Source organism: Bacillus cereus group sp. BfR-BA-01311, assembly GCF_022664295.1.
Taxonomy (GTDB): Bacteria; Bacillota; Bacilli; order Bacillales; family Bacillaceae_G; genus Bacillus_A; species Bacillus_A cereus.
Genome location: NZ_JAKUHC010000012.1, coordinates 57,672 through 114,856, shown reverse-complemented (window position 1 = coordinate 114,856; position 57,185 = coordinate 57,672). Strand labels below are relative to the sequence as shown.

The following is a 57,185-nucleotide window of genomic DNA, read 5'->3' as shown; positions in this document are numbered from 1 at the left end:
CCACACTTGGGCCATTTGCAACACCATTGTATATCTCGTTATAATTAATACCTTTTTGCTGTGGAACAATAGCTATATCTTTAGAACCAATTGACTTATACATGTTGTCTATAAACTCTTGTAATTTTGCTATTTGTTCCTCAGTTTTAGCACCAATCATATCCATATCAACTGTTCCGCGAACTTGATTTTTACGTTTTTGAGAGTTTAATATTCTGCCGAACAAATCCCCATAATCTGCAAATAATCCATCAATAAGTGGGGTTAATTTATCATTCCGATACTTCAAATGAATAACTTCGCTTTGTTTAAAACTTCTCTTAAACGTATAATCTTTTACCCTTACATCCGTAAAAGTATCTTCAAACACAGCGTACTCATTATGTTGAAATCCATCTGCAATAAGTAAATCACCATCATCTGCTTGTATAACTAAACACTCATTATCATAAATAAGTTTTCGAACAAACCGCTCCCAAAAGGTACTTGCGGTCATATTCTTGTTTGGTCTTACGTTTAATCGATAATAAAGCTCATCCTTCTTAAATTCTTTACCATTTCTTATTCTAAATTCAGATTGACTAATCGTCCTTCCTAAAAATGAAACGCATGTATCAATTGCCAATCGTTTCATATGAAGCCTGTTTGCTGTATCAGTTAATATGTCCAGATCCAACATGAATTCTAGTTCTTTATTTCTTTTAAATACTGAACCTAACCATCCAATGGTTATCACCCCCTTTATTAGAATTTAATATTGCCTATAACAAAATCAGTAGCTTCTTGTATCTCATCCGCCCGATAAAGAGCATGCACAAAACACTGAAAACCATCTGTTTTTCTGCGAACAGGCTCTTTCTTTTCGTATATTTTATTTCCATCACTTTTGATAACAACCAACACATTTTGCGTATACCAACGCATTAACGGATTATCCTCAAAAACAATTTGTTTATTTGCAAATGCCATTTCAATACGTGGAGCTAATAAACTATGAATTGCTTTCGGGTTTCGTATAACTTCTATTTCAAACCCTTCTGCTACTAATAATGGCCTTATTGCTTCCATTCTGAAGTTATCAGCTATAATCTTTTTAATTCCATATTGTTCTCGCATTTCTACAAACCAATCAACAATGTGTTGAGGATTAATAGTTGGTTCATCTACAACTGTTAGTAGACCTTGCTCTTCCCAATCTTTTATAGGAGCAAATTTTTGTTTTTTATACTCGCCAGCTTTTTTAGAATAACCATAATAAATATCAACAAATTCTTTACGCACAAAGGAATGAGTTTTAAAAATGTACTCACCATTTTGTCTAAATAAAAGACCACATGCTGCGAAATCTCGAATACTCGCAAAGTCTAACGCTCCTATGCATTCTTGAGCATGTAAATCAGGGAATGGACGGTTTGTAGCAAGAATCTCTGACCATTTTGCAACAGATCGTTCTAGATTTGTAACTGGTAAGTTCATACGCTTTGTCATAAATTCTTCTCGGTTACTTGGATCATCCTCTAAATCTTCATATTCTTCCTTTATCGTTTCAAGTAATCCCTCAGCATACTCGCTTAGTGGCTGCGATAACATAGGATTAGCTAATTCCCAATTATCAATATCATCAACTTCCTTTTCATCATTAAGCTTACAGATAAAAGGAAATACGGCATTAGGACGAGCTTCACCATTTAAAACCTTCATAGCTTTTTCTTTTTGTTTATCTAAAAAGCCATCTCGTACATAACCATCTGTACCAATATAAAATTCACGAGGGTTTTTCTTTTTACCTAAGCCGCTGATATGGACGCGAACGTCTTTATTACTTTCATATTGATGTATTTCATCAAATACAACTGCACCATCACGCAAACCGTCTTTTGTATCCCCGTTGGAAGTTCTAAACTTTAGTATACTTTCAGTAGCCTTTGAAACAGTTTGAGTTAATGTGGTTTTAAACGCTCTCTGTAAAACCTCATTTTTCTTTACGCATTTATGCACTTCGTCAGGACTTGTTTTCGCTTGTTCCTCACTATTCGCAACAACAGAGATGTTATACTCTGGAATACCGTGCAATTCACTAATTAAAAAGTGAATAATTACAGATATCAGACCATTTTTACCGCCACCACGTCCTAACATCCATAGGAATTTCCGATAAAATACGCGTCCATTTTTCTTATAAAACAAAAAAACGAATGCCATTAAGAATTTTTGAAATGGCTGCAATGAAAAGTACCACTTCTCACCGAAGTTGATACAATCCTGAATCATTTCATCATCAAAATACAAATCGTCTCTGTTTAAAACGTGTTTTTCTAGATAATTAATTAACAGTTCTCTCTCTTTGTTGAACTTTATTTTTCCACTTCGATAAAGTCCAATGTATTCTTCTACATACTTTTGCCTAATCATGTTAAATCACTTTTATTATAACCAGCCTTAGGGATATTTGGTTTACAAACAAACTTTATATCTCTTCCTAAAGCAATTAAAGAACTGTTAATTTTATTTCTCTCACTTATAAGAGGATGGGCCTTAACAAAAACTTGAGATCCGTTTTTGACTGTAACAGACTCACCTTCTTTATTGATAGTCCTGTTTATTTTTCTAAATGCTTTAACTAGATCAATGTATCGTTCTACTTTTTCAACCTCGACTAAATCTTCAACATCAATACTGTTCATTAGCTGTTCCTTTAACTTTGTAATACTGACAGCCATCTACCCACCCCCCTTACGTGCGTAATTTCGAAAAAAACCTGACAGTTAACCCCCTCCTCCGGTGCCCCTTAGAGCAATTTTTATTGAAATTATTTAAGGGGGGGTATTATTTTTAATTTCTCAGCAATCATTTTAGTTGTTTCATATAAACCATCCGTTTTATTACCCATCATCATCCAAGAAGCATATAACTCATTCGAATACTTTGACCAAATATCTTCAGCCTGTTCATTTGTAATGACATAACCTTCAAGTCTATAAGCTTTAACTAATAGAGCTACATCTTGTTCATAAGTATCCAACGTTACCACCTCTCATCGTCTTGCCATTTGTTTACCTTCTTAATGAACACTCTTCCGTGTTCTTTATTATGGCAATCCACACAGACTGTTTCTAAGTTATCTATTTCTAATGCAAGTTCTGGATGATGTTCTAGTTCTTTTATATGATGGACAACGAGCTGAATCTTCTTACGCTTTGCACTCTCACTGTATTCATTGGTGTCGACACGAACACTACCATTGCGCTTACACTCTTGGCATTCATAATTGTCTCGCTTCTTTACTTGCTCACGTATACTCTTCCACTCACCACTGTCATAGAACTTACGCTTCTGTTGTTTGGTTTTATATTCTTTCATCTGTCTTTACCCAATGCATTTGATTCCCTCTATCTCTTTCTAATAAATCTTTTATCGGTGTTTGCATGAGATATTCCACAGAGTAAAGCATGTGCTTCTCTCCATACAATTTGTAATACTTAAATCGATTAACATCAATCCCAGCCTTCTTGTATACTTTCTCATATGGCTTAAGGTATTTGATATATGCTTTCTTATCTATAGGCATAAGACCAAGTGCAGCAATCTTACCGTTTAAAACGCTATCCAATTATCCTCACCTCTTTTAAAAGAATACTCCAATTATATATTTACCAAATAAATACAAGTTGTTATAATAAAGTTAACATTGCCATCAGGAAAAGTGATTCGCACCCCAAAGCGAGTTGCTTTTCCTTTTTTTATGTCTATGGCTATTGCTTTAAGAATTCATCTATCGCTTTATCCAGTACGCTAATAAGTGATTCTCTTGTTTGTTTTGGTGTCATATCATCATTGATCTCATTATGTAAAGCTACAGCCTTTTCTAACTTCTGTGGATCAATATGTTGCTTCACTAATTCCAATCCAATAACATTATTGATTAAATGACCAACAACCACTGTTTGTTCTGGTTTATTTAGTTTCATTTGTTATCACCTCATCCTTTAATTTTAGTAATCTCACCAACTTTTTGAGCTATCGTTTTACCGTTTAAAACAACTGGTACTTCTATAAGCAAAGAATTCGTTTTATTTGTAAACCTACCCATAACCCTTTCTAACTTCTCAAATGTAGCCACGCATTCATTAGCAGCTTCCGTTACTTCCTTCATTTGTTTTAATGCTTCTGTTGTATCAGCATCAATATTAATCTTTAATTTGTTATTAGCCATCTTGTGAATCCTCCTCCAAAATAAAAAGCACCCGAATGGATGCTTTTTTATAGATTATTAATTTGTACTTTAATTCCGGTACGTGAAGTTTTATCCTTATTCCAATCACCTAATGATGAACCGCTGATATGCATCAACAATATTAAGTAACTGGAAGAAGAGCAAAAGCTCTCCCTAATAACGGTACCATTCAATCATTACCATCTGCTGGTTTCGGATTTTATGTGCCATCATTACGAAATCGTTTAGACAACATATAGATTATAAAGGAACATTATGAGTTGTGTTTTCCGCCACTTCTCACAATACAAATATATCACGTTGATTCCAAAACAATCGGCACATTTCCTGCCAAAAAGCGGTCAAGACTCTGCCACGTTTTTAGTTAATCGTTGCTTTAATTCTGTTTAATAATTTTTTATATAATTCGTCTTCTGTTGACCACTTAATATGACTAATTTGTCTAGTATCAAAATGAATTTTGTCAAAATCTTCGTCTTTACATGTCCATATAACCGTTTTTCCTAGTCCTACTGCATAACCAGCTTCGAAATAGACTCCACCTCTATGTTCAGTAAAGTCTGAAATAACAAATTTACTTTGTCTTATTTTGACTATAATTTCGTCAGTTATACTATTATTATGTTCCACTTCATCAATTCGGATAGGCTGGTACCCAGCCTCTTTTACAGCTTTTGCAATTGCATTTTGATACGGACTACTCATTTTTGGACTAAACGACATTGCAACAAATACCTGCTTAGTATCCACTTCTCCTTTTTCTAATTCCGCTATACGATTCCATCCTTTCACCGTAACTGAAATATATACAGGGAACTCTGCTCCTGATGAATTAGATAATTCAATCAATCCGTCTTGAAATAGTTGGTTTGCCATATATTTCATTTCTAACAAATGAGCACTCTGTACAAAAAATAGAGATTTATCTGATTCTTGAACAAATACTGGGTCACCTGGGAATTTTGATAATTTAGCTAAGTTTTTTAATGATTCATCCAATCTATCAGAAATATTATCTGGATATTCTCCTAATAGATCGTCTAAAAGACAAATAGGATACGGGAATTCTGAAAGATTTTTATCTGGCTGATTAAGAAAAATCATTATTTTTCCCATCCCTCTGATAGCTCTCTTTCTTAATATTGCAGAAAGTTTTCTCATCTTCTCTACATTTAATGTAATTCTCGCTTCGTCAGTCATGGAATATATACCGCAATTCTGACATTTATATTGCTCGGCACATCCCCCTCCTATCCCAACTAATTTAGATTCTTCAATAGAACTTTGACAAACCGGACATCTTTCACGCATCTTTATCACTACTTTCTAGTTTTATAACATAATATTACCATATAAATAATCGACTTACCCATATCTTATATTGTGTGTAACTGCCTCCTTCGCTGAATCCCTTGGTATCATTGATTTCATTTAACTTTCTCTTTTGAGTTACACAGTACGAAAATTATGAGTAACTGTATAGGGATACCACCAGCATTTTTCAAAATAATCTACGCTATGCGAAAAAAAATAAGCTGCCCATGTGGACAGCTTATTCACATAATTATCGTTCTCGGAAGTAAATATCTACGTCCTCATAAGTCATCCCAATTTTCTTCATTACTTGTGCTGATGCCTGATTTTTACCCTTTTTGCTAATTCTGTCGCATAACCTTTCTCCGAATAGTTCTTACCTAACCAATAGGCAAGTTCCTCTTTGTTATACTGTTTATCAATACGCAGTTTGTATTTAAAATACTACCTCATAATTTTTTGTCTAACTTTTTCCTCAGTATTTCAACGATGATGAAGGGAATTCGGTGCTTTTTAGAAATATCGATACTTGTTGCTTGTGGATTTTTCTCCAATTCTTTTTGAATTAAAGTGATAATGTCATCTTTTTTCAATGAGATACACCTTCCTTGATTGATCTTTATTTTCGACATAAACTCTATTTAAATCGTAATCGGCGTAATTGCGATCCCTCTAGGGACATTCCCAACAGAAATTGGTAAACCGATGACCGTGTTGGTAGCCGTATCTATCACGGAGACCGTATCATCACCTAAATTTGTGACATAAGCACGCGTACCATCGGGTGTAATTGCGATTCCTTCAGGGCTATCCCCAACAGAAATTGGTAAACCGATGACCGTGTTGGTAGCTGTATTTATCACGAAGACCGTATTACCACTGTTCTTTGTGACATAAGCACGCATACCATCGGGTGTAATTGCGATCCCTTGAGGGTCACTCCCAACAGGAATTGGTAAACCGATGACCGTGTTGGTAGCCGTATCTATCACGGAGACCGTACCATCAGTGAAATTTGTGACATAAGCACGCATACCATCGGGTGTAATTGCGATTTCTTGAGGGGCACTCCCAACAGAAATTGGTAAACCGATGACCGTGTTGGTAGCCGTATCTATCACGGAGACCGTACCATCACCTAAATTTGTGACATAAGCACGCACACCATCGGGTGTAATCGCGATATCGCTAGGGAAATCCCCAACAGAAATTGGTAAACCAATGACCGTGTTGGTAACCGTATTTATCACGGAGACTGTATCATCAAAGACATTTGTGACATAAGTACGCGTACCATCGGGTGTAATTGCGATTTCGGCAGGGCCATTCCCAACAGAAATTGGTAAACCGATGACCGTGTTGGTAGCCGTATCTATCGCGGAGACCGTATTATCACCGCTATTTGCGACATAAGCACGCGTACCATCGGGTGTAATCGCGATCCCTACAGGGCCATTCCCAACAGAAATTAAACTGATGACCGTGTTGGTGGCTGTATTTATCAAGGAGACCGTATTATCACTGAAATTTGTTACATATGCAAAAGGACCAAAATCGATGGAACTGATCGTACAAATTGGAATGATGCGCGTTCCTAATACACCAGTGAGAATCAGTTTTCCTTCATCAACTCGGAAAATACGACCTTGAAGACTATCACAACATCCTGAGAGCGTAACTGAAATAAACTCGCCTTCTAACTGCTGCAGTGTCGTTCTCAGATCTTGAAAACAAGTATTATCGGGACTTGGTCCTGTGGGGCCCGTTATTCCAACTCCCGTTGCCCCTGTCAGTCCAATCGGACCAGTTGGTCCTTGTGGTCCAGTTGGTCCCTGAGGTCCAGTTGGTCCCTGAGGTCCAGTTGGTCCCTGAGGTCCAGTTGGTCCCTGAGGTCCAGTTGGTCCCTGAGGTCCAGTTGGTCCCTGAGGTCCAGTTGGTCCTTGTGGTCCAGTTGGTCCTTGTGGTCCAGTTGGAAAAGTAAAAGGTGGAATTGGTGATAGTGTTGGCCCTATAAGGTTAGGATCTAATGCACAAGCAAATAAAAATTCTTCTATACTTAAGCCCTTTGAATGATTTTCGTTTGACATATATATTCATCTCCAAAAAATTTTTATCATAATTAATAAATACGTAATATAAATAAAATAATATCAATAATGGAAAAAACTTCATTCCAATTGTGAACAATCCGATTCTCAAGGATTGGATTTATCTTGATATAATTAAAAAAGAATAGATATTGTAGCAAATTTAAGTGGTTATAATATCTATTTTTTTTATAAAGGAACGATGTATATTGTATACATATGAAGTTAACATAACGCATCATTATCGGTATTAAAAAAGGTTCTTTCAATTGAAGATTCTCCTCTAATTCCTTTTGGATAGAAACAAGGATGTCTTTTATTTTTATATTCATTTCTTCTTAGATGAGACAAAAAAATTAGGATACATCCAATAATTTAGACACAGTTCGGCGTGATGGCAATTCCTGCTGGACTGGTTCCAACAGAGAACCGCGGGAGGATTTCGGTGTCGGTAGCGGTGTTAATCACCGAGATATTATCATCAAAAGTATTGCAGACATAAACCCTTGAACCATCAGGAGTGATTGCGATTCCGAAGTTATTTAAAAGGCCTCCGACGGGGATTCTTGGAAGAAGTTCAGTGTTGGTGGCTGTGTTAATGACCGAGACAGTACTATCTAATGAATTGATAACATAAGCCTTCGAACCATTTGGCATAATCGCAATTCCTGTTGGTTGGTCTCCAATAGGAATCCTCGGAAGAATTTCAGTGTTGGTAGCGATGTTAATAATCGAGATACTATCATCACTAAAATTGACGACATAAGCCCTCGTTCCATCCGGCATAATCGCGATCCCTCTTGGTCCGTTTCCAACGGGGATTCGCGGGAGAATTTCGGTGTTAGTGGCGGTGTTGATTACTGAGACATTATCACTAAATGAATTCGTAATATAAGCCCTTGTTCCATCCGGCGTTATCGCAATCTCTTGGGGGACGGATCCAACAGGGATTCGAGGGAGGATTTCGGTGTTGGTGGTAGTGTTAATAACCGAGACTGTACTATCATTCGAATTACTGATATAAGCCCTCGTTCCATCGGGCGTTATCGCAATCCATTCGGGAGCATTTCCAACAGGGATTCGAGGGGCAATTTCAGTGTTGGTGGCTGTACTGATCACCGAAACATTACCATCAAAACGATTGACGACATAAGCTCTTGTTCCATCCGGTGTTATCGCAATTTGGAGGGGATTTATTCCCACAGGGATTTTCGCTGCTATTTCCGTGTTTGTCACTGTACTGAACACAGATATTTCCTCAGGATTAGTAACATAGGCAATAAAAACAGGAGAAAAGAAGGTCACATCACATATGGAAAAAACACGGGTACTGTCTAAGATGAGCACCGCATCCTCTACTTCGGTTAAACGCCCTTGGAGAGGATCGCAACATCCCTTAATAGTTAACGAAATCAACTGACCTGTACAGTTCAGCAGTTTACTACGAAGGTTTTGGAGACAAGCGTTGTCGGCACTTGGCCCTGTATTCCCTTGAGGTCCTTGTGGCCCTGTATTTCCTTGAGGTCCTTGCGGTCCTGTATTCCCTTGAGGTCCTTGTGGCCCTGTATTTCCTTGAGGTCCTTGCGGTCCTGTATTTCCTTGAGGTCCTTGCGGTCCTATATTTCCTTGAGGTCCTTGCGGTCCTGTATTTCCTTGAGGTCCTTGCGGTCCTGTATTTCCTTGAGGTCCTTGCGGTCCTGTATTTCCTTGAGGTCCTTGAGGTCCTTGCGGTCCTTGCGGTCCTTGCGGTCCTTGCGGTCCTGTATTTCCTTGAGGTCCTTGCGGTCCTGTTACTCCTGGTGGCAAAGTAAATGATGGAATAGGCGATAATGTAGGACCAACCAAACTTGGATTTAATGCAGAAGCACTCAAATTTTCATCTAATATGAAACCCTTTGAGAATTTTTCATTTAACATAATTAACCTCCAAAAAAACTTTTATCATAACTAATAAATGCACCCCAAAAACAAAATGACATCAAAAAAATGTGAAATCACTTTTTATGAAAAATGAGTTTTCGGCTTGATATGCTTTTTTTGCCAAGCTGACAGAAAAAACTCATATTTCAGGTCAAAAGACAAGGACAAAGCTATACAAAAGAAAAAACCTCTATGAATAGTTATTCATAGAGGTTTAAAATAACGTCCTATTATCGGTAGCAAGGAAAAGGAAAGCAACTGTACTCTCACCAAGGCACCTTCTTTTTGTTCTATGGATCTATGCGTTTTTATACATTCCTATCCTAGCGCGGTTTTAGGGTTCTTGTTTGTTACTGGAACTGTATAAAATCTTGCATACTCTTAGCGGAATTTTTTCCAAAATACTGCAATGCCCCTAGACTAAAAAAGAAATAAGCAATGATTAGATTTTAAACCTAGTCATTGCTTTATCCATTGCATCTTGGTTTACACCTATATAACGTAATGTGACCTTCTCTGACGAGTGATTGAATATCTCCATAAGTAATGCTATGTTTTTTGTTTGCATGTACATATGATATCCGTACGTCTTTCTCAACGTATGTGTTCCTATTTCATCTAATCCGAACTCTGCCGCTGCTCCACTTAATATCTTATATGCCATGCTACGACCGATTGGACGATTTCTACCTTGTCTACTTTTCAATAGGTACTCATTATCTTCTCTTTCTTCAATAAACCATTTGAGCTCTCTTTTCAATGCTGCAGTAATTTGTATTCGTTTCTGTTTCCCTGTCTTCTTTTCTCTCATAGATATATGACTACCTTTGACATCTCCTACCTTCAATTTCAAAATGTCCGAGATTCTTAAGCCTGTATTGATTCCCATAATGAAGAGAATGTAATTACGTAAGCTCTTCTCCTTAAAATAATCTTTTAGCTGCTGTATTTGCTCTGGATCACGTATTGGCTGAACAAAATTCATTATTCATTACCTCCAGTTTCTTCAGTCTCATAAACTTCTAATCTAAGAGCAAAAGCAAGTTTATAAAATACCCTAGCCTTAACACGTCGATAAGTACGCTCACTCATGCCAATTTCGTTGTATACCATATAATCACATACATCTTCATCTTCTAAATAACGCTTAATGATGATGTTTCTTTGATCCTTTCCTGCACGTCCATTACCCAAACGACTAAGAAACTGGTCAATACGAAATGATGTTTGCTTAATCCACTCTTCTCGTTTACTTTGTTGGATGTTAGCCATCGCTACATCTTCTAATGGCTTTCCTACATCATTTGTAGGTCCATGATATCTAATTTCATAAGAAGGAGTGACTTTCATTTCTTCACGCATCATTCCAAACTGTCTATATAAACGTACACTTTCGAGAACACCTTCTAATTTTTTCTGCGTTGCTACTCTATCGATTTTTGGTAAGAAAGATAATTGTTTAGTCATGTAAGACCACTCCTTATTATTTATAAATTACTTTTGTCTTAATGCTCCACGTCTACGTTCATAACGTGGTCCGTGAATCCCCATTAAACCTTCAATGTCACGAGTGCTTAACTTCTCCTTTCTTTTTTTCTTATTTTTCTTCTTTGCTTGTTTCGATTGTTTTTCCCACTCTCGTAACTGATCTCTTAGCACCTTCATTTCCCCATCTCCCTTTTCAAAATAAAAAGGACACCGATTCCTAAAACAGCTGTAATTGCTGCTTTAATGAATTGGTGTCCTCTAGTTTTCTAGCCGGACTATATTTATTTGTTTTTAGCCTTCTTGCTTCCCTTATAAAATCCATATTTATGATCTACTTCTGAAATCAAAATTACAAGTGCCATAATGATTCCAGCTTGTAAAAAACTTTTTACATTACTGAAAGTCACAAACATGATGATTAAGTAAAGAGCCAAATACATTCCAAAGAACTGTTTACCATTCATTTTTATTCCTCCAGTATTGTTATTTTATAATTCCAGCCCTTACAAAAATGTTTCTCCAAGCGTTAGCGACTTGATGTTTCTCTACTGCTTTTGTGTGGCGAGCAAGACGTTTCTTTAATTTCTTTCTCTTATGATTAGTTGTCATAACCATTTCCCCTTTATCACAAAATGAAATTTTTATTAAGCTTTCCCCGCATAACATTTTCAATTTTGTTTATACTATAACTGTAACTTTTAAGTTACAAAGCATTGTGGTGATGCTCTTGTTGGACAACAAAGCAGTTAGCTTTTGCTAGCTGCTCTTTATTTGTAAAAAGGCACACAATTAACTGAATTCACATATAATATTCTGAGTTCCTTTCTTTATAAAATAGTCATTATAAAACCGGTCTCGTCACGAGGGCACTTTACTAAGTGCCCTTTTATATTCCAACTTAATACAAAATGAAGTTTTTATTTGGTTTTCTTTCCTGCATAACATTTTTAAATCTGTTTATACTATAATTGTAATTTATGGTTACAATTATAGTATTCATGTGGAATAGTATTTACAGCAGGCAGTTAGCTACTTCAGCTAGCTGCTTTGTTGTGCAAAATAGCGTTTTTATAAAAAACTTTGCACCCTTAAATCAGACAAGCATATATTATTGTATGGGGCACTCCAGTCCATACGTTCAAACCTTTTAGTCTAGGAGCACACTTATATGTGTGCTCTTTTTTTATTTACTTTCAAATAAAGATTTCATTCAGAATTTGCACATACGCTAAAAATATTCATATGATATATTGTGGCTACATTTTCACCTCTCAATTTGATATGAGTCTTGGTTAAAGAGCGCTTTCTCGGGTGCTCTTTTTCCGCTTAAATAAGAATTTTGTTTTTAAATTTGCACCTACCTGAATAGCACGCATACAATATCATGCGTATTCATATTCAAGATCACTTTTGGTCAAGAGCTCTTTAAAAAGAGCTCTCTATTTTTTTAATTAGGATTTTGTTCTATTTTTTTATTTAATACATATCAATTAAAATGGTGGTAAGTATTTATCTTGATCATCGCATATCTAATTCCGGCACCTATACAAGGTGCTATTTTTTTGATTAATACAAAATAACTATTTTGTTAGCATTTTTCTTAGGCTTGTGCATATACTGTGATACACGATGTGCGATAGCACTTAGAGCCCCTTTAGGGCTCATTTTTTATTGTTATTCAATGCAAAATAACGCTTTTTATTTAGTTTTACTCTTCAAAACTTCATCATATAAACTCATAAAAGTAGTTTATTTATTGCTTGTCTGCAACTTAATATCTGGAATTATTTCTTCCGGTCTAAACAGTACTTTGTAATGGTATGCATCTTCATACTTAGCATCTGTTTGTTCTATGAAGTAACTCACATTATCACTTAATCCAAGGTAATGTTTCTTATATTTACCATCACCAGCGTCTAAAGCGCATAATCCCTCAATACTTAAAAGGTATTTATCAGTTATACCATTGAAGAACACTACTCTTCGTTGAACCTCAAATGAATCAGCTCATTTAGATAAATTTTGTGAAACTGTATCTGCTTCTGTACTACAACCTGCTAAACCCGTTATTGCTATAATAGACATTAAACCTGCAATTATTTTCTTTTTCATTTCCGCTCCCCGTTTCTTAATAAAATTCAAATTTGGTCTGACTTTAATAAATCTGAACCTACATTTTTTCTTTGTGCTGATTTAAGATAGTCTCTAATGCAATTGCTGTTCCCTCATTCGCAATCCATTGACCACGATAGTAACCTGATAAACCTAAATCTCCAGCATTATACGCTTTGTCAGATTCCTTTCTGTTTTCTAGCGCTGATTGTTGCAATTTATTTATATATTCCTTGATTACTTCCTTCATTATCTCCAGCTCCTTTTTTAATTCCTTCAGTTTCTCACAATCGATTTCTCGAATCGTACTGAGGCATTTTCCCCAGTTCTATCTCTCTCCTAATCAAGCGCCAAAAATTCTGCCCTAGTACGATCTGAAAAAGTTATCCTAATCTTCTGAATTCCATTGCCATGCTCTTCTATCGCAGCATTCCAAGCTTCAACTTCCGTTTTAGCATCAAAACAATCCATTTTTTGTCGTTCCTCTTTATCGTAAAAATGTACTTCAAAGCTTGGATTCAAAAACTTCTCACTGGTGCTTATAGCGTTGTAGCAGAAACTTCCCATTAAATCATCAATCGTTAATTGCTTCATAATCGCATCCCCAGTTATTTAATTTTTTCCGTATACGTAGTTGATACCCGATCAACCTTCCCACTTTGCCACGTAATGATTTGTTCCCCAAACCCTGTTGCTGGAGGATTCAGCGGAGTAACTTCACCATTTTTGACCACATAAATTTTATTATCTGTAACATCAATTTCAACTTTCGTAGGCTTCATACGACTGAAATCCCCCTTTTTCTTGTTAACTTACTTTTTGTTGTTGATTCCGCTGCAACTCTTGTTTCATTGATTCAAATTTGATTAACCATGCTTGCCAACGCTTATCGTTTTCTTCTTGTTGCTGGATCGCTACTTCACAATTACAGCCTTCCGTTAGAGCTACACCTGGATAAGTTTCTTTACGAATAATTCCTGTATCATGACATAATACACACATGCTTATTCCTCCTTATTAAAATCTTTTCCCAATCAAACCTACTATTTTGGTATAATCTCCCTTGAAGGGAGGGAAATTTAATGAAAGATATTGTATTTACTTTAGAATTTGATGATGATTCCGCTAACTCACGTGCCAACGATTATTTAGCAAAAGGTTGGACTTTATTACATGTTGGCACGAAAGTAATTGATCTCTACAATGAGCAAACATACTACAACACCGCCTATGTTGTAGGTGCTAATCAAGACCAATATGATGCGTATAAAAAAGAGTTAGCAGAAGATCAATTCGAATTATTTTAAGACTTTTTGAACGTATTATGAATTACGCTTTTGTAAAGCTCTTCATCAGCTAGATGAAGGGCCTTATTTACCTCCACATAACTTAATTCACTTTTTAAGCATTCTTCTTTAATTTTCACCAATAAATTCTCCGTATCTTTTTTAAGGTCTTCTCTTCTAGCACTTGTCGACATTCCATCCGTTAATTGAATTTTTTTCATTTTTTATTCCTCCTTATTAGAAACCTAAATTTGCAAGCCTTTGATCAGCTGTCGCAAATTTCAATACCTTTGAATCACCTAATAAACGACTAACGGTCTTAGCATCGTATTTATTAAAAAGTTGTTTTCCAGTAAAGTTTGTTGTGGTAAATGTACTCATTCCCTGTCTAGCATTTGATACCGCATATAACAGGCGTTGTATGAAATCAGATGCTTGTCTATTTGAATCTGTTGAACCACTTTCTGCCCCAAGATCATCTAATACCACAAAATCAGCTTGTTCAATTAATTGGACGAAATATTGAAGTGTATATTTACTGCTCTTATCATCAAAAGAATCCATAATCATTCTTGTTATTGCTTCTAATTCAACGTACAAGCAACTTTTCATAAGATTATAATTTTCTTCTTTTTGACTGATATCCCAAAAATATTGATTTAATTCATGAAGCATACTGTATGCTAGGAAACTTTTTGCCGTCCCTTGATTTCCTGTAAATACAACTTTTCTAATTTCTCCGTTCTTTAAATTCTCCAAGGTTTCTTCTACAGCTTTCTTGTGACTAATCGTTTCATCACACCCAGTTCTGTAATCAGATAATCTTGAAAGAGGAATTTTCTTGTTTGTAATAACACTAGCCTTTTCCAGCATGTTGAATTTCTGCAAACGGCTAATTTTCTTATAATGAGCGTTAGCTTGTTCTTCCAAAACCTTATCGTTTTGCTCAACTACACATCTTGGGCAAACAGGTTTTCCTTGATAAATAATCATTTGAATTGGCTTAATGATTGTTTGTCCACCTATTACATAGGAGTGATTCATACATTGATCAGAATGGTAATTCACCTTCGATTCCAGGGATTCCGCCAGTTTTTTCATTGGTGTTGCCATTTCTATTCGCTCCTTTTTCACCTTTGTTCTTAAACTCTATTTCTGCTGCATTAACATCAGCTAAAGTACGAATGTTTTTATTAACCCACTGTTTTAAAATCCCCTCAGCATAATTCCATTTCTTCTGCTGTTTCAAAGCACGCTCCATAGCTGCTTGTACAAGTTTTTCGCTTGTATCGTTTACCCATTGTGAAATACTTTCGGCTATGAATGAATTTAAAATACCGAAATTATTTTCGTAGAAAGAGAAGATGCTACTACTACTTTGTATATTAGTATTTTGTTTATTAGTACTTAGTTCTTTAGTATTTAGTAGCTTGGGATTTTCCATAAATGGAACTTCCATTTGTGATTTTTCCACTTGTGGATTTTCCATATCTGGATTCTCCACTTGTGGAACTTCATAAATAATTGTCTCCCAGTTAGTAATCTTTCCCTTTTCGTTTTTTACAGGAAACCTTCTAACATAACCGAATTTTTTTAGTTCTTTCATTCCTACTCTTAAACTATCAATTCCATCTTTCGCATGAGTAGATATTTCCTCCATGTAAAACACCCAATCATCTGGTAACGATAAAATGTAAGCCAATATTCCTTTTGCTTTCCAACTTAAACGTTCATCTCGAAGACCTGTATTATTAATGGTTGTGTAATTTTTACTTTTACTAACTCGAAATGTTGCCATTTATTTACCTCCTTGTACAAACCGCCACATATACTTGTCCACTTTTGATAATTCGTTGAATTTCATAATGCGGATAACCAGCCTTGAAATACTGTTCAATCATTTGCTTTAATTCATCCCTGCTCTTTGCTAAGTTGCAAAACTTATTAGGTAATAGCACTTGATATTCAGTTAGACGCATCTACTATTTCCCTACTTTTCGTGATATACTTATAACAACTGTTTTTTCTTAAAGGACCCACTGCCATGGGTCTTTTTATTTTGTTTTACGTCACTCCAAGCCCACTGTTTTATTGGTTCATAAGTAATGTAAAGTAACAATGCGCTGCACGCGATAAACATTGCGAATATAACTAACGATGTTGTATCTTCCACTAAATCACCTCCTTTTGTGTTTCAAGCCAAGCTTCTAAATCCTTTTGTAGGAAAAGTAATTTGCGCCCTTCCCTAATCACTGGAAACTGTGGATGACTTGCTAATTCATACATTCTACAAACAGCGATATTGAGATATTCTGCTGCTTCTTTCACCCTCATTACTTTGTTTGGTTGTGATTGTTGTTGGAACTGCGCTAAAGCAGCTTGTATCTCCTCTCGAACAACTTCGCGGATTGATTCTTTAATGATTTGATCTAATCCCATTTCTTTTTTCTCCTTCCAAAATTATATTAACGATGGATAATCATACTAACCTTGGCCGTCATGCTTTTATGTATGATATCTCTTCATTGAAATCTTTCTGTAAAATGTTGCAATAACTGTTTACTGCAAACGCTGATTTTACGTCTCTCCAAGTTGCTGCGAAAAGTTTCTTTCCACCATCATGAACAACTTAATTCCCTTCCATAAAAACAAACTCATTTACTGGATGTTGCAAAACTTGTAATTGGCTCATTTTTTTCACCTCCTTTAGTTTCACCCAATGAAACTTCATATTCAAAATTTTTTTCCTGTTCATTAAATAGAATGTCGGTTTCTTTACCTAAAACATTTGATATTTTTACAGCTACATCATAATAAACTCTTAGATTATAATTTATAATTTTATAGCAGTAAGACTTTGATATACCAACCATATTAGCTAATTCATGATATTTAAGACCAGAATCTTCAAAAGCTTTTTGAAGTGCCGTTAGTTGTTTTTGATTTTGCATCTGATCACTCCCTTCTGATGCTTACAAACTCATTATAAGTTTCATAACGTGAAACTTCAAGTGTTTTTAACAAAAAAATTTCAGAGAAGGAAACTTTTTTACTCTTTACGTTTCTTGCTAGGAAACTTTATAATGTAATTAACGTAATTTACGATATATCGTAAAAAGGGGAGTATTTAAATATGGAAATGAAGGATAGAATTAAACAAATTCGAATAGATAACAAAATGAATCAAGAACAATTCGGAAAAGAAGTGGATTTAACTAAAGGGACTGTTTCAAAGTTTGAAAATGGAAAAGCATTCCCAAGTCGTGAAACCATAGAAAAGATAGCGAAGAAATTTAATGTACCTGTAAATTATTTGTACGGAGAAAATAAAGATGACGACTCTAGTGATGATAAATATAAAAAATTCAAAGAAATCATGGAATGGCTAGAACCGCTGCCAAAGGATAAAGAAGATATGGCGTTAGAACAAATGTTAGCTATCGCTCAAGCTCTTAGCAAACACCATAATAAAACAGAAAAATAGCCCCTTAATTAGGAATGGCTATTTTTTTAATTTCTGCTATATATTCTTCTAATTGATCTGGTGCATATTCTTTCACAGTATCTAAAAATAGGATTACAATTTCCTCTTTCGTCATCCTTAATTCTCCCCTTACATCCTGTTTTATATATTAACCGTCTTAAAGTGGAAAGTTTTTGTCGTTTCAGTCAAAATGTTTCCATTCCCTATAAAGTAGAAATGACACTACCAATTTGATAGTGTCATTTCTAATATTATATTAATTACCCGCCTCCTGGGCCTGGATCAATCATATATAAAGTTGTTTTTTGTTCTTTAGCACTTTGCACCTTATCTTTTTCTGTCACCTGAAAAGCTGTGATAGAAAGACAAGCTACAGTAGCAATAGTGAAAACTATTTTCAAAAGCTTATTTTTCAAGCGTTTCACCACCCTTTTTGTATAATTCAATTATAACATTTCAATGCTGTCTTTGGTAGGAATATATAGAAATAATCACCTGATTTAGAAAAACTTTCTATAGACATTTCTAGGTATTTCTTCCCTTCTTCTCCTCCGACCGCAAGCCCCATATAGTACAATTGAAAACTACTAAGATATCCATTTGTATTTTGTAAAGCTTGTAAAATTTTAATCGCTTTTTGATTTTCACCTAGCTTTACATATAAGAATGCTTTTTCAGCATCATCTAGATTTTCTGGGTTAATGGTATGTAAATCTTTTTCATGATATATTCTTAAAAATAATAGTGTATTAAGTACTTTTTCTCTTCTTACTTCTAATTTTTTATTCACTGGAACACCAATTATATTTAATGATTTCTCCATGTACTCTTTAGCATTTTGATAATCAGAGAAAACATAACTTTCTCCAATTTTGCAATATGCTACTGCCTTTGTGCTGACATAGCAATTACTTTGATCATTTATTATTTCAAAACATAATTCACGTGATTCGTCTAAATTATTTTCATGAAGTGCAACGAAAACTTCCATTTCTTTTATTCTTAATAAAAGAGAATCTCTTAATGTATGACATTTAATTCCCAAGATGTCCGGTAATAATTGCTGAATATGTTCATTGACCATCTTATAATTACCTAAATCAAAAAAAGAGTAAATTGTATTTAAAACAGATATTATTACCAGCTCGTTATCTGAGTATTTTTGATTTTTTCTCATTTTATCAACTTTCTCAAAGAACCTCTTAGGAGTAGTTGTATTTTCACTTCTTTCTCTTAATGTTTTGTATAATGGAACCAAATTTAAATTTATCCTTACAGTTTTTGAATTGCCTTTTTTCTTTTCTTCTTCGCTTTTATTTTTATTAGTTTTAAAACTCATTATTCGTTGAATTACTAGGTCTTGAAGATCATATTCTCCAAACATATCTAACACTTCTAATGCTAATTTCAAATTTTTATGTGATAGTTTAGGTATACACTCTTTGATGCATTCCCTTCTAAAATCAACATTTTTAGGCTTATATAGCTTCAGCGCATCAACCAAGTGCATAAAATCAAATTTACCTTGCTTCTTAAAATAACTATTGACTGTTGTATGCGTTACTTTAAAACGTGTTGCCAATTTACGATTTGTATAACCATTTGATTTTAGACACTCCTGCATGTCATTTAAATCCAATAAAACTTGCACAATCCTTGTCCTCCTTATGGACAAAAAAGACAACGTTACCCTAGATGTCTTATGTTTACAGGAAAACGTGCCATTATATCTAGGTTATGTGTTATAATTATGTTTGAGACTTATGACAAGTGTTTTCCCTAGCGCGTTTAGGGAGGACGGTGTAAGGGTGTTGCGAGCACCACTTGCACAGTCGTAGGTCTTTTTCACGTCCGTTTATTTTATTATTTTCATAATATCACATTTTTTCCAAAATTCAGTCGTGTAGTTATCTGATTCTTATTGAGAAAGTTTTAAAATCGTTATATATCAACGTTTCTCAAGGGAGCTTAACGGCTCTTTTTTCTACAATAAAAAAAGAGCCGTTAAGCTCCACCTATGTACTATATGCATGTTCCAGGGTCTAAACTTATATCCCATCCACCGCCGCCTGGATCATTTGTGAATTTTCTCATAGTCTTACATCCCCCTTTATCTAATTCTATTAATATTTTACTATTATTGAACATTGGATGACAATCATATCCTATAACTGAATTTGTTTATATATGGTAGAATATATCCATCGCTGATATGTCCAAACATGTAATTTTCATAGCAGCAAAATTACAACTAGACTTATACAACATGATTCAAAACAAAATGAAGGAGTGTTTTAAGTGAAAGGACATATTCGAAAAAGAGGAAATAAATATTGCATCGTTATTGATATCGGTCCTGATCCAGAGACAGGAAAAAGAAGACAGAAGTGGTTTTCTGGATATAAGACAAAAAAAGAAGCGCAGGCCGATGTAGCAAAGAAAATTACAGAGTTGAATGAAGGCACTTTTATAGCGCCATCTAAAGTTACGCTAAAAGATTACCTAAATCATTGGCTAGAAATTAAAAGTATGAGCATAGAAAAGAGTACTTTTGCTGGCTATAAGGCATTTATCAACCAACATGTTATACCTAGTATAGGAATGGTTGCGCTCCATAAATTAAATGTTATACACATTCAAAAATGTTATAAGACTGCGATAGATAAAGGGATTGCAAACAATTCTATTCTGCTTATGCATAGAATTTTAAAGAGCGCTTTAAACCTAGCCGTAAAACAAAATATTATCTCTCGAAATCCCGCAGATTTTGCTGAGATACCTAAAAAAGAAAAAACCCCTATCCAGACTTGGACAGAGGAAGAAGTAAAAAAGTTTTTAGCTCATTCACAAGAATCACGATATCACATTGGGTATCTACTTGCAATAACTACAGGTATGCGTCTGGGAGAAGTTCTAGGTTTACGATGGCAGGACATTGATTTTGAAAAACATACTGTTACAATAAATCAAACATCTGGTCATGACAATAAAATCAAAAAAACTGCAAAAACAAATTCATCAAAACGCACAATTCCTGTACCTAATGAAACCATAGCAGCCTTAAAAAAACATAAAATTTTAATCAATAAAGAGAAATTAAGGTTTGGTTCTGCTTATCTAGATCAAGATTTAATAAATTGTAATGAGTTTGGAAGAATAATAAAAAGAGCACATTTCAGAAAAAGTTTCATTAGGATGACACACAAAGTAGGTATAAAAGAAATTAAATTCCATGATTTAAGACATACACACGCAACTCTACTATTGAAACAAGGAGTTAATCCTAAAATCATCAGTGAGCGATTAGGTCATACAGATATTTCAATGACATTAAGTGTCTATTCTCATGTTCTACCGAATATGCAAGAAGAAGCTGTAAAAAACTTCGGTAAAAGTATCTTTGGATAACTAATGTTTGCAAAATGTTTGCATTTTATCAAAAAAAGTCAAACAAACGTTGTCATATCAAGGTTTGTTTGACCCATAATCTTATATTCTTGATAAAATCTCCGAATCCCTATTGAAATATTTAATAATGGAGCGTTCTCACCACCGCGGGTTATGCATTCGAATCGATATACATAGGAGAAAAAATCTTGTGTTTTTTCATCTTTTATCGGCCCTGACATCGCCTCACAAATATTTTGTGATCTAAGAGGGGAAAAATAGATTTCTTCTGCATTTGTATTTTCTAAATATATAGGACGCTCACAAAAAATATGTGAGATTAAAGCGGGCACCCACTTAGAATACGTTTCATTATCATGTAGTACTGGCAAATGAGAAATCAAATCGGATTGCCATTCATATTTTGGTGGTTCTACTAATCTATTTGGTTTCCAATCATGAATAATCTCATACCAACTTTGAAAAATATAATCGAGCTGCTCTTGTCTAATAGGTTCTTTTGATACAATCCATGGTGTATTTTCATTTAATACGTACGGGTTATGCTGAATAAACAATATATCCGAAAACATATCATACAATCTTTCATTCAAACGTTTCAACTTACTCGTTAATAAAAATGTCTTATAATGTATCTCTACGATGTCCAGCCATTCAATAGGAAAGTATATAAATGATACCTTTTCATTTAAAAGGGGTTCTACTATATTTTCAAATGTTAGCAGCCTTAATTTTTTCATAAAATGATTGCTTCCTTTCTTCAGTTGTCTTGATTATCAAAAAGCTAGAACAATAGTTACTTAATCTAATCCATTTAAACCAAGTATTTAAAAGAAACGTAAAAACTGTTTATCTACATAAATTATTATCAAACCGACTCTTTTAAAAATTCAAAGTAATTATCATGTATAACACCTCTATTATATTTGAATTTCAATACATTCGAATTATACATTATACTTAATGCATTGTACTTATCATTTACAATATCTTTACAAAAAAACCAAAAAAGAACACCTTAATTCGGTGCCCTTTTTACAAATATCAACCTTTATGTAATTGAACATATAGATAACAGTAATCCCCCAAATGAAATTGCTCCTAGTAAACCTACTACAACTCCTGTTAAACAAATACAATCAGCAAGACAAATAGAAGACTGCGATAATGGAACAAATGACCTACTTGTACTCGAACCATATTGTTTTATTTTCTCATAATTCACATCTAACATTAGATGTAAACATGTTACACCATCCTCAATAGTATGTAGAGGTTCTTTTTCTAATCGCTCCAATAATTTACTATCAAAAGCAACTGATAGAGGATACTGCTTATCTAATTTCATATTTTGATAAATTAGTTGCAAACGAGATAATATATTGTTTTTCTTCTTTTCAGATGTTACTGTACATTTCATTTTATTAAATTCATTTAATAACAGTGTCAATTCATCTCTTTTTCCGTATAAATCTTTAGCTATTTTTCTCTTTAGTTTATACGAATGGATAATAGATTTTAGTTCAATCATATTCATACACTTCCTAATTACATATTATTTACCCGATTATTGTATAGATAAACAGTACTTTTTAATCTTATTTAAATTACACTCAAGCATCTTCATTTACTATCGATTAACATTACATTAACCTTACAAAGTTGTAATAAATTCATTAGCTAGAAGAAATCAATCCCTAAACCAGACAGATATTTGATGATAAAACCATAAGAAAAAAGCAATGATTAGATTTTAAATCTAGTCATTGCTTTATCCATCACCTGTTAATTACATCTATATATCTTATTGTTACTCTTTCACTTGAATGACTGAATATATCCATTAATAATGGCTATATTCTTTGTCGGCAAGTACATATATAAAACTAATGTTTTTTAATTGATAAAGTGAAGCTTTAATCAGCTCTCACCAATCGGGCTTTTATGGACAGTCCGCCACCTAACTTCTCTTTGCTCTCTCTGAATTTTAAGGAAGATTTTATTGCCCGCAAATAGTGGGATAAATGTAATTAATATTCATACGTTACAATAGTACCGGTAGTATCAGTAAAACCATCAAAACAGTTAGAGCAACCACCACAGCCGCCACAACCTCCGCAACTTCCGCAACCAAAACAACCAAAGCAACCAATACAACGGAATCCACCACAACGAAATCCGCCACAACGACCTCCACCACAACCGCCACAACGACCACAACCGCCACAGCGACGAGCAGCATCTTCAATATAGTAATATGGATATTGGTTTTGCTGGTCCCAATAGACAATATTTCCAGATCGGTAATCATTAAGACTTAGCGCTTGTAGTTCTTGTTGAAACTGATTCATTTTCATAACCTCCGTTTATAAAATACAACCTCATCGATGCTTCCCTATGTTTCTGTTCGTTACATCTAAGTAGGAATAGCGCTACAAACTAAGTTCAATACGTACACCAACAAAGTATGACTTATCACTAAATGATGCACCTTGTTCATATACCTATTTTTGCTATGGGCTCATTTTTATAAAGTGAAACTTTAATCAGTGGGGTTTTGTTCATCCCCTACCTAACTTCTTTGCTTCCGCTGAATTTTGAGGTGGGGGGCTTACTGCCTGGCAAATAGCGGGATAAATAAAAATTTAAAAATATGAATTCTATTTCTCCAGCAAAACTCTCTATGAAATTCCTAATAGAAAAAAGACACACTTAGATTGATGCGTCTTTTTGTGATGCCTCTTTTGTGAAATCATATAAAGCAATTGCGCCTAAAAGAACAAGTATACCTTGAGGAACATCTAGCAAAATAGTTTTCCAAATTTCTGGAATTACCCATTTAATATCTGCTGCTGTTTCAAGATATGTTTGGAAATAGCTGATTGTAAAATTAATTATCCCTAAAAATACAAACAACGATAAACCAAATCGAATTAATTTCTTATTTGTAAACATATAACACCTCTCAAAATTCATTGGATATTCCTGCTTTTGCTTCTTTATATTTCCATATCTTTATATCTAATTTTAACACATAAAGAACTCAAAAAAATACGATATGCATATTTGCATATCGTATTAACAACACTCCATGATAATTTAGGAATTCCTGCGAAGAAAAAACAACTCCGTTACAGCTAATAGCTCGGGTTTCTTTTCTTATTTAACTTCATACCACCAACATTTACGTTCTTTAATTGTAAAATAAATGTGACAGAAGTTTATCCAGTTAATGCGTAGACAAGTAAATGAGCTAAATTATCGATATTCTATTTCGCCATATCCGTAGCACTAATGACTTTACGCAAATTTGACAAGAAAAAATATATAGATAGGTATGATCCATACCTATCTATAACATTACTTCTATTCTTTATCCAATTACGTCTTTTACGTCTGTATCCACTGGCCACTTTTCTAATGTATAAGCCATTTCCCAAAATGAATATTCATATTGACTGCTAATAATAAAATGCTGTTTCATACGTTTGCGGTCTGCCTCTGTTACTTTTTCAGCGATAGTATCTAAACGTGTAATTTGTTCTTCAACTAGCGTACGGAACCAATCAGATCCATAAGCAGAAATCCATTCGTTATAAATTGGCTCTTCCGGCTGGCACTCTTTTAAGCGTTCGCCAATTTCATAATACAACCAATAGCAAGGTAAAATTGCTGCAATGATATCTCCTAAATGCCCTTCATACGCAGCACGATACATATGTGAAGTATACGCATATGCAGTTGGCGCAGGAATAAAATTATCTTTTTCTTCTTTCGTTATCCCTAGTTTTTTAGCAAAATTCTCATGTAAAGATAACTCTGCTTCATATGTATTTTGAGCATGATGTGCCATACGAGCTGTCGTCTCTAATTCAAGAGCTTTTGCAGCTCCTAAAGTTTGTACTCTAGCAAAATGACTTAAATAATATGAATCTTGAAGCACATAATAACGAAAACTAGCTAAATCTAACGTTCCTTCACCAAGTTTTTTTACAAAAGGATGGTTAAAACTCGCTTCCCAAATTGAATCTACTTCTTTACGTAATGATTGTGAAAAATTCATTTAAATCCCTCCAATAATATATAAAATATAAGTATTTATCCACAATTATTAAAGCTGTAAAATAAAAAAACTTTCTTTACAGGCGTAAAGAAAGTGAAATCGACAGTATTTATTTACTCATTAAATAGCAACGTCTTTCCCACTTCCCTACGCTGGCATTAACCAGATCAGGTACTAAGAGTCTCAAAATCACATTTGATCTCAGCCTATAAAAGGCCCCCCTAGTGGATAAATATTTTGTTTTTATAATGTATTCATCATAGCATACTTCGTGAAACTGTCAAAAAAATTCGTTATATAATTCCCTTAAAACCCTTCTTCTTTTCTAACTTTTAATGATGTTTCAATAATCATATCTAATAGTTTGCTATAACTAATCCCCGCTGCTTCTGCACTTTTTGGCAATAAACTTGATTGTGTCATCCCTGGTAATGTATTAATTTCCATTACATATGGAATTCCGTCCTTCACCATCATATCAACTCTTGCATAAACACTACACTTTAATGCTTTATAACAAGCAAGTGACGCTTTATTTACACGTTCCTTAATTTCTGCTGGAAGTTCGATAACTTCCTCAACTGTACTAGTATCATCATATTTTGCATTATAGTCAAAGAACTCGGCTGCATGTCGAATTGAAACTATAGGTAACTGTTTTCCATCCAGAATTGAGCATGTAATTTCATCACCTTTTATATACTTCTCAATTACTACTTCAGAATCCCATTCGAATACAGTTTCTAGCATTGAGATCAATTCATTTTTATTGTAAACGATTTTCACTCCGACACTCGATCCGCCAGAGTTTGGTTTTACTACTAATGGAAATCCTAACTTATCTAACTGGTCAAGCTTTAGATCCTCCATTTTTGTAAGTTCAATCCAATCTGGTGTTTCTACACCTTCATAACGTAAAATCTTTTTCGAAATATTTTTATCCATACATATACTGCTAGATAACATATTACTTCCGCTATAAGGAATCCCTAAACTCTCCAGTGTTCCTTGAACTGTCCCATCTTCTCCGTATTTTCCGTGTAATGCGAGCAACGCAAAGTCAATGTCTTTCGCTTTTTCAATTAAATCCATTTTTTCATTTAATGTAATTGGAACTATTTCATATTTATTTTTATCTAAATGAGCAATCATTTCATTCCCCGTCATAATTGAAACTTGTTTTTCAGACGATACCCCGCCCATAATAACACCGATTTTCATTTTCTCAACTCCAAATTTCATTTTTTAATGTATCACCAATTATTTTAATTCCCCGAACTATTTCTTCTTCTTTCAAGCGTGAAAACCCTAATCGGAAAGTATTCGCTCCTTCTCCATCAGAGTAAAAAACATCTCCAGGTGAAAACGTAACGCCTTTCTCATAACACTTTTGTAAAAGTGTGCGGGCATTCATATGCTCTTCTAGCTCTATAAATAAATGCAGCCCACCATCTCCAGTCATTCTTTTAAAAGGAATGTACTGGTTACATGCCCCGACAGCTAACTCATATTTTTTCTTATAAACAGATCTTGCCTTTTTTAAATATTTTTCAAAATATCCCTCATGTAAATATTGAAACAGAACAGCTTGATCTAGCGTAGATGTGTGAATCGTTCTTGCTCTTTTTACGCTTTCTAAATAATGAATCAGCTCTTTATCTGCAATAATCCAGCCTACACGTAAACCAGGGAAAAGTACCTTTGAAAAGCTACTAATATAAATCACATTATTGCCAGCTCCCGCAAAAGTTAATAATGGAGCTAAATGTGAACCTGAATAACGTAATTCTTCATTAAATCCGTCCTCTATAATAGGAACGTTGTATTTTGAGAATAACCTCATCAATTCCGTTCTTTTCTCTGAACTCGTAACAATACCGGTTGGATTATGATAAGAAGGAATTAAATAAGCAAAATCAAAATCTTTTTCACGCAAACTTTTTTCAACTGCATTCGTATCAATACCATCCTCATGCATATCAATCCCATGAACTTCAAGTCCATGTAAACGGAAAAGCTTAAGTGCAGCATGGTGAGTTGGATTCTCACAAATGACACGACCGGATTTTTTTGATAAAGAAGAGAGTACAATATCCAATCCTTCTGTAAATCCATTTGTAATTAGGATATCTTTATTCGAAATGTCTACACCTTTCATCTCCATGTAATGAAGTAAATAATTCATTAACGGTCTATATCCCTTTGCATATCCGTAGTTCAATACGATGTCCCCTTCAATGGACATACGAGTAAGAAAAGCTCTTTTGAAATTTTCAACATCAAATAGCTTCTCATCCGGGGCTATACTATTAAAAACAATCATTCCCTTTTCCCAACGAACACCATGTTTCATTAAATCTAATTCATCCGCTAATGCGGTCACTGTATTAAGTTTATTTTTCCAATCTATTTCAACAGACGAATTGTTAGATATATCCACCTTCGCAACAAAGTTCCCTTTTCCTTTAACTGCATAAATGAGTCCTTCTTGCTCTAAATCTGCATAAGCAGCGAGTACAGTGTTTCTACTCACACTTAGTAATTCACTTAGTTCCCTTGTTGATGGGATTTTTTGATCCCCGAGCAAATGCCCTTTCATAATCATTTTCTTCAAATAATCTTTCAATTGAATATAAACGGGACGTTCTTTAACAACTTTAAAATCCTTAAACAATTTCTTACCCCCTGCAATCATTTTTGCATATTTATTTCATTCTCAAAAGGTCCACGGCATATGTATTTTTTATAAAGGGCGGTACGGTCTTACAAATCTTTTCGATATAAGTTTATTACATCTTTTAAAGCTGCAGCTGCAGCGCCTCTTGGATTAGAAGCCCCACCAATTGTAGTAACTTGTCCCATCGTATCTGTAAAGAACGTAATTCCCTTTTCGGTTCCATTTACTTTTGCTAATGGATGATCTTTTTCTATTTGGCACGGTTCAACATTTAAATTCACATTGCCTCCCTCATCCTTATATGTTGATGCTATTAATTTAATAATTTTATGTTGTTCCTTAGCATTTCGAATTTGCTGTTTTGTAACGTGCTCGATTCCTTTTATATGTATATCAGTAAGTGTTTTCTCTGTTTCCATTAAGCTGTTTGTCAAAAGTAACAATTTACACGCACTATCTGAACCACTTATATCTAATATAGGGTTTGTCTCAGCAATTCCTTTATTTTGTGCTTCTTTCAGTGCTTCTTCAAATGTCATATCTTCCTCATACATTTTCGTAAGAATATAATTAGTTGTTCCATTTAATATTCCTTCTATTTTTTCAATACTGCAACCGGCTAAACTAAATTGTCCAATATCTAGTGTCGGTAGTGCAGCGGCTGTTGCACCGCTATATCGAATTCGTATATTTGCGCCTTTTGCTGCTTCATTTATTTCTCTCCAGTTTGTAACGAGCGCACCTTTAGAAATTGCTACTATATCCATCTGTTTTTCAATCGCTTGTTTCATATATTGTTTCCCTGGATTTCCATCTTTAAGATTTGTAACTGTTGATTCTACCAATACAGTACCACTTATGCTAGTTGTTGCACGTTCCTTCGGATGATACTCTAAATATTTTTCAATTGCAGCGGTACCGCCACCATACATTAATAAATGATGAAGTGATAAGCCGTCTTCATTATGTATTGCGATATTTCTCCCTAATACGCCGCTTACAACTAATTGAATCCCATATGTTTCATATATATATGAATATTTTTCATTTAATAATTTTATAAACTCTCTACCTACTGTTCCGTATCCTGATAATACAACTTGAATTTTCATAATATCCCCCCATATTTTTCTACCAAATCCCTCTCTCAATATAATATAAAGCGCTCTCGAATTCCATCGAGAGCGCTTTATTATTACCTATTTCGGTAAACGTGATAGCTTTTCAGCAATTGTTCTATAAAACTCTTGAATGCTAGAAAAACCTAACGAGTCTGAAACACTTAACCCTACCATGTCGAGATGGTCCCAATTCGCTTTCGTTTCGATATGATTCCATTTTCCAATCTGTAATGACTCATTATTATTTACAGTACCATTAGAAGATGGTGCAATCATAGAATTTGTATTTACTACACCATCATTTTGCCACCAAGAAGTATCAACTAGCGGACGGTTTTCTTCATATCTCGCATAAGAACCTAAGAAAAATGCATTTCCCATTAACACTTTATTCATCGTTATATGAGGCAAATGTAAACCTGTTATAGGTGCTGCTTGTGATGCATGTCCACTATAAGATAAATAATACACATCTGGTTGCGTCTTTACCCAATTATTTAACTCCTTTGCACCATCTGTACTTAAATCCCATTGACTTATATCTTTTGTATTTTTCCAAAGTGAACTATTTAGAATACGATTACTATATTGGAAAAAGGACTCTCCAGCATTCTTCTTTATACCCCATTGATCCAATTTAAAATCATATAATGATAAATTATTGTTTCCCCCAAAGCTTGCAGCTGTAATGAGTAAATCTTTAACGAACGGCAGTAGAAGACTACCATCCGCAAGTGTTGTACCGTTGTGAGGGGTTGCTAATGTTGTAACACTATGAACATATGATTTTCCGCCTTCAAATAGTGGTGATATTTTGGTGTCTGGGTGATTTTTCACATAATTCTTTTCTTCAAAACTACCTTCTTTTAATAGCTGTACTAATGTTCTAATCGTTTGTCCACCCATGCTATGTCCAACTAAATGAACTTTATTTGTTTCACTCCAATTCGGCGCAAAACCACTATAAGTTCTGCCAAAACGATTATGTCCATGTTTCTCAGCATGTACTGCACCATAGTCTACTGTCCCACCGCTAATTTGTGCATACAATTCACATGCACGATCCCAGTTACTAGAAACAGGTCCAACAGCTGCGGTATGTACCGTATAACCATTTCGTTTCAAATCTTCCTGTATATCATGAACACCACCCCAATATTTTACGCCAAGCATTTCTTCTCTACCCCATCCAGCAAATCCATTCACCAATATGATAGGATAATTATTTTGTTGCCTCTCTTCAGCGTATGATATTTTCGCTGCGAATGAACATACGGTCACTAATGCAAAAAAACATATTTTTAAAAATAACTTCCCCATACTTTCTCCCCCCTAATAAAACGTTTACACTTTTCTTTTTAACGAATTAACAGAATAATTTAACAACTTAAACATAATGTAAAGTATTTTATATACTTTGTATATATAGAAAACATATACAAATGTTGATAAATATTAATTCAAGTAAATATTTACTTTTTACAATATAACTTGTAAATCTATTTATTTAGATTTATAATTAGATATAGTTTCCTCATGTTAAAAAGATTTAAAAACCATAAGAAAACTAATCTCATTGCTTGAAAAGGAGGAAAAATCATGCAAATCGGATCAAATATTCATACATTGTCTCAACCTACTAAAATAACTCCATCTAATCTTGAGCATAATACTATCTCTTCTACTAAACTTGAAAGTAAGAAAATAAATGATCCTATCAAGTTTGATATTCGTTTATCTGAAAAAGAAATGAAACAGCCTGAGCATAAATTTAATGAATTAGATTTATGGAAGATGCTAAAAGATAAAGGTGTTCCTTTATGGATTATACTTGAAATGCTACAAAAGGCTCGTAAAGAAAAAGAAGCCCAAAATAATTCAGTTCAAAATTCAAATGGGATTGAGGAAACAAACGAGACTCGATTAAATGAAGTAATGTAAAGCATAATAATTGATCTGTCTATAAACTAAAAAGAGTTCGAAGCTGATGAAATTTTTATCAACTCCGAACTCTTTTTTAAGGTTTTTCGCCAATCGTTACAAATTGAAAAGATACTTCTCCTTCCAAACCTTTAATTAACTTTTTTACTTTGACTTTTTCATTAATCAATGTATTATCTGTTGACATTTTAGGTTTTTCGTCACCTAGAGATTTTTTCAAATGAAGAAGATGCATTTTCATTTCATTTGCTTTTATTTCTTTATACACACTATTTTTTGCTACAATCATATACCATTCCGTTGAATATTTACGATTGTTACCTATCCAAGCATCACTATCGTATGTAACAGGAATCTCTTCCTCTCCTATTTTAATACTTTTCATAGTCTTATTGTCTTCACTTGTAAATAATAGCGACCCTTCTTTTGGGAATTTCGGTAACGTATCTATAATATAATTGGAGTCACTATCTTGTTTTCGAAAAAGTTTTTCTTTAATCAATGCTTGTGCTGTAGATTCATTTAAAATTAAAACATTTCCAACTTCCCCTGTTTTCACAGAAAACACTTCATTTTCTTCCGTAATTTCCTGATAACGATTAATAATTGGTGAAATATTATTTTCATCTCCAATGATTAATACACCGTTTGCAGGAAATGGATTCTCCTTTTTAGAACATGCACTAAAACTTATTAATAGTAGTATCGTTAACATAAAAATAGTTAAAGTTCTTTTCATCTCGTTTCCTTTCATTATACAGTTCATTTTTCTACATACTTTATTGTAGTCTTACAAACTAATAAATTCTATTGCTCCATAACCTTATAAAGCTTTTGCAGATAACGCCAACGGGTTATAAAGAAATATAAAACTTGTATACATATAAATGAAATTAAAATAACGATAGAGCTATTTATGATAGAAAAATCGACTAATTGCTGTAATGCTATATAAGCGACTACAGTATGAATCGCTGCAACGACAATTGGTAAAAAGAACATTAATAATAACTGTCTCGTTACAACTTTTTTTAACTCACCTTTACTTAATCCCATTTTCGAAATCATTTTATATTGCTGTTGATCGCGATCCAAATCTGTATATAATCGGAAATAAATAAAACTAGCGGCGAATGTAAAGAAGACAATTCCGACTAAAATACTTACCATAAGTAATAAACCATTCTTTTGCTTTGCTTCCAACAAGTTTAATGTTAAAGCTTCAAAGTAGAAATCTCTGTCCCTAAGATCTTTATCGAATATACTCTTTAATTGATTGGAAATCTCTTTCGTTTTTATCCAATCATCTACAACAAATCCGTAAGTACGATATGGAATTTCTTTATTAACTGGGTCACTAGTAAGAGGTATTCCATCATATACCTGATCTTGAACAGCGATATAAATAGTTCTAGAATCATGTGGTAAAACTAAATTTTCTACAGCTTTTTTCACATGAAATGTCTTTGTCCAATCGCCTTGAATGACTTCTATATTCTTTTTATACTCGCCATTTTTAAATTCTTGTTTTTGTGATACGACTCCAGGAATTAATAAAATTTCATCTTCTTTTTCAATTGTTTCTTGTTGATAGCCTAGTGCTTTAGCAAGATCGTTGTATTCACTTAACTTCATTACATTTATGCCATTTTCTGTGTATATATATGAAGATGAAGCCATTCGATACGGAATATTAGCATCAGAAAGATGCTTTTTTATAATAGAAAGATTTTTATTCAATACTTTGTCATTTTCAAAACTTCCATACAAAAATGTATAGGGATTTGTCATCCTTACCAAATCCCTATTTCCAATTGCGGCTGTTGTACCAATTGCTGTAAATGCAACCGCTGAAACAATAGATACTATAAAAAACATCGTTGCATTATCTTTCATACGGTAAATTAATTCAGAAAATGTTAATATATTTGTTCTCTTTAAAAAGAAAGATTCTCTCCTTTTAGCAAGGTGCAATATATAAACACTACACTGTGTATATAAAAAATACGTTCCTATAATTACTAAGAGCACACCTATTCCAAGCGTAATAAAATTGGTACTTGGTATGAAGCGAAATACTGAAAAATATCCATATCCTATACTAATTAAAGAAAGCATTGATAATAAAACTGAAGATTTCGGTTCAGGTTTTGGCTTTTCCTCTGCTCGAATAAGTTCCACAAGTTCCGTTACTTTTATCATTTTAAATGTAAATAATGAAACAATTAAAAACAAGAAAAGAAATGTGATAACTGTTAATAATACAGCCCGCACTGGTATATAAAAAGGTAAACCATTATTAATCATTAGTACACTTGCACTTATCAATAAGACTAGTTTAGAAAATATGAGTCCAATGAAAATCCCTATACAAATTGAACCAAGTCCAATCAACATATTTTCAATTAATAATAATTTCTTAAGCTGTCTCATTGACATACCTTGCATCATTAAAACGCCAAATTCTTTCTTACGCGTTTTTAAAAACGAACTAACTGAATATAAAATGAAGAAAAATGAAAATACAAAAATCAATCCTTGCGAAACTGAAAATCCCAATGTACCAAATGCACTTATTGTTGCACTTGTCGATTTCAACTCACCTTGTAAATCAGGATGAAATAATAAAAGAGCATACGTAAAGAAAATCATAATAGAAAATGCACTACTTAAAAAATGGGCAGCATATGTACGCTTATTGCGAAAAATATTATTAAATGCGAACTGACGAAAAGTCATGCCTTTTCCCTCCTAACAAAGAAAGGACATCCATAATCTTTTGATAAAAAGTTTGCCTACTTTCACCACAATAAATTTCGTTATATAGTTGACCATCTTTAATAAAGATTACTCGGCTGCAAAAGCTCGCTGCATACGGATCATGTGTAACTAACATCATCGTTGCTTTTTCTTCTTTATTTAGAGTATCCAGCATCTCCATTACATCATTTGAAGATTTAGAGTCCAAGTTCCCTGTTGGTTCATCTGCAAGTAATAATTGCGGCTTATGAACGATTGCGCGAGCGATTGCTGTTCTTTGAGCTTGTCCCCCTGATATTTCAAACGTTCTTTTATTCAAGATATCTGTAATATTTAACTTCTCTGCAATCTCTTCCAATCGCTTGTTCATTTCTTGCACGGAAATACCATCTAAAGTCATCGGCAATACGATGTTTTCTTTTACAGTAAGTGTGCTAAGAAGATTAAATGATTGAAAAACAAATCCTAATTGTTTTCTGCGGAATAACGCTAAATCTTCTGATGATAATTGGAAAGGATTTGTACCATTTATTAAAATTTCTCCCGATGATGGAGAATCAATAGTAGATACCATATTTAATAACGTTGTTTTTCCACTACCAGATGGCCCCATAATTCCCACAAATTCACCTTCTTGAATTGATAAATCAATATCTACTAATGCTTTATAAGGTACTTTTCCTTTATATACTTTACTAATACTTTTTGCATGTAAAATTTCCATGTATATTCTCCCTTCATTTGCACGTCTCATAACAGAGTGTAAATGAATTGTCTTACAGCTCATATTGATTCGTCTTTCATTTATCTTACACGCTTGTAAGATTTCTGAAAAAAACTGATAATAAAACCATTTTCAAACTAAAATTAACGCATAACTATCTTATAATAATTGTATAGTAGTAGGAAATATAATGTATAATAAATCTTTATTATATAAATGAGTAAAAGACCGATTGCTATCGGTCTTTTACTACCCAACGTTATATTTTTATCCACTCAGATTTTCTCAATATATAATGATTATATATTTGATTTTCTATCCTCTGTTGGGTCTTATAAATAAACCCGCATTTTTCAATAACTTTATTTGATGCTACATTGTTAATTAAAGCAATTGCGTTAAGGACATTTAAATTTGTTTCTTTAAACAAAAAGTCAATTAAACCTTTAGTCGCTTTTGTAGCATAGCCATGATTTTGATGTTCATTTGAGATAGCATACATTATCTCTCTGTTTGGTGAAGGGAGTTCTTCTTTCATACCTGTGCAGCACCATCCAATAAATTCATTTGTGGTTTTCTTAAATATTCCTAGTCTTAATATGTGATCATCTATGTTAGTCGTAGTTCTCACATTTCGTATCTAGTAATTTACTTGATTAGCTTGATGGGAATGTAACCATCCCCCTTAATCACGCTTACAAATACATTATAGTGCCTTAATCTGCTTCGTAAGTTCCATAAACCGTTCATCCAGTGCTTTATATTCTTTGTCGTTAGAAGTTAAAAAGCTTAATTTCCCTAATACTTCTTGTCTCTCTGTTTCTAGCGTTAAACGTAGCTCTTCAATATCATCTCTTGTTTTCGTAGGTTCTTCTAGCTGCTTTTGTATCGTATTGTTTGAAAACACGAGTTTTGTGTTAGTTGTTTTCTCCAGAAAATATCGATCGTGAGATACAATTACTAATGTTCCGTTATACTCAGCTAATGTATTTTCAAGTTGTTCACGTGAAGGTAGATCCAAGTGATTCGTCGGTTCGTCTAAAATGAGTACATCTTTTTCATCTAAAATATAAGCCATTAGCTTACATTTTACTCTTTCTCCCATACTCATATGCTCAATCGGCTCTTTCCATTGAGCAGCTTGGAACCCTAAATGTTTCATTAAATTTTGGACTTTTCCTCTTTCTTCAAACGTCTCTTTAAAAAATAAATTTTCTGGTGTTTTATCAAGCGGTAAATCAAAAACTTCTTGTGTTAAATAGCCGATGTTCGCAGATGGTGAAATCCATATTTCTCCTTCAGCAGTTTCCGTTCCCATAATCATCTTCAGTAATGTTGTTTTCCCACTACCGTTTGATCCAACAATCGCAACTTTCTCACCGTGCTGAATTGTAAAATTAACGTTTTCAAATAATACTTTCCCATGAAAGTCTTTTTTTAATTGCTTCACTTCTAAAAAACGTTTTCCTACTTTTTTGTTCGCTTGAATAGAAAACTCAACTGAATACTCTTCTTTCACACGTTCTACTTTCGCTTTCTCCAGCTCTTTTTCAAGTCGTTTTCGTTTTGACTTCACTTGTGCATCCATTCGCTTCGCTTTTACACGATAGAATTCTTTCACACCTTCTTGTTTTGTAGACTGCGCGTGTGCCTTTTGTGACCATGAACTCAATTCTTTTATATGTGTTTCTACTTGTTCTATCTTTTTTTGCTGCTTTTCATATTCACGCTGCTGCGACTTTCTTTTTTGCTCACGTGCTTTCATGTAGCTCGTATAATTACCACTATGCTCAATTAATTTTTTGTCCTCAATTGACCATATTTTTGTTGCGACAACATCTAAAAAATATCGATCATGCGATACAACGATAACTGTACCTTTCATGTTTTTTATTTGTTTAATGAGAAATCCCGTACTGATCTCATCTAAATGATTTGTCGGTTCGTCTAATATTAAGACATTAGGATTTTCAGCAAATCCTTTTGCTAATCGAATTTTCAGCTTTTCACCACCACTTAAAGTATGAAAATCGTTCGTTGGCACGCCCCATTTCGCAAGAAGTTCTGCTTCTTTTGCAATTACATCATTACTAATAAAAGATTCTATTTCTTGCTCAACATATGCTGTTGTCATATTCATTTGCATCCATTCAACAGTACCTTTTGAAGGTTCAATCTTCCCATTTATTAATTGAAGTAACGTTGATTTACCAGCACCATTTTTACCGATTAATCCGATAACATCCCCTTGTTTTACTGTCACATTCATTTTCTCTAACAACATATTTTCTTTTATTTCAACATAAACATCATTTAATTTTAATAGTTCTTTCATAAATATCGATCCCTTTCATTAAGGGAGAATAAAAAAATCCTCCCAAATAAATTTGGCAGGATTAGTCATTACATTATTTATACCCAAATAAGCTATTGCGCAATATAAATAGCAATACCGTTGTTTGGAATTGGGCAGACTAATCCTATTTTTTAGAAATTGAAATTTATTGAATTTCAACATTTAAAAATAAGATTAGTTAATCATCGTCCACCCATCATTCCTTTCCATCATTAATAACCATATTGTACCATACTAGTACTGTATGAGTAAATGCAATTATTTGTGCTGTTAAAAAGATTGCTTTCTTTTAGGCTTATTTATCATTTCTTAGCTTCATATTGAACAAACACAAATTACATTGATTGTACTACGTCCTTTAGATTTCCCCAATAGTAAACTTCTAAGCACTCTCTCTTATATAAAGTGAAACTTTAATCAGTGGGGGTTTTCTTCATCCCCACTGATTATTAGTTGAACCAATCGGACTTTAATGGGCAGCCCGACCCCCACCTAATTTCTTTGCTTTCGCTGAATTTTGAGGTGGGGGGCTTACTGCCCATTAAAGCGGGATAAATTTTGTATAAAAACAAAATATTATTCATTACCCAACAATAAATTATTGTTTATCGATAATTTTTTATTGATTACCCCCTTGTAATAAGCTATTATATTTTTACAGAAAATATTAATGTAAGGATTGATTTTATGGACAGGACATTAAAAATCACAAAGTTAAATATGTTTTTAATGATTTTTCTCATCCCGATTATAGTAGGGATAATTGTTGGTATACTAACTAAATTGGGGCAAAGTATACTTCCTGGACATTGGAATTCATTAGCTAATCTAGGAAGCGTTTGGTTAGTTCCATCCTTTTTTGTGGCTAGCTTTAGTTATTCTAAGCGTACAGCTATACTTTCTGGTATCCTTGCACTATTCGGAATGGTATTAGGCTACTATGGTTATGCAATAGTTATTAAAAATATAGCTCACTCTATTTATTTTATATCTGTATGGATTGTATGTGCATGTATAGGAGGAACTATCTTTGGAATTGCAGGTTTTCTATGGAAAGATACTACAAATCCACTTCATAAATTCGGAAGCTCACTTATTAGTGGAGTTTTTGTAACAGATGGACTTCACATTCTTTTAAATTTTGAAGACTATAGTCACATGTTACCTGTTGGATATACCGAAGTCATAGTCGGGATTATCTTGATTCTTGTATTAGAACGCTCTAATGCTCATCGAATTTCTTCTTTCTTAATGATGATTCCTATCACTATTTTGGGATTAATTGGATATAAATTATTAAGTTTGTTTACTTAATTAAAATTCATAAAGCTAGCTCTTTTAAAGGGCGAGCTTTTTTCTTACAATAAACTATTTATATATTAATAAATTATTAAATCCCTCTCATTTAACAGCCTTATTTATTATTGTGTCATTACACATACTTACACGACCTTTTATTAGAATCATACCAGTCTTGTATATCATTTCATTTAATCCATATAAAGTAAGGCTAAAAAACTTATTTCAAAAGTTCTTTAGCCTGAGTCATTTTACACATTAAAAAATATAATACGTACAACGGTACCTTTACCAACTTCTGAATAGATTTCTACACTATGTCCTAATTGCTTCGTAATTTCATATACGAGATATAGCCCCATTCCAGTTGATTCTTTAAAATCTCTACCGTTTTCTCCTGTAAAGAAAGGTTTGAATACTCTTGGTAAATCTTGCTTCGGTATACCTACACCATTATCAGCAATTTCAAGTATAACATTATTACCTTCCTTACAAGCTTTCACTTTAATTTTCTCTCTACTACCTGATGAATATTTAATCGCATTCGATAGTATTTGTCCGATTAAAAATTGTAACCATTTCGCATCACTTTCTACAGTAATGTCCTTATCAATTTCAAGCTCTGGATATACAAAATTCCGGATAAAGAAACGTTTATGCTCATGTACCGAATCATTCACTATTTTATGTAGTTGTACTCTTTCTACATAAAAATCTTGTGTAAATGCTTCTAAACGTGCGACATACAGAGCCATTTCTAATCCCTTTTTTAATCGATCAGTTTCCTCATTTATACTTTCAAAACGTGAATCTACTTCATCCTGTGTAATTAATTCTATTACAGATAAAGGTGTTTTCATTTGATGAATCCACTGATTCATAAAGGTTAAATGGTCATTATTTTTTCTCTCTTGTATTTGCAGCTGATTTTGATAATGTCGATATTGCACCTCAAGTAGTTCTTGAAGAGCAGCCGATACAGCTGCAAAATCAGATTTTTGAACAGATTCATCCAAAGATTGCATCGGGTTTGCTAGGCGCTCATAAAAAGAACGATGTGTAAAATAACGAAACACTAAATAACTTCCCATAAAGAAAACACCTAGAAACATTGCATATAACGCCGTTGTAATATGATTATGCCCATCAAACCAATATACGAGAAATATAGCTAGTAGTTGAATTATGGTAAAGCAAATAAGTGGTATATGATCACGTATAAACAACCTTATCATTTTTCTATACCATTATCCCAAGTAATATGAAATCTATATCCAACACTACGAATCGTTTCAATCGCACCTTCTATATGCAACGTTTGTAACTTTTTACGCACACGTGTTGTATTTACACTTAATGTATTATCATCAACATAAGATTCACTATCCCATAATTTATTAAGTAACACTTCTCTACTCACAACACGCGGATAATTTTTCATTAATGTCTCTAATAAAATGGCTTCGTTTCTCGTTATATCAATCTCGTCATTTCTAAGTTTCAATACAAGTCTTTCGGGATATAAACAAAGACCTTGTTGTTCAATCATTCGTTCTTCTAATTTCGGTGCATAATCTCCATATGCACGCCTTAAATGACTACGAATTTTCGCCACTACAACTTCATAATGAAAAGGCTTCGGAATAAAATCATCGCCACCGTTTTCTAACGCCATAACTTGATCCATCGTGCCTTCACGGGCCGAAATGAATAGTATCGGACATGTTGAAACTCCCCGAATTTGACGACACCAAAAGTACCCATCAAAACTCGGTAAATTAATATCTAATAAAACTAACTCTGGTTGTTCTTCTAAAAAAATGTTTAATACATTTTGAAAGTCCGATACAATAACTCCTTGATAACCATATTTCGCAACATGTGTCGATAATAGTTCTGCAATTTTCATATCGTCTTCTACAATCATAATTTTGACCATTATTGAACTCCTTTTTAATCCACAATCTCAAATATACTTATATAAAATAAATACTACCTCTTTTCACAAAATCAGTAAATTAAAAAAAGGATGCTTTTATACAAAAGTATCCTTTTTCGTCCCTTATCTATTTAATATGAAATTTACTAAAAGTAAATCCTAGTTTCTCCACATAATCCATTCCTAGTTCCATACGCGCTGTTTTCAGCGGATCCACAACTTGGCAAACTTTTAAATTACCTACTGCCGATAATAAAAGCGTTGCATCAACTTTAGACATTGCTAATTCTTCATGTAAAAATGTCACCATATTACGTACAGCACGATTTGCTGCATCATCTAACAATTTCTCTGAAGCAATCGTCATCATTTTTTCTTTTTGAATAGCCATTGGTAATGGCCATTGTTTTCCTTTTATAATTTGAACTGTTACCGTTACCTCACCAGCAACCTCTACACCACTAACACCAATTTCACCATCACCCATTGCTGCGTGTAAATCACCTAATGCTAATAGTGCTCCTGGGACATTAACTGGTAGTAGTAATGTTGTTCCTTCTTTAATTTCTTTACAGTCCATATTCCCGCCGTGATCATGCGGTGTGCCACATGAAATGCTCTCTTCTTTCGGTGCAGTACCAATTACCCCAATCATTGGATTAATCGGGATTTGTAGTTCACTTGAAAACAAAACATATTCATTATGTATTGGGACAATTTTCACTGTATTTTCATTTAACTCATCACCCATTACACCAAGGTTTGCACCTGTAGTTAAAACGCCCTGCTCTGCAATTTCAATTTTTTCAATCGTTACGACTAATATATCGCCAGGTTCTGCTCCTTTAACATATACAGGTCCAGTCGCTGGATTAATTCGGTTCCAATCTAATTCTTGTAACACAACATCTTCAGAATCGATTTGATTTTCAAAGCAATCATATGTTTCAAATACAAGACTGCTCCCAATTTCTACTTCCATACACGGCTTATTTTCTGGTGACATTGAGTAAATGATATGGTCTTTATGAATTCGATACATAATACCTCTCCCTTTTATATTTATCTACTATTACTAATTAGCTTTTTTTATACAAGCTCCTCTTAAAATTAAATGTTATTTTTATGTAAAAAAGCACGCAGATTGTTTTATAACATACACTCTTTACTATAACAGAAAGGTGGTATCACTATGCCCCTTATTCCATACAACGAAAGTGATGTTGATTTACTAGCTCGATTAATTCGTGCTGAAGCTGAAGGCGAAGGTCGCCAAGGTGAGGAGTTAGTTGGATGCGTTGTAGTAAACCGTGTATTTTGTGATTGCTTAGATTTTAAACAACTCCGTACCGTACGAGACGCTGTATATCAAAGACCCGGCGGATTTGAAGCAGTACAATATGGATATTTTTACCAACGCGCTCGTGAATCAGAAAAAGAAATCGCACGAAAAGTTTTACAAGGTCAATGGCGCTGGCCTGCACGATGGGCTCTTTGGTATTTCCGTCCAGTTGGAGCTTGTCCGCCTGAATGGTATAATCAGCCATTTGTAGGACAGTTTAAAAGCCATTGTTTTTATGAACCAAGTGGTGATGAATGTCCGAAAATGTATTCACGATAGTAAAATTTGCAACGCAAGTACTTAGAAATTTTGGTACTTGCGTTGCTTTTAACTGTGTTTTAGAAATCTAATAGTGTGATGAAATTTTCTATGCCTACTACATGTATTAATAATGGTATACGAGGACCATTTGATTGATTCATAATGAGCTTATATATAATAGTGAATAATTGTTTTTGATTTTCTTTCATTATTTTTTTATTTTCATGATGACAAATCGCATATAATTGCTCCATTAAGTTAGAGTAATCTTTATTAGAACGAAGTATTTTACAAACTTCTACTAGCCATTCTTTCTGCCTTTCATCTAATGTGTAGTAAAACTCTGCATTTTTCTCCTCATTTACCGCGATTAATTTTTCAGATTGAAAGTTTCTTATCCAATACTCTGCGCGATTACTTATCGCTCTCATTTCATCTAATGCATAGCTCCTATCTATTTTCTTTAATATCCCCTGTAAAATAGTTGAATCAAAATTTAATAATGGTAACGTTCCTGCTACTTGATTAAATTTCGGATATTCTTTAATCTCACTATCAACTCTAGAGATTTTAATTGCATCAAATAAATCTTCATTTTTGAGCGTTTTATTTTCATAACTATCTTTCAATCGCTCATACTCTGTATAATTACGAATCACATCTTCATCCAACCCAATATGAAAAGCAGCGCCTGGTTTGTATTTTGCAAACATAAAGAGAATTACTTCTGGTATATACACTTTCAATAAATTGCTTGGTGTAATACTATTCCCTGAAGAACTAGACATTTTTTCATGATTCCCTTTAATACCAATAAAATCGTAAGCAACGTAATGAGGCGCTTCTCGATTGAATATTTTCCTTGCAATTTCTTTTGATACATTATAACTACCCGTTTCTGATGAATGATCTCTACCGCCCGGTTCAAAAATAACATCCTCTATCATCCATCTCATCGGCCAATCGATTTTCCAGTTTAGTTTCATTTTATTTGTATTTAATACGGATAACTCTTTTTCATTTCCGCATTCACATTCATACCGGACTGTTTTTAATACTTCATCAAAATGTGTAATAGTTGTTGTATCTTTTCCGCATCTCTCACAATATAATGTAGCTGGATAAAAGCTCTCTCGCTCTTCTTCACTACACTCTCTAGTTTTAAAACCCATTAAAATATCATATATTTCTTTTCGTTTATACAAGGCCTCTAATATATTTTCGTTATACCTTCCGCTTCTATATTCATCATGTTGATAAATAAATTCTACTTCAATTCCAAATGCTTGAAGCGATTTTTCAAACTCTTTTTCAAAATGCTCCGCATACGAGTTATGACATCCATACGGATCTGGAATATCACAGTATGGCATACCAATATACTTTGCAAAAGATGGATCAATATTTTTTGGAACTTTTCTAAACCTATCATAATCATCCCACGAAAATATAAAACGAGTCTTTTTCCCTAAATCTTGAAGTGCTCTTACTACGAAATAAGTCGTTACGATTTCACGAAAGTTCCCAATATGAACAGAACCTGACGGACTAATTCCAGATGCACAAACAAACATTTCTTTATTTGGATGTTTCCTAATTAATTCATGTGCTACTTCATACGCCCAATGCATATATTACTCACCTCGATTATTTTTTGTTTTCGCATTTTCAGTTTTATGCAATAAAAAAACTCCCACCCCCAAGATTATTCATCTTGAGGACGAGAGTTGTTAGCTTCGCGGTACCACCTCAGTTTGTTAATATGTCACCATATTAACCTCTTCAGGTACGGCAAAATATGCTTATACCCTATCTCTATAACGGGAGAATCCGTCGCACCATCCCTAAATAAATTAGTTCCTTGCGCAGCTCCAAGTCTTTTTTCGTTAAGATGTATACCGCTCTTTCTCAGCTACCAGAGCTCTCTGTACATATTCTTTCTTAACTACTCTTCTCTTCCATGCCATTTTAAATATTAGTTTTTTAATATGATAATTTATAACACTTTTATTATCAAACTTTTCCGAATTTAAAACATATAATTACCTAAAAAAATTCTTTATCGCTTCTAATTGAATTTTATGACTACACTCATCACAACAATATGCCCCGTTTGGTTTCTCTTTAAAGCGCTTATATTTTTCACTGCCTTCGTAAACACGAAATATATTCTTACAAGAAAAGCAAACAATCTCATAAAACATCATATGCATTTTCCTCTCCTTGTTTATACACTTTTTTAATCACTTGAGAAGGTCATTTTTCTACAGTATAAATTTTAATATCCTTTGACTAAAAGGTTTACCTCTATTCTTATCGAATTATATTAATATCTTATAACGCGAGGTGAACATCTTGTTCAGTAATATAGAATTAGTTTTAGATGCTAAAGCAAGTTTAGCTGAAGGACCATGTTGGAATGGAAAAAAGCAACTTTTATATTGGGTTGATATTATGGAGAGAAAATTATGCATATATAATCCTACCGCTAATACGAACCGAGTAATTGTTCTCAATCAACAAATTGGCTGTGTTGTTCCATATTTAGAGGATGTACTACTCTTAGCTATGGAAAACGGCTTTTATTCTATTAATGTAAATACAGAAAAACTGACACATATTTTTGACCCTGAACCACATTTAATAGAAAATCGTTTCAATGATGGAAAATGTGATCCAGCTGGTCGTTTCTGGGCAGGTTCTACAGATACATACGGTATGAATGCTGCAGGTTCCTTGTATTGTTTACATCATAATTTAAGTGTAGAGAAAAAAGTTTCACATGTAAATACATCAAATGGAATTGCTTGGTCACCTGATCATACATACTTTTACTTTATAGATACACCTACTAAAAAAGTGGTTCGCTATCAATATAATATACGTACTGGAGACATTCATAATCCAAGTGATGTAATCAATTTCTCTGAAAATGATGGTCTACCTGATGGTATGACAATTGACGAAGAAGGTTGTTTATGGATTGCACATTGGGGAGGTTCAAAAATAACTAGATGGAATCCCTCTACTGGAGAACAAATATTAAGCATTCCAATTCCCGCGTTATATGTAACATCATGTACATTTGGTGGGCCTAATTTAACAGATTTATATGTTACAACAGCCAGAACAAGAATGAGTGATAACGAATTAAAAGAGTATCCACATGCTGGTGGTATTTTTCGAATTCAAACAAATGTTAAAGGCTGTCCCACCTATTCATTTTGCAATAAAAATATTGGAGCTGAAACAATGTGAACCGTATCGATTACATAAGACAAGAAGAAAAGAAATATCACGACCTTTGCTATGAACAATATAAACTGTTTGAAGCTGGCTCTTGGCTTTTCAAACCAGTTAAAACGGTTATGGACTTGATGAACCACTTTGACGGACAAAACAACTTGCAAGTACTTGACCTTGGCTCTGGCGTTGGGAGAAATAGCATTCCAATTGCAAAAAAAATAAAAAATACTAGCGGCACCGTTACATGTGTTGATTTACTTAATTCCGCTTTAACAAAGCTACAAATTTATAGCAAAGAACATGATGTATTCGAGGTTATAAAAACAGAAGAAGCAGCAATTGAAAACTATCATATTGACTCTAACGCTTATGATTATATCGTTGCAGTATCAAGTTTAGAACATGTCAGATCAGAAGAAGATTTTAAAAATGTACTCCACTCTATGAAAAGAGGTACAAAAAACGGCGGTATTAATTGTTTAATTATTAACTCTAACATACAAGAAATTGATTCAATAACGAATGAGGAATTAGAAGCTTTAATTGAAATTAATCTTTCAACCGAAGAAATGATAAGTACTTTAAAAAGCATTTATAAAGAATGGAAAGAACTAAAAGTTGAAATAAAAGAATTAGCTTATGATATTGTTCGAAATGAAAGACACATTCAATTAAAAACAAATGCTATATCGTTTGTAGTTCAGAAATAATCGTATAATAAAGATATGATTATTTCTCTCAGATTTATTTTTATTGCACGAAATTTGCAACTATAAATATTTATGAAACAAAAAATAAAAGAGCACTTGTTTCCGCAAGTGCTCTTTTGGGGATTTTGAGATACCCTATTAAAGAAAGTTAAGGTTACTTAAAGTTAATAGGTACTTCTATTATATGCTTGTCCTTTTTATTTGTGCATAATCAATATATAAACATCTTTAATCATTCTTAATAACTTTTAATTATAGTTCTCTCTTACATTTTATCGTAAAAAAATTGATTGAAGGTTTATTTACCACGTTCTTATTTGGTTCATCAATTTCCGAAACTTGTACTAATCTATATTGATTAAAATCTTTTTTTATAGATTCAGAATCATAAAAGAACATTTTTACACCTTCCATTATCTCATAATAATCTTTATCCAACTGTTTTCCTTTTCCGTACATGGGAGCTTTTTTAGAAACAGTTGTAAAAACCATATATCCGCCTGGTTTTAACTGATTGTAACAATCTTCAATAAATTTCTCTCTTTCCTGTTCATTCAACAAATGAAGAAGTGCATGACTAAATATCCCATCATACAGTTTATTATCAAAAGGCATTTCGTTTACCGAACCGTGATACATACTAATATCTTCTAATCCGTTTTGTTTCGCTAAATCAATAGCTGTTTTTGAAATTTCAATTCCAGTTACATTTATACCATTATTAATAAACACCTTTGCGTTTCTGCCATATCCAATACCCGGAACTAATATGTCCTTAACGTTCTTTTCTAGAAAAAAATCCTTTGTCAAAATTGCTGATTCTGTAGGTTCAAATCCCCACATCGTTTTTTTCTCAGCAAAGCTTGATTCCCAAAATTCCATTATGTTTCTATCTCCTTATTTTCAATCCATTTTAGTATTAAATTAAAGGCAAGTTTTTTGTGTTGTTGTTATATAGTGTTGTTGCTATATAGTTTTTTCTTCTATTCATACCACTTACCTTATTCATCTTGGCTCCATTGAATATAGCATAATAATAAGCATATATCTAATATAAAGATTGGTGTAAAAGCCGCTCTCTTTATTAACCCTTTATCATTCTAAATGAATTCTAATTAAACTTTTTTATGAAAATCAAAACTTACATATACTGAAAATAGATCTATTTAGCTCAATCTTTTTTCAATAAGGATTTGATGATCTATCTTCTATTTTCAAAAAAATAAAAAGCACCCGAATGGATGCGTATAGATTAAACTTATTCATTATTACTTTTTCCACTTTCATCATCAACTGATTTGGAGTCTAACATGCTGCCTATATCCGGCGGTAAAGTTAACTCTATACCAGCTACTGGTTGATTATCTTCATTAAACCATTGTTTCTTAAATTTAATCAATTCTTCATTTTTCTTATTTTCATCCATATTATCCCCCCTTTTATGTATGATATTAAACACTTTACTTAATATGTACATTGAGAAAGATAATATACTATTTGTACATAATGAAAGAGCAAAAACCATTCTCTGTTTACCCAAGCCATTGTACCTATTAAAAAAATCCCCGTACATGTTACTCCGCGCTCTGTTATCATATTAGTGTCGAAACATAAGTGGCCAATGCGATAAGTATCTGGTCATTTTGTTTATTATTCAAATGAAGAAATTGTTTATCAAAATAAACCTTCAGTAAAGGAATTTTTTGCAGAAAAACAATTTAAGGAGATAAAAGAGTATATAGGTTTATCTGTAGAACAGTACCGTATCGCTAATATTGGTTTACATCCAGCTATCGCTCAGTACAATGGGTTCTATACACTTGACACATACAACAATTTTTATCCTCTATCTTACAAATATGAATTCCGAAAAATAAAACGATTCGTACGTATTTTGACGAATGGGGTGTCCGTTGTTATATTTTCACCGATGAACTTGGAAAACACTATATGTTTAAGAAAAATTCGAAAAAACGTTTAAAAAATGTAGAGCTAAATATAGATCATTTCAAAAAAATGGGTTGTCGTTACATATTTTCTGCTGTCCCTATTGAAAATGCAGTGAAAAACAATTTATCCATCGAGAAAATATTTATATCAAAGACATCCGCTTGGAAAATTTATTTATATAAAGCAATATAGATAAGTACATTAGATTACATCTCTCGATATAAATTTATAAAAAACCAAACCAATATTTAACTACAATATTAGTTTGGTTTTTACTATTTTGTATGAAATTGAACTACTCACCACATTCCCAACTACCCTTAAACACTTTTTAACTTTTTTAATAACTATATCCTCTTTGCCACTGTCCTTGAAAACCTTGGCCTTGTGGGAGCAAAAACTGAACAGGTGCACCTGAAAGTTGAGAACCTGAAACTTGCGTAACCCCAACTACTGCATTACCACCAATTCCAGAAGGAAACACTATTGTAACCATTTCTTGACCGGTTTGAGTAAAAGTAACTCTATGAATAAAAACACGTGTACCAGCCTGAAGAGTTTGCCCATTAGGTAATGTAACAGGTTGTGGAATAGTAAATAATTGACCCACTAAATTTTGAAATTGTTGTTGACGAAAATCCTCTACATAACCATATTCAGAAGTATTTTGATAATACATAGCCACCCAACCTCTCTTTATTTAAATTTACATGTTATATTTACCTATATATTCGGTAGGCTTTTTCTATGTCTAGACAAATCACCTAAATTTAATATAAAAAATTTTTGATACACTTCAAAAATAAGTATTTTTATAAGAAGTTATTAATATTATTAACTAATTGAAATTATTAATTTCTAACACATATATATCCTATTCTATTTAACCTAACATTCAATCGACCAATAACCTCTAAATTTTCATTTTCACAATCGATCCCTTTCTTTTTCTTATTCACCGTAATCATTTGTTTATCCCTTGAAGTTCTTTCATAAAAGCTTTCTATGTTACTCCAACCTTTCCTTTGTATTAACTCTAAATTATATTGTCCTCATTGTATAGTTGTTATAAAAAAATTCAAAAGTTATTGCTATCGGATTCAAAAGGATACTCACCTTTCTTCAAGGTATTGCAATATTTACGCTCAGTGCTTGTAGCAATCCCTAAGTTTTTAGCCACCTCAGCAAATTTTGTCCTCGTCCTATTGTAAGCTGTTCTTCAGTTATTATATAGTTTATCCCTTCCAAAAAAAGTAAAATATTTTACAATTTTCAAGAAGAGTCTATAAATATCTTTTGAAACTCCTATTAAAAATTTGTCATAAAAAAGATTTAATTTTGTTTATAGGAAACAAAATTAAATCTTAATCTAGATAAGAAATACATCTCAAAGCTCTAATATGATTACTAACCATGAAGTCATTTAATTAATCGAAAATTCAATAAATTACTATTAAATACATCATAAAATTACCAATCATTATCTGTTTTTTTACCTTCTTCAAAGGAAATAGACTCTTTACTTACAAATTTTAATGAATCAATTTTTAAATCTAATGAATAGATACTTAAAACCCAAGGTAAGTCTTCCATATAATATTTAACAACTACCATTCTCCAATTATTATTGCACTACAAAAAAAGCTACTATTTTTCGACTCACAACAACCCTCCTTATTTGCATTATTCTTTTTTAAATTGAAAATTTAGACGTTCAGCTTGTTTGATTTCCTCCATTACTTTACGAATTCCTTCTTCAATCCTATCTTCCTTTACATTCGATACGTTCAACTTTAATAGTCTTTGTTTCGGAAAACCTCTCACATAATTCTTATCAATCGTATCAATACTGATTTGCATTTCACTTAGTCTTTGTATCAACATGTCCGAAATACTTGTTTTATGTACTTCTAAACAAGTATGGATTCCAATTGTATTTTGCTTTTTATGTGTGAATAAATGCGGGTTTTCACTATACATTCTTTCTAATACTTCTGCTAGTTTTTTAGATCTATCATTATAGGAAGATTTAATTTTGTTTTTATGACGTTCAAACATACCACTCTTTATATAAATTTCTAAAGCCGCTTGAGAAATCATCGGACTATCAATATCTAGTATTTTTTTGTATGTATAGAAAGCATTTGCAATGGATGGTGGGATGACCGCAACTCCAACCCGTAAACCTGGAAAAATAATCTTCGAATAACTTTTCAAATATATGACATGACTACAATTATCCAAGCTATATAACGGATCTGCTTTTGAATCAGTTTCTAAATCTGCTAAATAATCATCTTCCACTATAAATACATTGTATTTCTTAGCCAATAGTGTGATTTTTTCTTTCTCATCTTTAGAATAAGAAGTTCCAAGCGGATGATGATATCTCGGTATCGTATAGAAGAATTTTATTTTTCCAGTTTGAAATATTTGCTCCAATTCATTCAAATCGATACCTTCATTCGTACGTTTAATACCGATTACAGGAACTTTATTTATTTCTAGATAATCAATATATAGATGATATGTTGGTTGTTCAATTAATACCGTTTCATTTCCATTCGGAAATGGTATAGAAGTTAATATTGCAAGTGCCTGCTGCACACCTGACGTTATAAAAATATTGTCTTCTTTCGTGAACACTTGATAATTTGCCAACTGTTTTTGAATGACTGGAATTAAAGATGGTAACCCTTTCGGTGTTCCGTATACAAATAAATCATTTTTATACGTATCAATAGCCTTATTAATACAATGTTGAAAATCTAAATACGGAAAAACATCTGGATCTGGTGCTGAGGAGGCAAAATCAATTATCTCGTTATTTTCTATAGTACTCTCTGATTTTTTAACAACGTAGTATCCACTTTGAGGGACAGAATATATAATGTGACGCTTTTCTAATTCATGAAGAGCACGTATAACTGTTGCCTTATTACATTCGTATTGCGTAACGAGTGACCGTATAGACGGTAATTTCTTTCCTTCTCTTATTTCTCCATTTTGAATCATATTTTCTATGTCATTTAAAATATGTAAATACTTATACATCTTACACCTCCTTCAGTAATTCTATATTTAATTATATCGATTTTTCATTCATATAGCATTCATTCCTCAATTAGTTAATTTTCCGATCATCTATATCGTAAATCCCAATAGCATATGAATCATTTTCAATCCATTTCTTTACTGCTTCTGTTTTAAGTACCCCTTCAACTTCTTTTTCTATTTTCTGTCCAAGTTCTCTCGCCCCTACTTCATCATCGCTAATCTTAGTTTTTATATCAATGGTAACAGGTTGATTCTTTTTATAATTTATTTGCTGAATACCAAACCCTTCATATCCATTTTTTCTGAATACGTCATCAAATATATGTCCAAAAACTTGATTCCATCTACTCTCTGCCTTTACAACTTCTCTATTTCTTTGAGTTATATTGATTTTATAAGACGTTACACCTTGTATCACCAATCTTTTATTAATATCATTTTTTATTTCGTTACTATCTTCGCTATCAGCAATCTCTAAATCTAATATTCTTTCTTTTTCATCTCTTATAGCAGCACTAAAAAAAGATTCCTCCTTTACCGCAGCTGTAGCAATATCTATCACTATAGACTCTTCACTTTTAGCATCTTCAATGTCATTCTCACAGGCACATAATAAAGCAAGTGGAAATAAAAATACAAGTAACTTCTTTTCCTTTCTCATGCAGCACCCCTCCATATATTTTCATTTACGATAAACTTTTTACTTTGACATATAAATACCTTCTTTAATTATTAAATTTAACATTATTTCACATTTACCCCACTTAACAAGGGAATTACAATTAATAAATAGAATATCTCTATGAATAAATAAAAAGTGAGGGATATATAATGCAACGTGTAAATACGATTGATATTAGTAATGTACTACAATTGGAAAAAACTCTTTCGACTTTATTAAATAAAATGATTTCTTCAAAACTAGACCTTGAAAATTGGTTAAAAGAGCAGTCAAAAGTAATTTGGGACATCGAAGAACAATTAAGATCACATTACATCGCCTTTCAATGTAATACGGATGATGAAGAAATAAAGGATACTTTTGAACATGATCAACAATTTGTAAAGCCACTTTTAAAGCGGTACCAAAATTTATTGGATAATAAATATTTAGAGTCACCTTTTCGAATGGAATTAGATTCTAACGTATATGGTTTATTAGATACAAAAATAAAAAATGCTCAAAAGTTATTTTGTGAGGAAAATATCGAATTAGAAATAAAGGAAGACAAATTAGTCACAGAGTACTTTGAAATCACTGGAGGATTAAGTGGAATTTGGGACGGAGAAGAAAAAACGATAACAGAATTACAATCCTATTTACAAGATTCGAATCGTGACACCCGTAAAAAGGCAAAAACCATTATTTCTGAACAATTTTTATCTGTTGAAAAAGAACTCCAAAACATATTAAATCAATTAATTGAAATTCGCCATCAAAAAGCAAAAAATATTCAACTAGAGAATTATCGCGATTATATGTTCAAAAAATACGAGCGTTTTGATTATTCAGCGAAAGATTGCTATGAACTAGCTGAATCCATACGTAAGTATGTTGTGCCTCTTAAAGATAAAATATTGCTTGAGAAAAAAGATAAACTGCAATTGGATACGCTTTGCCCGTGGGATGTATCAGCTGTAACTCCAGATCAAAAAGTACTTAAACCTATTGCAAATGAAAATGATTTAATTGAAAAGAGCACTCATATCTTTAATAAACTAGATGTTGAATTTTCAGCACTTTTAAACCGAATGTATAAACACAATTGTCTTGATTTAACAAGCCGCAAAGGAAAAGCAGCTGGTGGCTTTTGTGAGTACTTACCAGCTTCACAATTATCTTATATTTTTATGAACTTAAATTATACACAAGATGATATTGTCACTTTTATACATGAAATGGGTCATAGTATTCATAACGAACTCATAAAACCATTAAAATTACGACAGTATATAGAAATTCCAGCTGAAACAGCTGAGCTAGCCAGTATGACAATGGAGTTATTCTCGCTTAATTATTGGGATACCTTCTATACAGACAAAAAAGATTTAAAACAAGCAAAAATTAACTTCTTTAAAGATGTTATTTCATATTTACCTATTATGCTTATTGTCGATCAATTTCAACACTGGCTGTATGAAAATCCAAGTCATACTTCTGAAGAAAGAAATGAAAAATACTTACAACTTCAAAAACATTATCAGTCTAGCGTCATACATATTGATGGCTACGAAAACTGGATAGCAACGAGTTGGCTACCTGTACTCCATATTTTTGAAGTACCATTTTATTATATTGAATATGCGATCGCCCAACTTGGTGCATTACAAATGTATAAACAATATAAAGAGGATCCTAAGCAAGCGCTAGAAAATTATAAAAAGGCATTATCACTAGGAAGCTCGCAATCTATAAAAGAAGTGTATGATGCAGCCGGTATTCGTTTTGATTTTTCTGGTGAAACAATTAAAGAACTAATGCTATTTGTAGAAAAAGAATTAGAATTACTTGAGCAATTATAAGAAGAAAGCTGCACCTATATTTTTGGTGTAGCTTTCTTCTTTATTTTATTAATCAGTTCTATGTACTGAGTATCTCCATATCCGATTGTAGGAAAAAGATGAAACAACTTCGTTAATAATTCTTGAGTTGATAAATCTTTATTTTTAGAAATGAATTTCATTACTGCATTATCTTCTGTTAACATTTCTAAAAATAAGTCTATAGCCTGATACATTACAGGTGGTACCTTATGGGAGGTCTTTTTATGGTTTACTAATACTTCATTGTATATAGAAGAATACTTCCCCAATTCAAGTTCAATTTGATTTACTTTAAATTCATCCTCTCTAAAGCTATTTAAGTATACCTTCCCTTCATAAACAGACTGTTCAAGGTGAGAAAGTATGGTAAGTAGGTTCATTTGACAAAACATATCTTCACCAAACCATAAAACAATACATTTATAATTTTTCGTAAAAAGTTTTTCTAACGGATCTATAACCTTTTTTGTATAACTTTCTACGGAACTGTTATGTCCTTCCGCTCTTGTTTTAATAAAATCCTCATCAAAAACTTGTGTAGTAGCAGGGTTCACACACATTGCCTCATTAAATGGTGCATAATCAGAATCACCCATTAGCTTTTCGTTTTTAAATTCTTCATACATAACTTGACCATTTAATATGTTAAGTACCTCTTTATCAAATAGCTCACTCTTCCTATCTCGTAACTGTTCAAACTCTATTTTTCTAGAAATATTCATTTTAAACGCCCCTTCTTTATTTAAATTTAGTTTAACAAATGATTGAATAGGCATTTTGTTAAGTTGATATTCTCTTGGATTCATTCCAAAAACATTTTTACATATTCGATTTAGCCGTTCCTATTTATAGTGCGATAGAATATTCATTTGCTGGAAATGGGAATATCGTTGACTATGAGTATTCTATTACAAAAGCACTATTTGAAGGCTACCAAGAGGAAAATGAACTACCAAAAGAGATGATAGACAAGTTTCCATTATTTATTAAATTAAAGGAGATTTTTGAATATAGCTTTTTCATTATTTCCCCTGCGTTTATAACGCTTCTTTAATGATGTTTATAATGTTTTGTTTCGTTTGACTTAAATAATTGTTATTTTTAGTAGAAATTAATATACCAATCAGGATTTTAGAATTAAAGTCCTTAATCTTAAAAGATAGTATTTCTTCATTCAAAATTGTACCTTTCGGGATAATTCCTATCGCATTTTCAAAAAGCATTTCTGGAATGAGGTTTAAAGCACTACAATTGTAAATTCTTTCAAAAGATAAATTGTTTTCCGCCAAGAAAGAACTTACAGATTGATAGGAATAACAATTACTTTCTCCTACAATAACTGGATAATCTATAATATCAAATGCTTCAACGGATTCTTTTTGTAACAAAGGATGCTTGGGATTATTCACTACAAATTCAATCTGTTCATCACATATTGGGATAAATTTTACATTTGATTTATTTTCATTATTTCCGCACACCGCAAAATCAATCTTATTATGTTCTATCATTTCTGATAAAAGTGCTGTATTTCCCACTACAAAATCACAATGTATATATGGTTTTTCAGCATTTAAAAACTTTAATATTATCGGTATTAACCTTTTAGCAACGGATTCTAATAGGCCTATTCTCAAACTTCCTTTCTCTTCATTACTAATACGTTGTGCTTGAGTTATAGAATATTCCCAATGTGTTAATAAGTTTTCTACTTCCTCTGCAAAAAGTTTTCCTTCTTCTGTTAATCTTGCATCCCATCCTCTTTCAAATAACAGAAAACCAATTTCATTTTCCAGCTTTTTTATATGTGTTGTTACTGTTGATTGTGCATAGTTTAATTTTTTAGCAGCTTGTGAAAACGTACCTTCTTCAATAATTTTTTTAAATGTAAGTAACTCTTTTATTTCCATTTCATACACCAACTTCATCGATTTTATTGATAATCAGTTAATATATTTTCAATTATACAAATGGAAATATTAGAAGTAAAATGAAATAAAAAGGAAAGGAGTCATCTACTATGCCATTTGTCACTGTTTATCATCCTGAAAAATTATCCGATAATAAGTTATTAAAAGATGTAAGCAATCAAATTCACCATTCGTTAATTGAACATTTCAATATTCCTGAAAATGATTATTTTCAAATGTTTTTACCTTATCCTTCTCATCAATTTTTTTATAATTCATCTTATCTTTTAAAAGGTTCGTTAAAACGATCCAATAATATGATTTATATTTCTATTACATGTGGACCTGGAAGAACAATTAATCAAAAAAAAGATTTATATAAAGCTATAGCCACTAGTACGGCTAATATTTTACAAATCTCTACTGCTGATGTTTTCATTACACTACACGAGACACCTATGGAGAATTGGTCATTTGGTCAAGGAATAGCTCAAATGTTAAATCAACATAATAACTAGATTTTAATTTTCCTTAAAACAAAATAAACTTACCGCTTTCTATAACTATATAGAAAGCGGTAAGTTTATTTTACTAGGAATACCGGAATGAAACTCTGGTGTATACACAATAGAAAATGTATATCCCTGCTCAATAAATGATACTTCATTATGTTTACATTCAAAGGGAATATTATTTTTCTTAAAGTTATTTTGGATGCGCCGTAAAAATGCTGGATCCGGTGTTCCGAAAGAAACGTATACTTTCGGTGATAGAGCTTTCATCGCGATTGGAATCCAAGGTCGCTGCCACCAAGTCGCGACGATATATGCAGTGCCACCAACTACAAAGTTAAAAATATCCCCATCTTCCATCGTTTTCATATTTAGATTTGATTTTAACCATTCCGTAAAAACAGGTACACTTTTAACAGGAAGACCAATTTCCCTTACGTATAAAATGTTTAAAGGTGAGTGTGGTACTAATACATCCTCTTTAACATAACTATGCGCAATAATTTCGAGTAGATTTCCATCTCCGTCTTTAAAGTATAAATTGAATAGACCATTCTCTTCACCAATTACATTTCCATTTTGCCATTTTACAATGAGTAATCCAGAGTCCTTTAACCATTTTGCTGTTTCATGGAATTTTGAATATGGGATTTCAAAAGCAAAATGCGCAGGTGCGATTGGTTCATACACTTCTTGAAAACTAATTGTTGTATAAGGTGTTACTTCAAATTGAATGAAGGATGCTGTTTCTTTTTTTATTGGAAAAGATAATATGTCCTTATAAACTTGTTTTACCCCTTCTATGGAAACCGTTTGTAGTTTTATATCTGATATATGTGTAATCACTTTACATTCCCCCTCATTTCTTATTATCTATTCGTATTGTATTACACTTATAAATAGATAAAATCAAACGGAAGGATGGGTTTTTCATATAGAAACTACAACTTTAGTATGAATATGTTAGCTCCAATTATTTTTTATTTCCGCTATAACAATTTCTGGTTTATCCCAGTGCAACATGTGTGTAGTATCAGGAATTACTTTTACTATACTGTCCGTTTTCTCTTTAAAAACATTTGCTGTCTTATCTCTATAATCCGCCCAAACTTGTGGGACTGTAGCTCGAAGTAATACAATATTAGCCGGTAGCTTCTCATATATATCTATTGTTTCATCTTTATGCATACCTCTTATTATATTACTAGCTGTATTTCCCCTGGCATGCCACCATACTTTATTATCCATTTCGATCCCTAGATCCTTTACAGCAACTTCTAACAATGAAGACCACCTAGTATAAGCTGCTTTTTCACTTTTGAAAAATTCGTCCCAATTATTAAAAACGTATTCATCAAAGTCCTTTTCATAATAAGCAATTTCTTCTTCCAACGTTTCTTCTTTAAGCCTTTTTGTTTGATATCCACCATCAATAAGAAT

The 57,185-nt window shown here is 32.9% G+C and carries 68 protein-coding genes, 6 pseudogenes, 1 riboswitch and 1 other annotated feature (2 of these 76 cut by a window edge); of the genes and pseudogenes, 12 read left to right on the top strand and 62 right to left on the bottom strand.

Going from position 1 to position 57,185, the window contains the following annotated elements; genetic code table 11:
* The 23 genes and pseudogenes from MR136_RS22660 to MR136_RS22550 form a co-directional block, all read right to left on the bottom strand.
* Positions 1-736: the 5' portion of a phage portal protein gene (locus MR136_RS22660; protein WP_242259618.1), read on the bottom strand. The gene continues 428 nt to the left of window position 1, outside the view; the window shows 736 of its 1,164 coding nt (coding positions 1-736); the start codon lies at positions 734-736; its stop codon lies beyond the left edge, outside the window.
* A gap of 8 nt (positions 737-744) precedes the next feature.
* A complete protein-coding gene (locus tag MR136_RS22655; protein ID WP_242259617.1) occupies positions 745-2,412 on the bottom strand; it encodes a terminase large subunit domain-containing protein in 1,668 nt (555 codons plus the stop codon).
* Positions 2,409-2,720 (bottom strand): P27 family phage terminase small subunit, encoded by a 312-nt coding sequence (locus MR136_RS22650; protein WP_069355644.1) that lies wholly within the window; start codon positions 2,718-2,720, stop codon positions 2,409-2,411. The genes MR136_RS22655 and MR136_RS22650 overlap by 4 nt, the downstream gene beginning before the upstream one ends.
* 89 nt (positions 2,721-2,809) lie before the next feature.
* Complete coding sequence (locus tag MR136_RS22645) at positions 2,810-3,031, bottom strand: hypothetical protein (protein ID WP_242259616.1); 222 nt, start codon at positions 3,029-3,031, stop codon at positions 2,810-2,812.
* Positions 3,025-3,360 (bottom strand): HNH endonuclease, encoded by a 336-nt coding sequence (locus MR136_RS22640; protein WP_071730259.1) that lies wholly within the window; start codon positions 3,358-3,360, stop codon positions 3,025-3,027. The genes MR136_RS22645 and MR136_RS22640 overlap by 7 nt, the downstream gene beginning before the upstream one ends.
* Entirely contained in the window at positions 3,347-3,610 is a 264-nt protein-coding gene (locus MR136_RS22635) for a hydrolase (protein ID WP_071730257.1), read from the bottom strand. The genes MR136_RS22640 and MR136_RS22635 overlap by 14 nt, the downstream gene beginning before the upstream one ends.
* A 142-nt stretch (positions 3,611-3,752) precedes the next feature.
* Positions 3,753-3,968 carry a hypothetical protein gene (locus MR136_RS22630; RefSeq protein ID WP_071730256.1) on the bottom strand — a complete coding sequence of 72 codons (216 nt, stop codon included), beginning with the start codon at positions 3,966-3,968 and terminating at the stop codon, positions 3,753-3,755.
* Between the two features lie 11 nt (positions 3,969-3,979).
* Positions 3,980-4,213, bottom strand: coding sequence for a hypothetical protein (locus MR136_RS22625; protein ID WP_071730254.1), 234 nt, complete (start codon positions 4,211-4,213; stop codon positions 3,980-3,982).
* 381 nt (positions 4,214-4,594) lie between these two features.
* Entirely contained in the window at positions 4,595-5,545 is a 951-nt protein-coding gene (locus tag MR136_RS22620) for a TIR domain-containing protein (protein ID WP_071730252.1), read from the bottom strand.
* Positions 5,546-5,997: 452 nt separating this feature from the next.
* Positions 5,998-6,141, bottom strand: a complete 144-nt coding sequence (locus MR136_RS22615; protein ID WP_162900588.1) for a hypothetical protein — start codon at positions 6,139-6,141, stop codon at positions 5,998-6,000.
* Positions 6,142-6,189: 48 nt separating this feature from the next.
* Positions 6,190-7,107, bottom strand: a complete 918-nt coding sequence (locus tag MR136_RS22610; protein ID WP_370658446.1) for a beta-propeller fold lactonase family protein — start codon at positions 7,105-7,107, stop codon at positions 6,190-6,192.
* Positions 7,108-7,287: 180 nt separating this feature from the next.
* A pseudogene (locus MR136_RS22605) lies at positions 7,288-7,635 on the bottom strand (exosporium leader peptide-containing protein); the annotation flags it as partial.
* A 375-nt stretch (positions 7,636-8,010) separates the two neighbouring features.
* Positions 8,011-9,552, bottom strand: a complete 1,542-nt coding sequence (locus MR136_RS22600; protein ID WP_305037706.1) for a beta-propeller fold lactonase family protein — start codon at positions 9,550-9,552, stop codon at positions 8,011-8,013.
* A gap of 445 nt (positions 9,553-9,997) precedes the next feature.
* A complete protein-coding gene (locus MR136_RS22590; protein ID WP_071679576.1) occupies positions 9,998-10,540 on the bottom strand; it encodes a site-specific integrase in 543 nt (180 codons plus the stop codon).
* Positions 10,540-11,022: an ArpU family phage packaging/lysis transcriptional regulator gene (locus MR136_RS22585; RefSeq protein WP_000166201.1), complete on the bottom strand. Its 483-nt coding sequence runs from the start codon at positions 11,020-11,022 to the stop codon at positions 10,540-10,542. Before MR136_RS22585 ends, MR136_RS22590 begins: the two co-directional genes overlap by 1 nt.
* Positions 11,023-11,049: 27 nt before the next feature.
* Positions 11,050-11,220 (bottom strand): hypothetical protein, encoded by a 171-nt coding sequence (locus MR136_RS22580; RefSeq protein ID WP_162900587.1) that lies wholly within the window; start codon positions 11,218-11,220, stop codon positions 11,050-11,052.
* Positions 11,221-11,324: 104 nt separating this feature from the next.
* Complete coding sequence (locus tag MR136_RS22575) at positions 11,325-11,507, bottom strand: hypothetical protein (RefSeq protein WP_242259615.1); 183 nt, start codon at positions 11,505-11,507, stop codon at positions 11,325-11,327.
* Between the two features lie 19 nt (positions 11,508-11,526).
* Positions 11,527-11,652, bottom strand: a complete 126-nt coding sequence (locus tag MR136_RS22570) for a DUF3983 domain-containing protein (protein WP_000210445.1) — start codon at positions 11,650-11,652, stop codon at positions 11,527-11,529.
* Positions 11,653-12,792: 1,140 nt separating this feature from the next.
* Positions 12,793-13,155, bottom strand: a pseudogene (locus MR136_RS28650) (beta-sandwich lipoprotein).
* A gap of 58 nt (positions 13,156-13,213) precedes the next feature.
* A complete protein-coding gene (locus tag MR136_RS22565) occupies positions 13,214-13,405 on the bottom strand; it encodes a glyoxalase (RefSeq protein ID WP_242259614.1) in 192 nt (63 codons plus the stop codon).
* 89 nt (positions 13,406-13,494) lie between these two features.
* A complete protein-coding gene (locus MR136_RS22560; RefSeq protein ID WP_242259613.1) occupies positions 13,495-13,749 on the bottom strand; it encodes a hypothetical protein in 255 nt (84 codons plus the stop codon).
* 14 nt (positions 13,750-13,763) lie between these two features.
* A complete protein-coding gene (locus MR136_RS22555; RefSeq protein ID WP_086410650.1) occupies positions 13,764-13,937 on the bottom strand; it encodes a DUF3954 domain-containing protein in 174 nt (57 codons plus the stop codon).
* Between the two features lie 25 nt (positions 13,938-13,962).
* Positions 13,963-14,157 (bottom strand): hypothetical protein, encoded by a 195-nt coding sequence (locus MR136_RS22550; protein WP_097966240.1) that lies wholly within the window; start codon positions 14,155-14,157, stop codon positions 13,963-13,965.
* An 80-nt stretch (positions 14,158-14,237) separates the two neighbouring features.
* Between MR136_RS22550 and MR136_RS22545 the strand changes: the two genes are divergently transcribed.
* Positions 14,238-14,462: a hypothetical protein gene (locus MR136_RS22545; RefSeq protein ID WP_088867757.1), complete on the top strand. Its 225-nt coding sequence runs from the start codon at positions 14,238-14,240 to the stop codon at positions 14,460-14,462.
* On the opposite strand, the gene MR136_RS22540 is transcribed toward MR136_RS22545, so the two are convergent.
* The 8 genes and pseudogenes from MR136_RS22540 to MR136_RS22505 all read right to left on the bottom strand — a co-directional run bounded on the left by MR136_RS22540 (position 14,459) and on the right by MR136_RS22505 (position 17,392).
* Positions 14,459-14,662 carry a hypothetical protein gene (locus tag MR136_RS22540; RefSeq protein ID WP_242259612.1) on the bottom strand — a complete coding sequence of 68 codons (204 nt, stop codon included), beginning with the start codon at positions 14,660-14,662 and terminating at the stop codon, positions 14,459-14,461. The genes MR136_RS22545 and MR136_RS22540 overlap by 4 nt on opposite strands.
* 16 nt (positions 14,663-14,678) lie before the next feature.
* Positions 14,679-15,554, bottom strand: coding sequence for a P-loop NTPase family protein (locus MR136_RS22535; RefSeq protein ID WP_242259611.1), 876 nt, complete (start codon positions 15,552-15,554; stop codon positions 14,679-14,681).
* Complete coding sequence (locus tag MR136_RS22530) at positions 15,493-16,239, bottom strand: DnaD domain protein (RefSeq protein ID WP_000190248.1); 747 nt, start codon at positions 16,237-16,239, stop codon at positions 15,493-15,495. Before MR136_RS22530 ends, MR136_RS22535 begins: the two co-directional genes overlap by 62 nt.
* 4 nt (positions 16,240-16,243) lie before the next feature.
* Entirely contained in the window at positions 16,244-16,420 is a 177-nt protein-coding gene (locus tag MR136_RS22525) for a hypothetical protein (protein ID WP_242259610.1), read from the bottom strand.
* Between the two features lie 29 nt (positions 16,421-16,449).
* On the bottom strand, positions 16,450-16,614 hold the full coding sequence (locus MR136_RS22520; protein ID WP_000390298.1) for a hypothetical protein: 165 nt from the start codon (positions 16,612-16,614) through the stop codon (positions 16,450-16,452).
* Positions 16,614-16,880, bottom strand: a complete 267-nt coding sequence (locus MR136_RS22515) for a helix-turn-helix domain-containing protein (RefSeq protein WP_000522024.1) — start codon at positions 16,878-16,880, stop codon at positions 16,614-16,616. The genes MR136_RS22520 and MR136_RS22515 overlap by 1 nt, the downstream gene beginning before the upstream one ends.
* Positions 16,881-16,938: 58 nt before the next feature.
* Positions 16,939-17,040: pseudogene (locus MR136_RS28465) on the bottom strand (Rha family transcriptional regulator); the annotation flags it as partial.
* A 55-nt stretch (positions 17,041-17,095) separates the two neighbouring features.
* The gene (locus tag MR136_RS22505) at positions 17,096-17,392 is read right to left on the bottom strand and encodes a helix-turn-helix domain-containing protein (protein ID WP_061139252.1); all 297 of its coding nucleotides are present in this window, start codon (positions 17,390-17,392) and stop codon (positions 17,096-17,098) included.
* 182 nt (positions 17,393-17,574) lie between these two features.
* Here MR136_RS22505 and MR136_RS22500 point away from each other — a divergent pair, with 182 nt between their 5' ends.
* On the top strand, positions 17,575-17,925 hold the full coding sequence (locus tag MR136_RS22500) for a helix-turn-helix transcriptional regulator (protein WP_242259609.1): 351 nt from the start codon (positions 17,575-17,577) through the stop codon (positions 17,923-17,925).
* A 260-nt stretch (positions 17,926-18,185) separates the two neighbouring features.
* Here MR136_RS22500 and MR136_RS22495 read toward each other — a convergent pair whose 3' ends face one another.
* Together MR136_RS22495 and MR136_RS22490 are read right to left on the bottom strand one after the other, a co-directional pair.
* Entirely contained in the window at positions 18,186-18,341 is a 156-nt protein-coding gene (locus MR136_RS22495; RefSeq protein WP_000791664.1) for a hypothetical protein, read from the bottom strand.
* A gap of 26 nt (positions 18,342-18,367) precedes the next feature.
* Positions 18,368-19,576: an AimR family lysis-lysogeny pheromone receptor gene (locus MR136_RS22490; RefSeq protein WP_078400809.1), complete on the bottom strand. Its 1,209-nt coding sequence runs from the start codon at positions 19,574-19,576 to the stop codon at positions 18,368-18,370.
* A 647-nt stretch (positions 19,577-20,223) separates the two neighbouring features.
* On the opposite strand from MR136_RS22490, the gene MR136_RS22485 reads away from it, so the two are divergent.
* Positions 20,224-21,333, top strand: coding sequence for a site-specific integrase (locus MR136_RS22485; protein WP_242259608.1), 1,110 nt, complete (start codon positions 20,224-20,226; stop codon positions 21,331-21,333).
* A 38-nt stretch (positions 21,334-21,371) separates the two neighbouring features.
* On the opposite strand, the gene MR136_RS22480 is transcribed toward MR136_RS22485, so the two are convergent.
* The 9 genes from MR136_RS22480 to MR136_RS22440 all read right to left on the bottom strand — a co-directional run bounded on the left by MR136_RS22480 (position 21,372) and on the right by MR136_RS22440 (position 30,514).
* Positions 21,372-22,073, bottom strand: coding sequence for a pPIWI_RE module domain-containing protein (locus MR136_RS22480; RefSeq protein WP_242259607.1), 702 nt, complete (start codon positions 22,071-22,073; stop codon positions 21,372-21,374).
* Between the two features lie 311 nt (positions 22,074-22,384).
* Positions 22,385-22,870: a hypothetical protein gene (locus tag MR136_RS22475; RefSeq protein WP_002041181.1), complete on the bottom strand. Its 486-nt coding sequence runs from the start codon at positions 22,868-22,870 to the stop codon at positions 22,385-22,387.
* 493 nt (positions 22,871-23,363) lie between these two features.
* Complete coding sequence (locus tag MR136_RS22470) at positions 23,364-23,684, bottom strand: heterocycloanthracin/sonorensin family bacteriocin (RefSeq protein WP_001071366.1); 321 nt, start codon at positions 23,682-23,684, stop codon at positions 23,364-23,366.
* A gap of 361 nt (positions 23,685-24,045) precedes the next feature.
* Positions 24,046-24,309 (bottom strand): DUF3937 domain-containing protein, encoded by a 264-nt coding sequence (locus tag MR136_RS22465; protein WP_002082716.1) that lies wholly within the window; start codon positions 24,307-24,309, stop codon positions 24,046-24,048.
* Between the two features lie 397 nt (positions 24,310-24,706).
* On the bottom strand, positions 24,707-25,396 hold the full coding sequence (tenA, locus tag MR136_RS22460) for a thiaminase II (protein WP_001011746.1): 690 nt from the start codon (positions 25,394-25,396) through the stop codon (positions 24,707-24,709).
* Positions 25,397-25,523: 127 nt separating this feature from the next.
* Positions 25,524-25,629: riboswitch (TPP riboswitch) on the bottom strand.
* 73 nt (positions 25,630-25,702) lie between these two features.
* Positions 25,703-26,617, bottom strand: a complete 915-nt coding sequence (locus MR136_RS22455) for a D-alanine--D-alanine ligase (protein ID WP_031312216.1) — start codon at positions 26,615-26,617, stop codon at positions 25,703-25,705.
* 4 nt (positions 26,618-26,621) lie between these two features.
* Positions 26,622-28,070, bottom strand: a complete 1,449-nt coding sequence (pdxR, locus tag MR136_RS22450; RefSeq protein WP_000471642.1) for a MocR-like pyridoxine biosynthesis transcription factor PdxR — start codon at positions 28,068-28,070, stop codon at positions 26,622-26,624.
* An 89-nt stretch (positions 28,071-28,159) separates the two neighbouring features.
* Positions 28,160-29,185, bottom strand: a complete 1,026-nt coding sequence (locus MR136_RS22445; protein ID WP_000701757.1) for a homoserine dehydrogenase — start codon at positions 29,183-29,185, stop codon at positions 28,160-28,162.
* A gap of 87 nt (positions 29,186-29,272) precedes the next feature.
* Complete coding sequence (locus MR136_RS22440; RefSeq protein WP_078421453.1) at positions 29,273-30,514, bottom strand: esterase/lipase family protein; 1,242 nt, start codon at positions 30,512-30,514, stop codon at positions 29,273-29,275.
* Between the two features lie 279 nt (positions 30,515-30,793).
* Here MR136_RS22440 and MR136_RS22435 point away from each other — a divergent pair, with 279 nt between their 5' ends.
* Complete coding sequence (locus MR136_RS22435) at positions 30,794-31,135, top strand: DUF3914 domain-containing protein (protein ID WP_001165493.1); 342 nt, start codon at positions 30,794-30,796, stop codon at positions 31,133-31,135.
* A 76-nt stretch (positions 31,136-31,211) separates the two neighbouring features.
* Here the strand turns inward: MR136_RS22435 and MR136_RS22430 are convergent, their stop codons facing one another.
* The 5 genes and pseudogenes from MR136_RS22430 to abc-f all read right to left on the bottom strand — a co-directional run bounded on the left by MR136_RS22430 (position 31,212) and on the right by abc-f (position 36,954).
* Entirely contained in the window at positions 31,212-31,874 is a 663-nt protein-coding gene (locus tag MR136_RS22430; protein ID WP_000831686.1) for a lipoprotein BA_5634 family protein, read from the bottom strand.
* Positions 31,875-31,942: 68 nt separating this feature from the next.
* On the bottom strand, positions 31,943-33,874 hold the full coding sequence (locus tag MR136_RS22425) for an ABC transporter permease (RefSeq protein ID WP_000144162.1): 1,932 nt from the start codon (positions 33,872-33,874) through the stop codon (positions 31,943-31,945).
* The gene (locus MR136_RS22420; protein WP_000404279.1) at positions 33,849-34,619 is read right to left on the bottom strand and encodes an ABC transporter ATP-binding protein; all 771 of its coding nucleotides are present in this window, start codon (positions 34,617-34,619) and stop codon (positions 33,849-33,851) included. The genes MR136_RS22425 and MR136_RS22420 overlap by 26 nt, the downstream gene beginning before the upstream one ends.
* A 259-nt stretch (positions 34,620-34,878) precedes the next feature.
* Positions 34,879-35,250 (bottom strand): annotated as a pseudogene (locus MR136_RS22415) (GNAT family N-acetyltransferase); the annotation flags it as partial.
* Between the two features lie 75 nt (positions 35,251-35,325).
* Positions 35,326-36,954, bottom strand: coding sequence for a ribosomal protection-like ABC-F family protein (abc-f, locus tag MR136_RS22410; protein WP_098584565.1), 1,629 nt, complete (start codon positions 36,952-36,954; stop codon positions 35,326-35,328).
* Between the two features lie 708 nt (positions 36,955-37,662).
* Here abc-f and MR136_RS22405 point away from each other — a divergent pair.
* Complete coding sequence (locus MR136_RS22405; protein WP_000376264.1) at positions 37,663-38,289, top strand: DUF6518 family protein; 627 nt, start codon at positions 37,663-37,665, stop codon at positions 38,287-38,289.
* A gap of 236 nt (positions 38,290-38,525) precedes the next feature.
* Here MR136_RS22405 and MR136_RS22400 read toward each other — a convergent pair whose 3' ends face one another.
* The 3 genes from MR136_RS22400 to MR136_RS22390 all read right to left on the bottom strand — a co-directional run bounded on the left by MR136_RS22400 (position 38,526) and on the right by MR136_RS22390 (position 41,255).
* Positions 38,526-39,509, bottom strand: coding sequence for a sensor histidine kinase (locus MR136_RS22400; RefSeq protein ID WP_033686943.1), 984 nt, complete (start codon positions 39,507-39,509; stop codon positions 38,526-38,528).
* Positions 39,506-40,213: a response regulator transcription factor gene (locus MR136_RS22395; RefSeq protein ID WP_000238994.1), complete on the bottom strand. Its 708-nt coding sequence runs from the start codon at positions 40,211-40,213 to the stop codon at positions 39,506-39,508. Before MR136_RS22395 ends, MR136_RS22400 begins: the two co-directional genes overlap by 4 nt.
* Positions 40,214-40,340: 127 nt before the next feature.
* On the bottom strand, positions 40,341-41,255 hold the full coding sequence (locus tag MR136_RS22390; protein ID WP_103622052.1) for an acetamidase/formamidase family protein: 915 nt from the start codon (positions 41,253-41,255) through the stop codon (positions 40,341-40,343).
* Between the two features lie 150 nt (positions 41,256-41,405).
* On the opposite strand from MR136_RS22390, the gene MR136_RS22385 reads away from it, so the two are divergent.
* Positions 41,406-41,834 (top strand): cell wall hydrolase, encoded by a 429-nt coding sequence (locus tag MR136_RS22385; RefSeq protein WP_025687953.1) that lies wholly within the window; start codon positions 41,406-41,408, stop codon positions 41,832-41,834.
* A 59-nt stretch (positions 41,835-41,893) separates the two neighbouring features.
* On the opposite strand, the gene lysS is transcribed toward MR136_RS22385, so the two are convergent.
* Both lysS and MR136_RS22375 read right to left on the bottom strand, forming a co-directional pair.
* A complete protein-coding gene (lysS, locus tag MR136_RS22380) occupies positions 41,894-43,447 on the bottom strand; it encodes a lysine--tRNA ligase (RefSeq protein WP_098127267.1) in 1,554 nt (517 codons plus the stop codon).
* A gap of 82 nt (positions 43,448-43,529) precedes the next feature.
* Positions 43,530-43,786: a binding site (T-box leader), on the bottom strand.
* 72 nt (positions 43,787-43,858) lie between these two features.
* Positions 43,859-44,029, bottom strand: a complete 171-nt coding sequence (locus MR136_RS22375) for a DUF2197 domain-containing protein (protein WP_000551047.1) — start codon at positions 44,027-44,029, stop codon at positions 43,859-43,861.
* Positions 44,030-44,171: 142 nt separating this feature from the next.
* Between MR136_RS22375 and MR136_RS22370 the strand changes: the two genes are divergently transcribed.
* Together MR136_RS22370 and MR136_RS22365 are read left to right on the top strand one after the other, a co-directional pair.
* A complete protein-coding gene (locus MR136_RS22370; protein ID WP_000492433.1) occupies positions 44,172-45,074 on the top strand; it encodes an SMP-30/gluconolactonase/LRE family protein in 903 nt (300 codons plus the stop codon).
* Positions 45,071-45,772, top strand: coding sequence for a class I SAM-dependent methyltransferase (locus MR136_RS22365; protein ID WP_001079454.1), 702 nt, complete (start codon positions 45,071-45,073; stop codon positions 45,770-45,772). Before MR136_RS22370 ends, MR136_RS22365 begins: the two co-directional genes overlap by 4 nt.
* A gap of 252 nt (positions 45,773-46,024) precedes the next feature.
* On the opposite strand, the gene MR136_RS22360 is transcribed toward MR136_RS22365, so the two are convergent.
* Both MR136_RS22360 and MR136_RS22355 read right to left on the bottom strand, forming a co-directional pair.
* Entirely contained in the window at positions 46,025-46,654 is a 630-nt protein-coding gene (locus tag MR136_RS22360) for a class I SAM-dependent methyltransferase (RefSeq protein ID WP_078421458.1), read from the bottom strand.
* A gap of 376 nt (positions 46,655-47,030) precedes the next feature.
* Positions 47,031-47,198 (bottom strand): hypothetical protein, encoded by a 168-nt coding sequence (locus tag MR136_RS22355; protein WP_000344134.1) that lies wholly within the window; start codon positions 47,196-47,198, stop codon positions 47,031-47,033.
* Between the two features lie 225 nt (positions 47,199-47,423).
* On the opposite strand from MR136_RS22355, the pseudogene MR136_RS22350 reads away from it, so the two are divergent.
* Positions 47,424-47,914, top strand: a pseudogene (locus tag MR136_RS22350) (DUF6044 family protein); the annotation flags it as partial.
* 148 nt (positions 47,915-48,062) lie between these two features.
* On the opposite strand, the gene MR136_RS22345 reads toward MR136_RS22350, so the two are convergent.
* The 4 genes from MR136_RS22345 to MR136_RS22330 all read right to left on the bottom strand — a co-directional run bounded on the left by MR136_RS22345 (position 48,063) and on the right by MR136_RS22330 (position 51,440).
* Positions 48,063-48,401 (bottom strand): hypothetical protein, encoded by a 339-nt coding sequence (locus MR136_RS22345; RefSeq protein WP_002178112.1) that lies wholly within the window; start codon positions 48,399-48,401, stop codon positions 48,063-48,065.
* 791 nt (positions 48,402-49,192) lie between these two features.
* Positions 49,193-49,336: a hypothetical protein gene (locus tag MR136_RS22340; protein ID WP_242259606.1), complete on the bottom strand. Its 144-nt coding sequence runs from the start codon at positions 49,334-49,336 to the stop codon at positions 49,193-49,195.
* Positions 49,337-49,405: 69 nt separating this feature from the next.
* On the bottom strand, positions 49,406-50,776 hold the full coding sequence (locus tag MR136_RS22335) for an aminotransferase-like domain-containing protein (RefSeq protein ID WP_078421460.1): 1,371 nt from the start codon (positions 50,774-50,776) through the stop codon (positions 49,406-49,408).
* 70 nt (positions 50,777-50,846) lie between these two features.
* Complete coding sequence (locus tag MR136_RS22330) at positions 50,847-51,440, bottom strand: DUF4030 domain-containing protein (RefSeq protein ID WP_098584555.1); 594 nt, start codon at positions 51,438-51,440, stop codon at positions 50,847-50,849.
* A gap of 170 nt (positions 51,441-51,610) precedes the next feature.
* On the opposite strand from MR136_RS22330, the gene MR136_RS22325 reads away from it, so the two are divergent.
* Entirely contained in the window at positions 51,611-53,302 is a 1,692-nt protein-coding gene (locus MR136_RS22325) for a M3 family oligoendopeptidase (protein WP_242259605.1), read from the top strand.
* Between the two features lie 14 nt (positions 53,303-53,316).
* On the opposite strand, the gene MR136_RS22320 is transcribed toward MR136_RS22325, so the two are convergent.
* Positions 53,317-54,129, bottom strand: a complete 813-nt coding sequence (locus tag MR136_RS22320) for a hypothetical protein (RefSeq protein ID WP_001069556.1) — start codon at positions 54,127-54,129, stop codon at positions 53,317-53,319.
* Between MR136_RS22320 and MR136_RS22315 the strand changes: the two are divergent.
* Positions 54,129-54,338: pseudogene (locus tag MR136_RS22315) on the top strand (aminoglycoside phosphotransferase); the annotation flags it as partial. The gene MR136_RS22320 and the pseudogene MR136_RS22315 sit on opposite strands and share 1 nt — an antisense overlap.
* A gap of 22 nt (positions 54,339-54,360) precedes the next feature.
* Here MR136_RS22315 and MR136_RS22310 read toward each other — a convergent pair.
* Complete coding sequence (locus MR136_RS22310; protein ID WP_242259604.1) at positions 54,361-55,233, bottom strand: LysR family transcriptional regulator; 873 nt, start codon at positions 55,231-55,233, stop codon at positions 54,361-54,363.
* A 110-nt stretch (positions 55,234-55,343) separates the two neighbouring features.
* Between MR136_RS22310 and MR136_RS22305 the strand changes: the two genes are divergently transcribed.
* A complete protein-coding gene (locus MR136_RS22305) occupies positions 55,344-55,751 on the top strand; it encodes a tautomerase family protein (RefSeq protein WP_242259603.1) in 408 nt (135 codons plus the stop codon).
* A 45-nt stretch (positions 55,752-55,796) separates the two neighbouring features.
* Here the strand turns inward: MR136_RS22305 and MR136_RS22300 are convergent, their stop codons facing one another.
* Positions 55,797-56,591 carry a VOC family protein gene (locus tag MR136_RS22300; RefSeq protein WP_000627925.1) on the bottom strand — a complete coding sequence of 265 codons (795 nt, stop codon included), beginning with the start codon at positions 56,589-56,591 and terminating at the stop codon, positions 55,797-55,799.
* Positions 56,592-56,708: 117 nt separating this feature from the next.
* Positions 56,709-57,185, bottom strand: partial view of an alpha/beta fold hydrolase gene (locus tag MR136_RS22295; RefSeq protein WP_000833454.1) — the 3' portion only. The gene runs 357 nt beyond the window's last position; the window shows 477 of its 834 coding nt (coding positions 358-834); its start codon lies off the right edge, out of view — the gene reads right to left on this strand; the stop codon is at positions 56,709-56,711.

Coding starts and splice junctions, on each gene's coding strand:
- MR136_RS22655 (WP_242259617.1), bottom strand. CDS start 2,412: ATGATTAGGCAAAAGTATGTAGAAGAATACATTGGACTTTATCGAAGT.
- MR136_RS22650 (WP_069355644.1), bottom strand. CDS start 2,720: ATGGCTGTCAGTATTACAAAGTTAAAGGAACAGCTAATGAACAGTATT.
- MR136_RS22640 (WP_071730259.1), bottom strand. CDS start 3,360: ATGAAAGAATATAAAACCAAACAACAGAAGCGTAAGTTCTATGACAGT.
- MR136_RS22630 (WP_071730256.1), bottom strand. CDS start 3,968: ATGAAACTAAATAAACCAGAACAAACAGTGGTTGTTGGTCATTTAATC.
- MR136_RS22625 (WP_071730254.1), bottom strand. CDS start 4,213: ATGGCTAATAACAAATTAAAGATTAATATTGATGCTGATACAACAGAA.
- MR136_RS22620 (WP_071730252.1), bottom strand. CDS start 5,545: ATGCGTGAAAGATGTCCGGTTTGTCAAAGTTCTATTGAAGAATCTAAA.
- MR136_RS22600 (WP_305037706.1), bottom strand. CDS start 9,552: ATGTTAAATGAAAAATTCTCAAAGGGTTTCATATTAGATGAAAATTTG.
- MR136_RS22590 (WP_071679576.1), bottom strand. CDS start 10,540: ATGAATTTTGTTCAGCCAATACGTGATCCAGAGCAAATACAGCAGCTA.
- MR136_RS22585 (WP_000166201.1), bottom strand. CDS start 11,022: ATGACTAAACAATTATCTTTCTTACCAAAAATCGATAGAGTAGCAACG.
- MR136_RS22580 (WP_162900587.1), bottom strand. CDS start 11,220: ATGAAGGTGCTAAGAGATCAGTTACGAGAGTGGGAAAAACAATCGAAA.
- MR136_RS22575 (WP_242259615.1), bottom strand. CDS start 11,507: ATGAATGGTAAACAGTTCTTTGGAATGTATTTGGCTCTTTACTTAATC.
- MR136_RS22570 (WP_000210445.1), bottom strand. CDS start 11,652: ATGACAACTAATCATAAGAGAAAGAAATTAAAGAAACGTCTTGCTCGC.
- MR136_RS22565 (WP_242259614.1), bottom strand. CDS start 13,405: ATGAAGGAAGTAATCAAGGAATATATAAATAAATTGCAACAATCAGCG.
- MR136_RS22560 (WP_242259613.1), bottom strand. CDS start 13,749: ATGAAGCAATTAACGATTGATGATTTAATGGGAAGTTTCTGCTACAAC.
- MR136_RS22555 (WP_086410650.1), bottom strand. CDS start 13,937: ATGAAGCCTACGAAAGTTGAAATTGATGTTACAGATAATAAAATTTAT.
- MR136_RS22550 (WP_097966240.1), bottom strand. CDS start 14,157: ATGTGTGTATTATGTCATGATACAGGAATTATTCGTAAAGAAACTTAT.
- MR136_RS22545 (WP_088867757.1), top strand. CDS start 14,238: ATGAAAGATATTGTATTTACTTTAGAATTTGATGATGATTCCGCTAAC.
- MR136_RS22540 (WP_242259612.1), bottom strand. CDS start 14,662: ATGAAAAAAATTCAATTAACGGATGGAATGTCGACAAGTGCTAGAAGA.
- MR136_RS22535 (WP_242259611.1), bottom strand. CDS start 15,554: ATGGCAACACCAATGAAAAAACTGGCGGAATCCCTGGAATCGAAGGTG.
- MR136_RS22530 (WP_000190248.1), bottom strand. CDS start 16,239: ATGGCAACATTTCGAGTTAGTAAAAGTAAAAATTACACAACCATTAAT.
- MR136_RS22525 (WP_242259610.1), bottom strand. CDS start 16,420: ATGCGTCTAACTGAATATCAAGTGCTATTACCTAATAAGTTTTGCAAC.
- MR136_RS22515 (WP_000522024.1), bottom strand. CDS start 16,880: ATGGGATTAGATCAAATCATTAAAGAATCAATCCGCGAAGTTGTTCGA.
- MR136_RS22505 (WP_061139252.1), bottom strand. CDS start 17,392: ATGCAAAATCAAAAACAACTAACGGCACTTCAAAAAGCTTTTGAAGAT.
- MR136_RS22500 (WP_242259609.1), top strand. CDS start 17,575: ATGGAAATGAAGGATAGAATTAAACAAATTCGAATAGATAACAAAATG.
- MR136_RS22480 (WP_242259607.1), bottom strand. CDS start 22,073: ATGAAAAAATTAAGGCTGCTAACATTTGAAAATATAGTAGAACCCCTT.
- MR136_RS22475 (WP_002041181.1), bottom strand. CDS start 22,870: ATGAATATGATTGAACTAAAATCTATTATCCATTCGTATAAACTAAAG.
- MR136_RS22470 (WP_001071366.1), bottom strand. CDS start 23,684: ATGAATCAGTTTCAACAAGAACTACAAGCGCTAAGTCTTAATGATTAC.
- MR136_RS22465 (WP_002082716.1), bottom strand. CDS start 24,309: ATGAATTTTGAGAGGTGTTATATGTTTACAAATAAGAAATTAATTCGA.
- tenA (WP_001011746.1), bottom strand. CDS start 25,396: ATGAATTTTTCACAATCATTACGTAAAGAAGTAGATTCAATTTGGGAA.
- MR136_RS22455 (WP_031312216.1), bottom strand. CDS start 26,617: ATGAAAATCGGTGTTATTATGGGCGGGGTATCGTCTGAAAAACAAGTT.
- MR136_RS22445 (WP_000701757.1), bottom strand. CDS start 29,185: ATGAAAATTCAAGTTGTATTATCAGGATACGGAACAGTAGGTAGAGAG.
- MR136_RS22440 (WP_078421453.1), bottom strand. CDS start 30,514: ATGGGGAAGTTATTTTTAAAAATATGTTTTTTTGCATTAGTGACCGTA.
- MR136_RS22435 (WP_001165493.1), top strand. CDS start 30,794: ATGCAAATCGGATCAAATATTCATACATTGTCTCAACCTACTAAAATA.
- MR136_RS22430 (WP_000831686.1), bottom strand. CDS start 31,874: ATGAAAAGAACTTTAACTATTTTTATGTTAACGATACTACTATTAATA.
- MR136_RS22425 (WP_000144162.1), bottom strand. CDS start 33,874: ATGACTTTTCGTCAGTTCGCATTTAATAATATTTTTCGCAATAAGCGT.
- MR136_RS22420 (WP_000404279.1), bottom strand. CDS start 34,619: ATGGAAATTTTACATGCAAAAAGTATTAGTAAAGTATATAAAGGAAAA.
- abc-f (WP_098584565.1), bottom strand. CDS start 36,954: ATGAAAGAACTATTAAAATTAAATGATGTTTATGTTGAAATAAAAGAA.
- MR136_RS22405 (WP_000376264.1), top strand. CDS start 37,663: ATGGACAGGACATTAAAAATCACAAAGTTAAATATGTTTTTAATGATT.
- MR136_RS22400 (WP_033686943.1), bottom strand. CDS start 39,509: ATGATAAGGTTGTTTATACGTGATCATATACCACTTATTTGCTTTACC.
- MR136_RS22395 (WP_000238994.1), bottom strand. CDS start 40,213: ATGGTCAAAATTATGATTGTAGAAGACGATATGAAAATTGCAGAACTA.
- MR136_RS22390 (WP_103622052.1), bottom strand. CDS start 41,255: ATGTATCGAATTCATAAAGACCATATCATTTACTCAATGTCACCAGAA.
- MR136_RS22385 (WP_025687953.1), top strand. CDS start 41,406: ATGCCCCTTATTCCATACAACGAAAGTGATGTTGATTTACTAGCTCGA.
- lysS (WP_098127267.1), bottom strand. CDS start 43,447: ATGCATTGGGCGTATGAAGTAGCACATGAATTAATTAGGAAACATCCA.
- MR136_RS22375 (WP_000551047.1), bottom strand. CDS start 44,029: ATGCATATGATGTTTTATGAGATTGTTTGCTTTTCTTGTAAGAATATA.
- MR136_RS22360 (WP_078421458.1), bottom strand. CDS start 46,654: ATGGAATTTTGGGAATCAAGCTTTGCTGAGAAAAAAACGATGTGGGGA.
- MR136_RS22355 (WP_000344134.1), bottom strand. CDS start 47,198: ATGGATGAAAATAAGAAAAATGAAGAATTGATTAAATTTAAGAAACAA.
- MR136_RS22345 (WP_002178112.1), bottom strand. CDS start 48,401: ATGTATTATCAAAATACTTCTGAATATGGTTATGTAGAGGATTTTCGT.
- MR136_RS22340 (WP_242259606.1), bottom strand. CDS start 49,336: ATGGTAGTTGTTAAATATTATATGGAAGACTTACCTTGGGTTTTAAGT.
- MR136_RS22335 (WP_078421460.1), bottom strand. CDS start 50,776: ATGTATAAGTATTTACATATTTTAAATGACATAGAAAATATGATTCAA.
- MR136_RS22330 (WP_098584555.1), bottom strand. CDS start 51,440: ATGAGAAAGGAAAAGAAGTTACTTGTATTTTTATTTCCACTTGCTTTA.
- MR136_RS22325 (WP_242259605.1), top strand. CDS start 51,611: ATGCAACGTGTAAATACGATTGATATTAGTAATGTACTACAATTGGAA.
- MR136_RS22320 (WP_001069556.1), bottom strand. CDS start 54,129: ATGAATCCAAGAGAATATCAACTTAACAAAATGCCTATTCAATCATTT.
- MR136_RS22310 (WP_242259604.1), bottom strand. CDS start 55,233: ATGGAAATAAAAGAGTTACTTACATTTAAAAAAATTATTGAAGAAGGT.
- MR136_RS22305 (WP_242259603.1), top strand. CDS start 55,344: ATGCCATTTGTCACTGTTTATCATCCTGAAAAATTATCCGATAATAAG.